Here is a 57,671-nt window from a genome sequence, read left to right on the forward strand (position 1 = left end):
CCAAGCTGCCAGGCCAAGAATAAAGCCAAAACAGATAAGGGTTACGAGCCCTGGGGTGATAAAGAATAGCGCCATTTTTAGGTCGGCAATTTTATGATAATTACTGTTTAGGTAGCTCGGAATGCTCTGACTCGGCATGCCAACAATGATGTATAGCAAAGCCAATAACAGTAGATATTTGATCATACGCAGCGGCCAGTCGATCCACGCTGGTGGGAGTAATTCTTGCTTGATAAAACGTTTTCTGAGTCTATAGAGATATTCACCCGCTAATCCAAGTGGGCAGGCCCAGCCACAAAAGGCGCGCTTACATAATAAGCCTGTCAGTAATACAAGCGTAAGCATTACGGCGGCCGCAGGGTGGTTTTGGTCCCAAATACCTAGGCTTAAAATTGCCTTGATTTCGATACCACCGGCAATCGGCAAGAAAGCATCACCCACATCAGGTCGCATCAGCCACGGCGTGATCCCCGACTTGAGTAGTGCAGCATTAACCGCAAACTGCACGCCAACCAATAGCATTGAAAGTGCTAGCAGATGCTGTACACCATCTCGTAAGTTATTGGCCCTCATGTCGCCGTGGGCAACATGAGGCTGGAATTTTGTAACTAAGCCTGTGATAACAACGGCAATGGCGAGCGCGGCGATTAATGGCCAATACAGGCTAGAAGCAATGGCGCCTGCGACTAGCATGCCCGATGCGAGTGCGCCCCATTTCTTGCCACTCCAATAGATAAGACTAACGCTGTAGGTTAGTGCTAGGGCAAGCGTTAAGGATTCGATAAAGCTCATAAATAGCATCAGTTAAAATAGGATTGATACTATTGTGAAACTTTTTAAAAGCAGAAGTTCTTAATTGGTTTGTAGCTTGTGGGGAAGATCGAAATTTTGGCATTAGAGTGTGGAAAATGTCGTGTTGGCTCACAAGTTCGGCTCCTAAGTGTTCAAGCTTAGGAACCGCACTTTAGTCGCTGCTTATTTGCTTTCTAATGAAGCAATAAACTTATTCGACTCGTCAATAGACGTGTTCATCTCTTTGATTAAGCCTGAAATATCAGTCTGTAGGCTAGCAAACTCACCTTTGATAGCACCAATGGCTTGGGCATTGAGGTTATGTTTTAGATACAGCATGTTATCTTTCATCGCGACCAGCACTGGCTCCATCTTGCTTTCGGCGCGGCGCATGCTTTTAAGCAGCTTGTTGTATGACCGGCGGGTCTCTTTGAGCTTTGACTCGCTGTTACGGCGTAGACTGGCTTTACTGATCTCACCAATCTCGGTTTGCCATTCGTCAAATAGCGCCTCGGCAACATCTTCTACCTTATCGATGCGGTTGGTGACGTCATCTGCGGCATCTTGGGCAGATTCATACTCGTCTTTAGCCTTATTGTAAGCACCCTCTAAGTCGCCACCGTCGTGGTTTAGTAGCGCCTGCATCTCTTCAAGCGCTGAGCTAAACTGTTCTTGAGCCTCTTCTTGAGACTCTTTAGCATCTTCGACGCGATCAACCATGATATCGCGCTTGTGATAACCCACTTTTTCCATTGCACCGTAATAAGCGCTCTGGCAGCCACCAAGTAGCAAACTAGTACCAATAATGGCCGTGGTGATTAGTTTTTTCATCTTGTGCATTTCCAACGTTAGGTAAGTTATTCTGAGCGATACTTTGCTGCGTCGATAATGCTCCATAGGTGAGCTATGCCACCGATAATGGCTGGGAAAATTAGCCACCACATGGCGTAACCGACAACGGCAACAACACAAAAAATCAGTGCGGCCAAAATACGTCCTTGAACTAACTGTCCAAGACCAGGGAAGAAAAAGCTCGCAATTGCGGCAATAACATTGCCAGCAGATCCTTGTTGAGACATCAATTCAATCCTTATGCTTGTAAAGAGAAGGTTATAAGCTTTATTGTACCAAGACAGTGATTAGCAAATCATTTATTGTCTTATAGATTAAGACCAACTTTAACAGAATCAAGAGTCATACGTGAAAAATAAGATTGTTATAAGTCAGATTAGTTCTTTTTTACTGAGTATTTGGGCATTTTTTTTACATTTGCTCATCCGTTTTAAAGAGGACCAAGTCAATATTAAGGCTGGACATTTAGCCTATGTCACCTTGCTGTCATTGGTGCCGATTGTGGCGGTTATGTTTTCAATGCTATCAGCCTTTCCAGTCTTTTCTGGTATTCGCGAAAATCTAGAGGCGTTTGTCTACAATAACTTCTTGCCTGCAGCTGGAGATACAGTACAAATTTATATTAATGAATTTGTTGCTAATGCTTCTAAGGGGACCAGCGTGGGTGTGGCGGCCTTGGTGGTGGTGGCGCTAATGTTGATCTCGGCAATTGATAAGGCGCTCAATAGTATTTGGCGCACCAAAGAAAAGCGCCAAGTTGCAGTGTCATTGTCTATGTATTGGATGGTATTAACGCTCGGCCCAGTACTGGTAGGTGCGAGTCTTGTGGCAACCTCTTATATCATATCGTTTAAAATATTTAATAGCTCAGAATTATCGGGTGTACTGCAATTGCTAATTGAGCGATTGCCGATGCTGTTTTCTGTCGCGGCTTTCTTACTTTTGTACATGGTGGTGCCAAATAAGAAGGTGAAGTTCTTACACGCTTTACTCGGTGCGATAGTGGCAGCCATGTTGTTCGAACTAGGCAAGAAAGGCTTTGCATATTATGTGACTCAATTTCCAAGTTATGAGGCAATTTATGGTGCCTTGGCAACCATCCCAATCCTGTTTGTTTGGGTTTATGTCTCGTGGGTGATAGTGCTTGTAGGAGCCGAAATCACTGCAGGCTTACCTGAGTATCTGCAGGAATGTAAGCTCAGCCGTGAGCAGCTATTGGCAGAAGCAAGTGCCAATACTGATCGCGCCCCAAGTACAGACAAGCCCGCTAGGCATGAAGCCGCAAATAAAGAATCTATTGATAAAGAGGCGACCGATAAGGAAGCAAGGGACTAATGCTCAGTGGGCGACCTAAAGCCCTTAGCCAAGCTTGGCTAGATGTAGGCGATGGGCATCAGCTATATGTGGCACAGTATGGTAATCCCAATGGGCTTCCTGTGCTGTATCTGCATGGTGGCCCTGGAGCTGGGAGTTGTACTGAAGATTTAAGCTTATTTGATTTATCTATCTATCATGTCATTTTGCTCGACCAACGTGGAGCGGGGCGTTCGCGCCCTCGTGGAGAGCTTAAGCATAATAACCTCTCCAATTTACTGGCTGATATTGAGCGGGTACGTTGTTGGCTTGATATTCAGCAATGGAGATTAGCAGGCGGCTCCTTTGGCGCAACCTTGGCCCTACTATATTCAGCCTGCTACCCCAATCGAGTGATCTCACAAGTGCTGTGGGGCTTATTTATTCCCAATCCAACCGGTATTGAGTGGCTTTATGGTGCCACGGGGGCGGCGCGGCGATTTCAAGTTGAATATCGTGCTTTTACTGAAGGCGCAAAAAAAACACAACAGTTAAGCGGGCTATTTACTCACTTTAGGGCAAGGTTAGAGGATGAGTGTTTTGAGATTAGACAAGATTCAGCTCAACGCTGGCTAAGTTGGGAGATAGCTTTAGCTTATCCCTGCAACATGGCCAGCGAGGTAAATGCACCCTTCAGTCAATCTTTAGCAAGGATTGAGCTTCATTATGTAGCTAATGATTACTTTGGCGCATTTGAGAAGCTCATCGCTAAATTACCATTAATTCAGTGCCAAACCTACGTGCTGCAAGGTGAAATGGACTGGGTCTGTCCTTTTAACGTGTTGCAAACATTCTTTAAGGGGCGGGCTAGTCAGTTGATTGAAGTGGCAGAGATTAAAGCTGGGTATCACGCTTTGGCCGATGTTAAGATGGCTAAAGCGGTAATGGATGCTATACGGAAAATGGCCAAACAATAAAAAAGGAAATAATACGCTATGAAAAAACTGATTCTTGCAGGCTTAACTATGAGTTTAACTATGGGGTTAACAGCCTGTGCTTCAACTGAAAAAACTGAAGAAGTTGAGGTTGCGGTTAAGGCTCCAGATAGTGTTGAGCTCGGTGGCTTATCAAATGAAGAAGCCACGACTAAATTGCTTGAAGCACTATTAAATAAAAACTATCTAGCCTCTCGAGCAGGCCCTGTCGGAGTTGCAGTCCAGTTTGATAACAGCCAATTTATTCTACAACCTAGCATTAATCCAGACGGAATCGACCGCATCATGATGAACCGCTTTTATGCGATTCACCCCAAATATGTGGGCAGCAAAGAGATGCTGTTGATGATCGGTACCCTTAACCAAAAGCTGAACTTTGCTAAGTTTGTTATTCGTGACCAAGGTGCGGTGATTCAGGTGCAAGGTGCAGCCACTTTTGTTGATACCATCACTATGGAAGAGTTACGTCGCTTTATCCTTTGGATTGATGAAGGCTTACGTCAGGTCGGCCAATCGTTACCTGAAGGGGCGGAAGATGTGATTAAGCCTATTCCGGTCATGAAGAGTGTTTAAAAAAAGGTCCTAGGACCTAGGAAAAGCAGGGAAAGCTAAGACGATAATAGCCGAACGGCCTGCGGCCTAGGGAACGTGACTACGTCACTTACGGAACGCTACGCTTACGGAAAAGTCGGAAAAGCATGCTCTCTTCTGTAGGTTGGGCTTTAGCCCATCAATTTGGGTTTTAACTAGAATTTGTCGGCATAAATGCCGACCTACACAAAGCGGGGAAGACCAGAAGCTAATAAATGGCACAGGTGATGCTTTTGGCTTTTGCTGTTCCTAGTAGGGCGTAGCCCGTCCTCGAAGCGCAGCGTCCTAGGATCTAGGTCCTTCTTTTAAAGCTAAGACGGAAAAGCATGTCTCTTTTGTAGGTTGGGCTTTAGCCCATCAATTTTGGTTTTTGCTGTTCCTAGCAGGGCGAAGCCCGTCCTCGAAGCGAAGCGCCCTAGAACCTAGGTCCTTCTTTTAATTTTTAATTTTTTATCGGAGAGTGTGTACGTGATTGCCTTAATTCAACGTGTGAGTGAAGCAAAAGTTGTCGTTGATGGCGCAACTATCGGTGAGATAGATAGAGGCCTGTTGGTGTTACTCGGTGTTGAGCGTGAAGATAACATTGAGAAGATGCAAAAGCTGGCTACCAAGGTGATGAGTTACCGTGTGTTTTCCGATGAGAATGGCAAGATGAACCTCAACCTTGAGCAAGCGGGTGGCAGTTTGCTAGTGGTGTCGCAATTCACACTCGCTGCTGATACCGGCCGTGGACTACGTCCAAGTTTTTCAGGTGCAGGCACGCCAGATCAAGCCCGAGAACTCTATGAGGCGTTTGTGGATTTCTGTAAATCAAAGGGCGTGAATACCCAGACCGGTCAGTTTGCCGCAGACATGAAAGTGTCATTAGTCAACGACGGCCCGGTAACCTTTAATTTGCAGGTCTAGCGCTTTGGCTGACAGCAGAGCAGATCTTTTAATGCCCCGCCGTTGATCACGCTCTCTAATCCATTCGCCGTTAATATATCACAGCCTTTTTGGGCGCGAATGCCTGCGCCACAATAAAGCACAAACACTTGCTGGCGGTTTTCAACCTTGTGCAGCCAAGTATCTAAAGTATCAAGTGGCACATTGATCGCCTGTGGCAGGTGCCCGCTTGCAAACTCTTGCGGCGAGCGCACATCAATTACGGTCGCGCCATCTTCTATCAACTGCCAGCATTGGCTGCCTACAGGCTTGGTCGATAACTTTGATATTTGAGTGTTTAACATATCCACCTCTATTTATTATTTTCTTTGATTATGTTTGATGTTAGCTGAACAAAACTTGTGCAGACATTTAAACCTTTAATTAGATTAATTTCAATAAGTTTTTTCTAATGGTCGTTGGCAAGATATGCTGTCTTGTTCAGACCTAGGGGCGGAGTCAATCAGCCTTCATTTGCCGACTCTATAGTGACCTAGGTTTCCTGAAAGTGACTAGTGGTCATGCGTAGTTCTTAAGTGATAATTAGACGGATTAGCAAACATGCTTGTGTCTAGGCAATATTACCTGAGTGTCCGGCGCTGAGTTTGATTTGGTTAACAGTAAACCAGTAGTTAAGTATGTAACGTAGATGGATGGCTTGTTGTTTATTATCTTAAGTGCACAAAGGTTTGGTGGTGATTCAATGGTAGTTCAAACTGAGGATGTTCCGAGAATTGAGTTTCGAACGCCAGCAAATAATAAAGGAGGATTAGAGGTTTTAGATCTAGAGGTTTTTTATGACAAGTTAGCGCGGTGTAGCTTTGATCCTGCTAAACCACATCGTATAAAATACTTTTGCTTTATTTATATCACTAAGGGCGAAGGTAAACATTTCATTGATTTTAAATATCATGATTTCAAACCTGGTAGTTTTATTTTTATCGGTAAAGACCAAGTCCATGCATTTGATCTTGCTAGCAAAGCTCAAGGAAAGATGATCAACGTTACTGAAGAACTTATTAACACTATTTTGACTAATGTGCGTTTGCCATTTTTTGCAGCAGATCATTTTCTAAGCTCGTATGTGCCAGTGTTTGGTTTAACGCCATTATTGGTCGACACTTGTAATTCACTTCTTTCTGAAATAGATAAAGCGCAATTAAATGAGCGTTATGAACCACTATATTCTCAATTAATATTTTCATCTTTATTGGTCGCTCTAGGGGAAGTGCGTAAAAGTAGCATGGAGCATTTGAGTAAAACTCAAGCAACGCGTTTTAATGCATTTCTTATGTTAATTAGCCAAGAACATGCTCAAACACGCCATGCTTCAGAATATGCAAATAAATTAAATGTTAGCTATAAGTCGTTAAATCAGTTGTGCAAATGTGCCAGTGGTAAAACAGCTAAACAGATTATTGATGCTCATATTATACTGGAAATTAAACGGCGATTAGCGATAGATAACTCGCAAATACAAGAGATTGCCTATCAGCTTGGATTTGATGATGTCAGCTATTTCATGAGATTCTTTAAGCGCCACACCAATATGACGCCTTCGAAATTTAAGGTGTGCAGTAATTGTTAATTGTTAATTGTTATAAATCCAGTGCATCTCTCTTTATTCGAGAAAGTATGAACTGGGTCTTTGTTAACCAGTTCACACTTTGATTACTAGGTTCGAAAATCACCACTTTTAAAGCCAATAAATGCATATTCCCCTCCCTATATTTTGATCTATTTTGGTTTTGTTAACTTCTGATTACTCAATTGTTCAACATTAAGCTTATTCATTGTTCGCTTAATGTTTGTTGATTGTAGTTAGGTTAATGATGGCTAGGGTTCAGCAAAGCATTTAGCGCAATTACTCAGTGACATAGGGAAACATGAACTGCGTGATTCTTAAGTGGTGCAGTGAATATCAGTCAAATAAGAGAGTATTTAATTATAAAAAATCCTTAAGGATAAATGATGATGAACTTTTCTGATGTAAACCTTCCATGTAGGAAGTTGTTACTTGCCAGTATGATATCTTTGCTAGTTGCTTGTGGAAGCGACAATGATGACACTGTTCCACCACCTATCGACAATACGCCGCCAGTAGCGAATCCTACAGAGGGTTCGACCACTTTAGGCAGTAGTATATTAATTGATGCCCTTGCAAATGACACTGATGAAGATGGCGATGCTTTGGTCATTACCGATGTGACAGTCAAAGAGGGAGCTGGCCAAGCGACAATTAGTAATAACCAAATTCTATTTGAGCCAGCAGAGATTGGAACAACGCTACTCGAGTACTTTATCGAAGATGGTAATGGTGGGTCAGCTCAATCAATTATTACAATCATAGTGTCTGAAAAAAGCGTGGTGTATGTCGGCTCCAATAAGTGTATTTCTTGCCATCTAGATAAAAAAAGCTTCTTTGAAACAGGGCATAACTTTAAGTTTACTAAGATTGTAAACGGTGAGGAACCCATCTATCCATTTACATCTATCTCCGGAATTGTAGATTTTATAGAGGGGGTAGATAACACCCTTGGTAAGCCAACGGGTTGGGGGGATATCAGTTATGTTATTGGAGGTTATAAAAGTAGTGCCATGTTTGTTGATATGAATGGCTACATCTTCAGTGGCGATAAAGTCGGAGGTGCAGTTGTGCCGAAAGGCCATCAGGTCACTCCAGAAATGATGTACGCCTATGCACCTAATGACGCTCCGGATGCACACCCTTATGATTATTGCGGTCGATGCCATACCACAGGTTGGAAAGATTACACTGAAGCGACAGGTGATTATCGCAACTTGAATAGACAGGATGACATGCCTGGCATGGGGGGCACATTTGCCTTGACCGGCGTTCAATGTGAAAGTTGCCATGGTTCTGGTGGTGATCATATTAAAGAGCCATCTAAACAAAACATTGTTAAGCGAGCGACTGCACGCACAACAGCGGATTTTCTGGGTGAGGATATGGGCTATGGCAAGGCTGTGGCTTGTAGCGAATGTCATACTGTAGATGATTCAATTAAGCGTTACCCTGATTATATTTCGCCACAAAATGCAGAATTTGGTGGAGATACGCAAGGAGGACGTATTGCTAAAAATGGTGGTGGTCTTGATGGTCGAGGCGGCAGACATGCAGCAACAACCATGATAGGTACCGACCCAGATACAGGTGAAGCAATGGGGACTAAAAAGGACTTTACTTGCTCCACTTGCCATAATCCGCATCAGTCTGAGCACTATCAAGATCAGCCTGGTCATGAGCAGGCAATTGTTAGAGAGTGTACAGATTGTCATACCAAGGAGTTTAATCCTGGTAATGGTGGCGGGATAGCGCATGCAACGCTGGCGAAATGTATCGATTGCCATATGCCAAGTGAGTCACATATGTTTAAAGTTGATATTTCACGAGCATCAGACGATCCAAGTAATTTCTCTTTAGACGGGCAATACAGTAAGCCGTGGTTAAGAGCATCTGATAGTTGCCAGACTTGTCATGAGCAAGATTATGATCAAAGGGCTTTAGAGATAGGTAATATTCACTAATAACGAGTATTAATTGAAGTCTTAAATTAACGCCAAGGTCGCAGTGCTTCCTTGGCGTTATTATGTACTCTAACCAGCGTTTAAATAAGTGCTGGTTTTATTTCCATTTTTTAAAGACAAGCGAAGTATTGATACCACCAAAGGCGAAGTTATTACTCATCACGTAATCGGTTTCAAGCAAACGAATGTCATCTTTGATGTAGTCCAGCTCGCCGCAGTCTGGATCAATTTCAGTAAGATTCAGCGTCGGTGCAAACCAGCCCTCATTCATCATCTCAATGCTGATCCAAGCTTCTAACGCGCCGCAGGCACCAAGGGTGTGACCGGTATAACTTTTAAGTGATGAGATAGGTTGCTTAGCACCAAACACGGCATGAGTGGCTTGGGTTTCGGCGATATCACCTCTATCTGTTGCCGTACCGTGAGCATTCACATAACCAATCATATCAGCATCGATAGCGGCATCTTTAAGCGCTAAGCGTATCGCGGTTTCCATGGTGCCCGCATTAGGCTGAGTCACATGTAGGCCATCGGCATTAGTACCAAAACCCACTATTTCTGCATAGATTTTTGCGCCGCGAGCCTTGGCATGTTCAAGCTCTTCAAGCACTAAGGTGCAAGCGCCTTCGCCAATCACTAAGCCATCGCGGTTTTTATCAAATGGGCGTGGAGTCAGTTCTGGGGTGTCATTTTTTGTACTGGTAGCAAAGAGGGTGTCGAAAACGACGGCCTCGGTGGGGCACAGTTCTTCACCGCCGCCTGCTAGCATCAAATCTTGTTGGCCATATTTAATTGCTTCATAGGCATAACCAATACCTTGGCTACCAGAGGTACAAGCGCTGCTGGTGGTATGCACGCGGCCTTTGAGGCCAAAGAATACCCCAACGTTTACCGCTGTTGTGTGCGCCATCATGCGGATATAGCTAGTGGCCGTAACGCCCGACATATCGCCATCTTTTAGCATATCTCCGAACGCGATGATTGGATCTGTGCTACCGGTCGATGAACCATAAGCGATGCCCATAGCGCCAGAGCTAACGACAGGATCATTAAGTAAGTTTGCATCAATCAGTGCAAGTTCACTGGCGCGAGTGGCCATTATCGATACGCGCCCCATAGAGCGGATCATTTTACGCTTGTAGTGGCTTGGCACTTCAAAGTCAGTGATCGGTGCGGCCAAGCGGGTATGCAGATCTTCAAACCTGTCCCATTCGTCCATACGTACCACGCAATTTTTTTGCGCCTTTAGGCTCGCGGCAATTGTTTGCCAGTCATGGCCTAGGGCCGAAATACCGCCAATACCAGTGATGACCACGCGGCGCGGAAAAGCTGGCTGGCTCATATCATGCCTCCGTTGACCGAAATCACTTGGCGAGTGATGTAGGCAGCATCATCAGACATTAAATAGTTTGCTAGCCCTGCAATTTCAGCAGGTTTACCCATGCGGCGCATTGGTACTAGGTTGTTGACCATCTCTTTTGGAATATCACTGACCATGTCGGTCTCGATAAGTCCTGGTGCGATACAGTTGACGGTAATTTTACGCTTAGCAAGCTCGAGAGACAGCGCCTTAGTTGCACCAATAATACCGGCTTTTGAGGCGCTGTAGTTCACTTGGCCGCGGTTACCCGCGATGCCAGATACCGAGGCTAGCGTGATGATACGTCCGCCTTGGCGACTCTGTACCATCGGCATTACGGTTGGGTGAATGACGTTATAGAAACCATCTAGGTTAGTGTGCACTACACTGTCCCACTCTGATTCTGTCATTGCAGGAAAAGCGGTGTCGGCATTAATACCTGCATTAAGCACCACGCCATAATAGGCGCCGTGTTGCTCGATATCTTGTTCGATAGCTTGCTTGACCACGGCTCTGTCGGCGATATCAAACTGCAAGCAAGTGACCTTGCTCCCCAGTTGTTCGAGTTCTGATTTAGTGGCATCGGCTGCTGCTTGGTTGCTATGAAAGTGCATCGCAATATCAAAGCCAGAGGCGGCTAATCTTAGGGCGATAGCTTTGCCTATTCCGCGGCTTGAACCGGTAATTAATACTCGTTTTGTCATCGTGTTACTCCCTGCGCCGTCGCCTTATTTTGTGTCGTATATTTGTGTTGGCAGACCGCGGCTGTGCTTTTATTTGGTGTTGTGTGTTGCTCTATTCGGTGGATTCGGCGATATAAGCCTGAGCATCTTGGGGCTGAAACACGTTTACATTGGCTTCAGCGACAACCGCTTGATTATGTAGAATTTGGCAATCAAATACCGCTAAACCAGATTCTTCTTGATACAAGCGCGTCACCTTAGTTTGGTAACTTTGGCCAAGTTCAAATTGGCTAATGTGCATCTTAAGTTTACGACTACCCAGTAAAAAACCGACGCGAATAATGTCATCTCGTAAGTGGGCTTCAACTCCCGCTAACGCGGCAATACTTTGGGCCATATACTCAATACCAACATAATTGGGTACGCCATTTAAGTTGCTATCGAAATAGGGGCTAGTTGCCGAAATATTCGTTTGGGTTAATAAGCTATCATGGCTGTGGCTGAGTAGCTGGTCGATCAAGATCATCGGCTGGCGATGAGGGATAAAGTCCGCGACATCTTGCTCTGTGAGCGTGTTTGAATCAAACATCTTGGTTTATCCCTATTGAGTCACTGTCTATCAATTTTGGCTCTTTGTTACTTGGGGGCGTGCGGCTCAAAATGACGCTGGCATTACTGCCACCAAAGGCAAATGAATTACTCATCACATGGGTAATGTTGGCCAGCATACCTTGGTTCACTAGCCGCAGTGCCGGATCATTAGGATCTTGTTGCTTATCCCAAACCTGCGGTGGTAAGTATCGCTGCTTATTGTAATCACTGAGCAGCAGATAACAAAATGCTGCTTCTATCGCACCTGCCGCTCCTAAGGTGTGGCCCGTTAATGGTTTTGTCGAGCTGCAAGCTGGCAGTGTTGGCGTAAAGACCTGCTGTACGGCACGGCTTTCCATCGCGTCATTTTTTGGCGTCGCAGTACCATGTAAGTTGAGGTAGTCAATCTGTTCTGGCTTGAGGTTTGCCATAGTGAGTGCCGCTTGCATCGCAGCGACGGCCCCGCGCCCCTCAGGATGCGGCGCCGATATATGATGGGCGTCGCTAGACTCGCCAATACCGCTGAGCACGATAGCTGTAGTTTCTACTGCTTTCTCTAAGTTAACCTTCTCTAGCGTAAAGAGCGCGCCGCCTTCACCAATATTAATACCATCGCGATTGGCGCTAAAAGGTTGGCAGTGGCCGCGAGAAATAGACTCCAGTGAATAAAAGCCATTCAGTGTAAGCTTACACAAGGTGTCGATACCGCCGACAATGACCATGTCGCACACATTGGCGTCGATAAGGCGCTTGGCGCTGGCAAAGACTTTGGCGCTAGAGGAGCAAGCGGTAGAGACGGTAAAGCAGGGGCCGCTCAAATCAAAGTAGGCCTGTAAAAATTGACTGGTATCGCCTAACTCTTGCTTAGCGTAATCATAATCTTGAGGAAACTCACCTTTAGCATCGAGTACTGCTAGCGCAGACTCACCCGTGGCAATCCCTGAGGTGCTGGTACCGATAACCACACCGATCCGTTGGCGACCATATAATGCTGTAGCTTGGCTAACCGCGGGTTCTATCTGCCGCGCAATCAATAGTGTGAGTTGATTATTACGGCTATCAAATCGGCGTAATTCATTAGGGATCTTAGGCAACTCAATAGCGACTTGGCCAACCAGTACTGGTCGTTCAAACAATAGGTCATCTCGCCACTGCATACCGTCGGTATTACCTGCCACTAAATTGTCGAGCACATCTTGCGGCGTTTGGCCTAGAGGGGTGCATAAACCTAAATGGGTTATTGCGATTGGCATTGTTGAATTCACTTAAGTTCCCACTAAATTTGGTTTATATCGGGCTGATAGCGAGTTTGAAGTTAGCAGCTTTAATACTGAGATCAACTTGTGCTTGCCATTTATCCGCGCTGTCGTGACTTAAATCACTATAGCGGATTGCGATTATAGGTGATTCGCCATCAAGCATACTGTTAGCTTCACTTTCAGCCATATTGTTAGCAAAGAATAGCCCGCGACACAAAGCGACATCACAGGCATAAGGGCGAATTATGGCGCCCTGTAAATGACTATTTATGCTGGCATCAGGCCAGTAAATAAGTTGCATGATCGCCAGTAAGTATTCCGCTTTAAATTGATCACCGAGCAACTGACTCTGCTCACTAACGAGAGTGTGGCCATCATAGGTCAGTGTAAAAAGCGCTTGCCCGAGAGGTGCTAGCCCAACCAGAGTGAGTTGTTGCTGTTCGAGTTCTAACTGACTCAGCAACTCATGTTGGCTATCTTGGGTCTGAATACTGACTTTTTGAGTCGCACTTATAGCGTGCTGCTCTCCTAAGACCTGCTGGGAGACAGGCGCTAAACAATAGCTCACATCGGCAGCCAGTTCTACACAGGTTTGCCGCTGCAAAGTTTGACTACAGGCCGTGCTTAACAGGCATAAACCTATCAGGGCTAACCTTCTGCTTAATCGCGACATAGTTCGACAACCATCTTTAAACGACGTTTTGATTCGCTTACGAATGGGTTGTTTTCATCCCAAGCGTAGCCAGCAAGAATAGAGCAGATCATCTGTTTGATTTTATGATCCGGGCTGTCGAAGAAAATCGCTTCTTGGAAACTACAGTCATACCAAGCTTCAACATAGGTTCTAAAGGTATCGACCCCTTTCATAAGAGGTTTAGCGTATTCTTGTTGCCAGTCGACGTGCTCGCCATCGAGTTGTTTGCACAGGGTCGCAGCAGCCATTGAAGCCGATTGCATGGCAATAGTGACCCCAGATGAGAATACCGGGTCGAGAAACTCACCCGCATTACCCAGAAGGGCAAATTTATCACTAGCCAAGGTTTTAACGTTAGCCGAGTAACCCTTAAGTAAGCCCGAGTCATTGATTAGCTCTGCATTTTCTAGCAACTTTTGCAGTGCAGGCTCTTGGCTGATCATGGTCTTGAGAATGGCATCCAAGTTGCCGTCAATACAGTTATCAATGCCGCCATCAGCACTGTTATCAATGTCGCCATCAACACTGTTATCAATGTCGCCATCAACACTGTTATCAATACCGCCATCAGCACTGTTATCAATGTCGCCATCAACACTGTTATCAATGCTGCCATCAACACCGCCATCAACACTGTTATCAATGTCGCCATCAGCACAGTTATCAATGCCGCCATCAGCGAAGCCACTAACAGACGCAAGCAGCTTTGGCTCACCAACGACACCCACGGAGCAGCGGCCATCGCTAAAAGGAATGAGCCAGTACCAGATATCCTGGTTTTCAGGGTGGACGCTAATCAGGATCTTGTTTCGATCAAAATTGGGGTCGGTAATATTGTCTCTGACGTGATTAAACACTGCGCTACGGGTTGGTAAGCTGGACGGTTTTTCTAAATCAAGCAATCTTGGTAGCACTCGGCCAAAGCCGCTGGCATCTAACACAAATTTTGCTTTGATGGTTTGCATTTGGCCTTTGTCGTTGCTCACATCAAGGCTTGGCTCCGCGCTTAAATCTATCGATTCGACCGTGTGACCGTAACGGATCTCTACGCCCTGTTTAACGGCTTCATCAGCGAGTAACTTATCGAATGTGGCACGCTCAACTTGAAACGTGGTACCTGGGCCTGGAGTAAACTTATCGGTAAAGTCAAAAGTAGTGTATCTATGTTGATGTCTAAATGCCGCGCCATTTTTAAATTGAAAGCCTGCCTGATTTACCGCTTCAAGCATATTTGCTTGTTCAATCACCTGCATGCAACAAGGCAGCAAACTCTCCCCGATAGAAAAGCGTGGAAAGTGCTGCTTCTCAAGCACCAGTACTTTCTTCCCCTGAGCATGTAACAGGCTAGCCGCTATGCTACCCGAGGGACCCGCTCCAATAATGGCGACATCAACCGCTTCGGTTGGGTATCGTTCTAATTCATCCTGAACAGCGTTATCAGTCGACATTAAGGGATCTTCCTTGTGAAAATTTGAATAAAAGGCGAAAGCAAAAAGGTAAAACTAATACCCAGTAACAGGGTTAAGCCAAACGCGTTTATCGCAGGCGTTTGACTAAAAGCGAGCAGGCCAAAGGCCAGTAGTGTGGATATTGCCGACATTAATACGGCCATCATCACACCGCGAGTTTGCTGTTTAGACTCGGCAAAAAATAGGCTGTAATCAACACCAATACCAAATACTAAGATCAGGCCCAGAGCATGAAATAGGGTCAGTGGATTATGCAGTATGCCTAAGCAGGCCAAGGTCAATAGTGCAGACAGAGCGGGTACCGCAACAACGACAACGGCGAGCCTTGCGCCAAACCTAAAGGTAAAAATGATCCCTGCGATAAGTAGCGCTAATGCTAACAAGCCTAAGGTGAGCTGACGGTAATGCCCCATAACCGTTGAGATGTCACCGACCTTATCGATGAGCTGAATGTGACTATTACCTGCAAATAGCTGGGCAAGGGCGTCGAGCTGGGTAATGCCGCCAAGTAACACTATCGCGCCATAGCCCGTTTCCCCTTCCGGTGGTGATAACCACAGCGGTTTAAAGCTGTCACCTGCTTGATGGTTCAAGAAGCCATCGGCGCTGATAAAGTCTGTCTTACTCGCCATATAGGCTTCAACTAACGCGGGTTTAATTAGCGGATCTAAGCCTAAACTAGCAATGATCTCATCTAAATGCTCAAGGTAAATTTGCCCTTGCAGAAGGGTATTTTGCTGTTGTTGTGTTTGGCTTGGCAAAAACTTACTAAGGCTTAAATGATTGCCAATTAAGTTATCTTGCTCTGCTTGCTTGAGTATCGGCTCCAGTTGAGCAAGCTCGTGTGTAACTTGCTGCTCAGTATCTGCTGTGACAAGTAAAAACTGATTGTCTGTGCCGCCGCTGAGCATGGTGCGTAGCGTATTCTCTTCAGCTTGAATATCGGCGGGTGTGTGTTGTAGCTGACGAATGTCATCATTAGTGGTTAGCTGGATAAAACCTATGATGATGAACGCAGAGGTCGACATAGCGAGCAGTAAGCGTTTCGCAGGCTTAGCTGGCAGTAGACTAAGCATAAAGTCTTGGTAACGATTGGCGTAATCAAGGGCTCGACGACCATCAGGTAGTGGGCGAGCGGCAATCGTCGGGTAGGCCAATAGCAAAGTTAAGTAAGCGCCGACTAGGCCTGATGCGCAAAATATCGCGACTTGCTGCATCCCAGGGAAAGGTGCGAGACCTATGGCGCTGTAGGCGATCACACTCGTAAGCAGAGCGAGTGTGATTGCGATAAAAATATGTTTAATGATTCGGTCGCTACTATGACTCGGATGATTTAAGCGTTCACAGTAGTAATGGAAACAGTAGTCAATCGAGATCCCGATAAGGCTAGTACCGAATACCAATGTAAGCAGGTGCAGCTCGCCAAAGACTGCTGTTGTGGTGACAATTGCAAATAAAAAACTGCTGCTGACAGTCACCAAGGCGATAGTGAGCGGCATGAAGGACCGAAAGGCAAACCAGACTAAAGCGATAATGCCCAATAGCGAGATAACGCCGATACTCGACACCTCTTTTTTGGCGTTATTGGTTGCCGCCATTGCATGAAATAGCGCGCCAGCCTTGATGATTTCAGTCTGGCTATCTTGCTGCTTTACCGCATCGAATGCTGATGTCAGTGCTATGAGTTGTTGCTGCTGCGCGTTTGGGTTAAAGGCGCTATCACGGCCTTTAGCCATCACTATGGCAGCATATTTAGCGGGCTGATTTTGTTCGTCTGAGACGATGGTCTTGAGTAGTATCCCCTGCTTAACGTTTAGCTGCTGCGATGGAGCTAAAGCGATAAGATTGTCAGGGTAGAGCAGCAGAGGGTCGTGGGTTAGCAGGTCGCTGTTGGCATAACTAAACGCGTTATATAGCTTTTCTAATGCCACTTGCGTCAGTTGCTGCCATTGCCCTTGCTGGAGCAGCAATTGCTGTTTTTCGGTGAGTAACTGAAATCGATGTTTAAAGTAATACCGGTTTAGTGCTTCGGCCTGCGCCATATCTGCACTGCTAATATCGATAAACGGACTTTGCTGATGACTATCGTTTTGTATGGGGAGCTTAAGCTTAGCGATTGCGGTTTTTGCCGCTGCGATTGCCGTTTGCTCGTTGTCACTAATAAAACCTAAGTAGATGCGGTTAGCTAGCTGTTGCTCGACCTGCGCCATAGCGCGTTGGGTCATTGGGCTTTCACTCACCTTAGGTAGCATGGCGAGAATATCACTCTGTACTCGAGCGCCGCCTTGCCACAGCATTAGGCCTGTCGCTATGGTGATAGCGATTAGGGTTAGCCAAAGTAAGAGTCTTAACTTGGCAGTCTTATGGCTTAAAAATTGTGTCAGGCTCAGCTTCATTATGGCTGTTTGCCCTCGGTCTGCAGCGTGCTCTTAATCGTGGCGTCTGATAACTGAGCAGGGCTAAAGCCTTGTTTATCAGCTGCAGTTAATGGTTTGTCATTGATTGCCGAGAATTCGATGCGGCTGCGATCGCCGTTACGGCTAAACAGCACTAGAGTTTGGATCTGCTTATTGCCTGCAAGTACCATCTGCGGCATCGCTTTTTCTAGTAGTGGATCTCTTGGTCTTAGCCCAAGCTGCCATTGTTGAGGCGTGTCTCCTGCCGTTTTTTCCCCTAGCAGCAGGCTGAGGGTAAAGTGCTGCTCTAATTGCTCAATATCACCGCTTAATAGGGCATTTAACAGTTTTGGCATCACATCGCTCAGCGAGTTGCCACTACCAGCTTGGTCTGCGTTATTGATACTGATATTGCCTTGGCTATCTATCTGGATCAGTTGCTTATCTTTTAAGATCAGCGTGCTAGCAAATGGCGTATTTTGCTGCCAAATAACCCCAAGATCTTTAGCAAAAACAAACTCGCCCTGACTCATCAATGGCTTTTTAAGTACCTTGAGATAGCGGTATTGAGTGAACTTCCCTTTAGCTTGCTCGCTAGGAGAAAGCTGGGTGCTTAGTTGTGTAAGTTCAGCACTGCTTGCTTGATGCTGAAACAGCTCTGAATAATCCGTTGTTACATTAGCCTGTGCATAACTGCTACAGCTAATCAAAAGAGTGAGCGCTAGGACAAAGAGGTATTTCATGTGCTTTTCTCGGCAATATTTATTGCTGGAGGCAGCAGATGAGCAATCTTTTGCTGAAAAACTTCAGGCGTGACAAAGCACAGCTCTTGAGTCTGCATGTCGACGGCAGCTTGAATAGTGTGGCCCTTAGTGATGCGCTTACCGGTTAGAGCATCGACAACCTGATAGTTGATCTTAAGGCGGTTCTCCCATTCGACCAGCGCGGCCTTGACGATAACCGTCTGCTCAAAGGTACTCGACTGCACGTATTTTATCTGCACGTCGACAATCGGCCAGCTAAACCCCGAGTCTTGCATGGCGCGGTAACCGTAACCGATTTTATCCAGTAGCTTACAGCGCACCAGTTCAAAATAGCGCAGGTAGTTACCGTGCCAAGTGATCCCCATCGAATCCACATCATGAAACGGAATTTCGACTTCGATCTCAGCGTGCAAAATGCCTTTCATTGGGTAACCTCTAAAACAGGCAAGCCATGCCAACAGTTATTGGCCATCGAATCCACATCGTGAAACGGAATTTCGACTTCTATCTCAGCGAATAGGATACCTTTCATTAGCCGCACACTTCCCAGTAGCCATTTTGGATCTTATCGACAGTAGAGCGTAGGGCCTGCTCTAGTGGTCTATCTTCAGTCAGTAGCTCAAAGTCTTGCTCGACTTGGGCCAAGGTCTTAGCCAGTGATGGGGTAATTGAGCTGGGCACCAATTCTTCCTGCGCTATTCGCAGACGAATGCCCTGAGACATGGCTAATAGCGCAGCAGCAGCTACTTGCTCGGTTAGCTGTAATATGCGCATACAGTCACGGGCTGAGATAGTGCCCATGCTGACCTTGTCTTGGTTATGACACTCGGTGGAGCGAGAGAATACACTGGCTGGCATGGTATTTTTCAATGCTTCTGCTGTCCAAGCCGATACGCCAATCTGTACTGCTTTAAAGCCGTGGTTAATCGCCTTACGCTTGCCTTGAGCACCCGAGAGGTTAGCCGGTAAGCCGTTATTGAACTTCTGGTCCATGACTAGCGCCATCTGGCGATCGATGAGATCGGCAATGTTAGCCACGGCGTTTTTCATCGCATCCATGGCAAAGGCAATATGGCCGCCGTAGAAGTGTCCACCATGAAGAATATGCTCGCCTTCACCGTCAACAATTGGGTTATCATTGGCGCTGTTAAGCTCGGTTTCGATAAACTGGCGCATAAATGGCAGCGCATCTTGCAGTACACCAATCACGTGGGGCGCGCAGCGAATAGAATACCTGTCTTGCAGTCTGTCAGAGTTACGTGGGTGAATGTGATGGTTTAAGTCTTGGCGGATCCAAGCCGCAATCTGGTTTTGCCCCGGATGAGGTTTTGCGGCAAACAGGATATCGTCGAAATGATTCGAGTTACCTTTAAGGGTAAGCGATGCCATCGCGGTAATGCGGCTGGCAAGACGAGCCATATATTGAGCGCGGTCATAGGCAAGGCAAGCTAGCGCCGTCATTACAGCGGTGCCGTTCATCAGTGCTAAGCCCTCTTTCGGGCGTAGCGTAAGCGGCACGATATTAAGCTCTTGGTACACCTCGCTGGTTGGGCGTCGTTCACCTTGATAAATCACATCACGCTCACCAATCAGCACTGCTGCTAAATAAGATAGCGGGGTTAAGTCCCCACTCGCACCCACCGAGCCTTCTTCTGGGATCACTGGGGTAATGTTGAGGTTAAGCAGGGTTTCAATGCGCTGTAGTAGCTCATAGGTCACCCCAGATTTACCTACTGCAAGCGAGCTTAGTCGGCACGCCATCACGGCCCGCGCTTGCATTGGTGATAAAATCTCACCCATGCCACAACCATGAAAGCGTGTTAGATGCAGTGGTAGCTCGTGGACTAAATCTAGGCCCACAGTCACAGTACAAGAATCGCCATAACCTGTGGTCACGCCGTAAACAACGCCTTCTTCTTTCAGAAGCCTATCGATAAATCGAGCGCCTTTTTGAATATAGGTCTGATATTCAGGAGTTTGGTTAAGCTTAGCCTGTGCCCCTTTGGCAATCGCGACAACATCTTCAAGTGCGAGACTGTTGTAGCCAAATTCAACTGTTTGCTTGTTAGGGTTATAAGTCGTTTGTTGGGTCATTTACTTTGCTCGTCCTTTATATTGCAACTGCTCTGTTTGCATTGCGCATTGGCTCGTTGGAACTCTTCGTCCTTGCGCCAAAAATCATAAAAATTAAACCATTGCAGTGGCTCTTTAAGCGCAAAATGTGCTAAGCGACTACTAAATTCGTTAACAGCTTGCTCGATTCGCTCACTTCTCCCGGCTCTCGGGCCTTTTAATGTGTCGGCGAAATGCTCTAAATGCACATGGTAGCGACCATTTTGTCGCAGGCAGAACATGGTATAAACCGGACAATCGAGTAGCCCTGCCAAAATAAACGGTCCCTGCGGGAATGCCGCTTGCTCGCCTAAAAACTCTTGGTAGATCACTCGGCCAGCGGTTTGCGATGAGGTTCTGTCTCCTGCAATCACCACAAGCTCACCCGCCTCAATCTTTTGCTGTAGCAGCATTGAAGTACTCGGGCCAAGTTCAGTGACTTGGATTAGGTTTAGCGAGCTATCAGGGTTGAGCTGCTTGAGCACCTTGTTAAAGTTCTCGGCATTTTGCGTTAGCACCATAACGTTGACTTTGACTTGGCGCTGGTGGATTGATATTGCGCGGCATAGCTCTAAATTACCTAGGTGTGAGACCAACAATACGGCGCCATTACCCGCGAGTAATTGGTTAGCGAGCATCTCACGGTTAGGAAAATCCACCTGCTCGAGCTTGATGCGATCGCACCAGGCATCGATTCGGTCAAGGGCGGCGTTACCAAAGGCGAAAAAGTGCTTCAGGCTGTCGCGCCAGCTTAGTGATTCACCTAGCTGCGGATGATTGGGTTGCTTGGCTTTTACATGAGTTAAAAATTGCTTAGAGGCCGTTCTTGCCGTGGTACCAGTAATGAAGAAGTAGAAAATCACCGGATACATGATGGCGCGGCACAGCCAGTGGCCACCCAAACGGTAGCTTTCAGCTAACAGTTTAATGCCCCAGTAACTGCCACGTTCACTCATGCTCGACCAATGCTTGTTCTGGCTTGAGCTTGTGAGCTTTTGCTGCAGCTTGCGATAAAGCTTTTTAGGCTGGCGCAGTAACATGCCAAAGAAGAGCTTGCTGTGCATCAATGAGATACGCACGTTATCTTTAAGCCCTTGAAAATGACTCACGCCATCTTCCGGGTAGATCACTCGGGTTGGCAAATGAACCACTGGCACGCCTTGCCAGTAAAGCCGCACTAGGACCTCAATATCAAAGTCCATCCGTTCGCCTAAGGCATGGTTTAAAAACAGTTTCTCGGTTGCCTCGAGCGGATAAACTCGAAAGCCGCACATAGAGTCTTGAATATCGAAACTTAAGGTTTCTATCCACACCCAAAAGTGAGTGATATAGCGGCCATACAAGCGGCCTTTGGGCACAGACTCATCATACTGTGGTAAGCCCGATATAACGGCCTCAGGAGCCAACTTCGCTTGAGCTATCATGGCGGGAATATCGTTTAAATCGTGTTGACCATCGGCATCGACCTGCAGGGCGTGGGTGTAACCCTCAGCATATGCGGTTCGTAGTCCGGTCATTACTGCAGCGCCTTTACCCCGGTTATAGGGATGGTGAAGCAGGGTCACCCAGTCATATTTTTCAGCCAGCTCGATCAGCAAGAAGCGCGTTTCATCATCGCTGCCATCGTTAACTAAATAGCAGGGAAGGTTATAGCCTGATAAGCGCTCGAGAGTCTGCTCAATAGCGCCGCGATGATTATAATTGGGGATAACCAGTGCGAGGCGCATTAGTTGTTATCCGAATTGTCGGTTGCATGCGCGGCTTGGCAATTAAGCGCAATACGGCCTGATGCGAAACGTTTATCACCGTCGCTATAAGTAAATACCAGTTTGGCCTTAGCAGGATTATGGCTAATGGTTAGATCAACCTGAGTATTTGGCAGCATCAGTTGCTGAAACTTAAGTACTTCTAGGGTGGCAACATTCAGCGGGTAACCAAAGTGCGCGCAGCCAAGCTTTATCGCCCAATCGAGCTGAGTGACGCCGGGGAGCACTGGCTGCTCAGGAAAGTGACCGTTGAAATACTCTAGGTCGGCCGCAATTTCGAGCCGCCAAGTGGCATCGTCATTATCACTGTTATGGCTGATAATGGTGGGCAATGTAGAGGTAATCATTTGCTTTTAAACTTATCGATATCGAACAGGGCTAACATGTCGATGTGCACCCGCTTACCTTGCTGATTAAGCGGTAAGGCGTCAGGGTAACGCCAACGTCTGGGTAAGGTGACTCGCTCAAATTGGCTGAGCAAGTGATTCTTTAATTGGTTATTTAGCGCGAGTTTGCCATTGGCTTCGAGTTGCTCAATGCCTTGAGGTGAAAGCACTATGGCTGCGCCAAGTTGGACTCTAGGTTGCTCTAGCATCACTAATGCCGCTTTTGCCACATAGGGATGACTTTCGAGTAACGACTCCATCTGCACCAGTGATAGACGTTTCTCTTCAACCTTGATAATTCGGTCTAAGCGGCCCTGCAGGGTAAATGTACCATCGGCTTGCAGATCAATTTTATCATCACACTTTAACCACTCATTATCTGGCAGGTAAGGAGACTTGAGCATAAGCGCGCCATCATTTGGATCTTGCTCGACCTCAATCGAGGCAAATGTCTGCCAGCTAGCATTAAGTGAGTGCTGACGACGATAGGCAATACCACCGGTTTCAGTGCTGCCGAAGACCTCAATCGGGGCTTGGCCATAGCAATTGGCTACCGCTTGCGATGCTTCGAAACTCAATGGTCCGCCTGAGCTAAATACTAGGCTGGGTGAACGCAGTTGACGTTCATTATCGAGCGCATCTGGCAATCTAGAAAGTTGTGCTGGGCTGCTGATCAAGCATAGGTTTGGGAACAAATTTGCGTAATAGCTTAACGTTTCTGGGTATTCAACAAGATCACTCAAAAAGGGACGGCTGGCAGCCAGTGGCCACAGAATTTTAAACAGTAAGCCATAAATATGCTGATGAGAGACGGTCGATATTACGCTGCAATGGGGCAGGTGCTGGGCAAAAGTATGCTCAAGCACGCTAACTTCAACGTCGAGTTGCTCAATGGTTTTAACAACGCGTTTTGGTCTACCGCTGCTGCCAGAGGTAAAGAGTACTAGCTCGCCCCAGTTATCGGTTTGCGGCCAGTCACTGCTGGGAGGATTGAGATCTTTATCTAGGCGTAAAAAGGCTTTTCCTTCACAGATTGGCATGTTGGCAAGTACGCCATCATACTCGTGAGTCAGCTCACTTAAAGTACCAGCTTGAGTATTGGCTGGTAGGATAATCTGTTTACCGGCAAGTAAACCAGCACACAACCCGACGGCAAACTGGTCACTGCTATCGCTGCTAAGTAGCCAGCGCTGTGAGTCTGATTCACTTAACTGCCGATACAGCTGTGCGACCTGAGCGGTAAAGGCGGAGCCCGTTACGATATCGTGATGATTGAAGCTAATTAGCTGTTGACCCGTAGGCCCTTGGCATAGCCAAGATTTAAGTAGATTCGTCATGACTTTTTTAACCAAAATGTTCGATATAACCATTCGCCACCAAGTAGCGACCCGATAAGCAAATAGGCGATTAGCCCGTTATAAAGTGTCCAAATTTCGATACTGGTATAAAGCGCTGTATAGAGTGCCATCGTGCCATTAAAGATAAATAAGCCACACCAGATTAAGGTGACATTATTGAGATAACCGATAGCCTCATCGGGCAGGTCAGGCTCTTTAAGTCTGGCTAGCCGTTCTATCATGCTGGGTCCGTGTTTTAGTGAATAACCAAAAAGTCCTAGCATGGTGAGGTTAATCACCACAGGATAAAACAGTAACCAATCATTCTCTTTAGCAATAAAACTTCCAGCCGTTAAGCCTATGCCAACAAGCAGCGGCAGCATCAATGACTTTACTTTTTGCTGTTGCAATATCAGTCGCAAGACTAATATTGCACATAAGGCGAGCGCAATGGTGCCAGCAGGCAAATAGTGCAAACCGAAATAAACAGCCAGTGGATAAGTTATTACCACTAGGCTTGTCACTATTTGCAAAAAGAGCCGCATTACGCTTGGACTAAGCCTTCGATAGCCGACACGACATCATCTACGGTTCTCACCGCTTTAAACTCTTCAGGCTTGATTTTCTTACCTGTCATTTGCTGCAGTTTGATCACCAAATCTACAGCATCGATGCTGTCTAGATCGAGCTCTTCATACAAGGAGGCTTCTAGGGTGATATCGTCTGCATCTATCTCAAATTCTTCGACTAAGATTTGAGTCAGCATTTTAAGGATCTGTTCACGACTTTGCATAATTCCTCCTACGCTCGCTGTGACTCAATAAAGCTGACTAAGCTAGCAACGCTATAGAAGTGTTGTTTGGTCGCTTCAGAATTCGCTTCAATTTTCACATCAAACTGCTTCTTGATTGCTAAGCCAAGTTCTAATGCGTCGATAGAATCGAGCCCAAGTCCTTCGCCAAATAGTGGCGCGTCAGAGTCGATATCATCAATACTCACGTCTTCTAAATCAAGACAGTCGATGATCAGTTGTTTTACTTCGTTTTCTAGGCTCATAAGTATCTATCTAATTGTTGTTTATAATAGTTTTCTAAGTCACGAGTCAGTTGTCGTGCCATCTTTGCGCCGCCGCCTGCATCGGCATCATAACGTAAATAGGGCTGTGTTTCGCCTATTTCGATATGCATGCCAATTGTCCGTCTAGGCAATTGGTACCACTTTTGCTGCTTGCTAAGGCCCACAGTATTGGTTTTTAAAAATACAGGCAACAGATCGCTATGAGTGCGCAGGGTGATATTGGCTGCCCCACGTGCAAAATCGTTAATTTTTTCACCTATTTTGGTGCGTGTTCCTTCCGGAAAGATGATCAGGTTAGTGCCACGTTCAAGTACTGACTTGCAATCTTGCAGTAGCAACTCTGCACCACGATTAGGAATATAGCCGGCGCAAGAGACAACGCCACGTAAAAAGGGATTGCGCCAAAGGCCTTGTTTAACAATACACCCAGCATTGGGCATTAAGCTGATTAACACGACCACATCGACTAAGGTTGGGTGGTTGGCAGTGACAATCACTCCTTTAGCATGACTGAGGCGGCTTAAATCTCCATGAGAGACCTTGATAACGCCGGCCCAAGTGAGCATTTTGACAAAGCCTTTAAACATGATGTGCACGGCTCGCTGCACTCGCTCAATGCGTTGCTGGTGGCTACCAGGCCAAAATCTAAGTATTGGCAGTATGGTCAGTGAACTCAGCAGGCCACCAAGGCCAAAAGCGATATAGCAAGCGGTGCCGCCCAGCCAACGTGGAACGTAAGCGATACCCATTAACTTGGGAGCGAGTGGTTGTTTATACATGGTGGGCTTATCGGCAGCGGACTTGTCCATAGCGGGCTCAGACACAGCTTAGCTCCCAATGCCAGCCAGAAAAAGATCCACTGACATTCTGTTTCGCTGCCAGACTCGATAGCAGTAGATCAAAACTGAGCGTGTTGTCGATTTCAGTTTGTTGATTTATTGGGGTTAATGTCAGTGTTGCCAGCGCGTTTTGTGAGTCGTCGGCGGGCGCTAGCATAAAAGCAACAGCGATAGGCCATGCTGGCTCAGAGGTAAATTGCTGATAAACCTGAGGCACGGGTTCGTCGGCATAGACTAATAGTAACGGCTCAGGATCTGCGTGTAACTGTCCATAGGATTCGATAAATGCTTGAGAAAACGTGTTGCTTCCCGCTGCAATCGAGGTCGATTGAGCTTGATTAGCCGTTAGAATACTGAAAATACCGCTAGCGGTATTATGTACCGATTGGCTAAAACCCGTGGGTGATAGCGGCGATTCATCCACGATATTCTCGAGTAAACCAATAGTACGATTAATTTCACCATGCTGGGAGGCAAAAACGCTACGACATTGCTCAGCTGGCTGACATTGGTTAACCGCTTCAAGGATAATTTTGGTGAGTTTACTGAGCCGTCTGCGCTGCATTGCTGGAACATGGGAAAGTTTAGGCACAGCGGCGTGCAGCACTGTTGCATCTGAGACTGGCATTGGCCAGTTTAGCCACTCACAGGCTTGTTGGTACTGCGGCGACCATGCGCCCCATGAAAGAATGCTGAACTTCAAATGCATCGCCTCAGATACGAATATCCTTTCGTATTGCCTGACAAATAAAAGATAATTCTGACCAAGAAAGATAGCAAGTGGCCAAAAGTAACGTCATAAACAGCCGTTATTCTACATCATAAATCGTGGGGCAATAAGTCCTTTTGTGATACAGGTGTCGCTTGAAGGTAGCTGCTGAGTGATAAAATGTTGGATTTGAATAAAAGCCCTGTTAATACAGGACTTTTAGATAGGAAACTAGGTGAAAACCTTGCGCTAGTTTAACTGCTTAGTTTAAGTGTTTTTGTAGTCGACGTAGTGCTGACTTCACTTTCTTAGCGTTCTCAGGGCCCATACGGATCATCAACTTTTGCGCATTAGGCAGCGCCTCTAGTTTAGGGTCAACAAACTGATAGTTAACGCTAACGCCGTCTAATTCAATCGGCTGTTCGATGATAGGTGCATCCAACATCACCTCGATAGCTTGCTGCATGCGATCATTAAATGAGGTCTTGCTATAGCCTAGTTCAGTAAATGCTTCACTTAACAGCGGAGTCATCTCTTTGTAGGTTTTTGCTAGCTCTTGATCATTTAAGCTTGAAAGGAAGTCTGCATACAGGTCATATCTATGGTAGCTATCTGGATTGATATAGGTCTTGTTGGCAATTTCCGAGACTGTAAACTGCGTGCTTGGTGCTTGCAGTGGGCTCACTTTGCGCGCGAGTTCGCCTTGGGCTAAGTTATCAACAAAAACCACAAACTGACGCACTACGTTGTCTTCAATCAATAGTGGTTCAATTGCCATACCATCGGCAATCGCGGTCACTTTCTGATGTACATAGGCATCGCTATCAACCAATGCGGGTAAGGGCTCAACTTCTGGCACGGGATCGACTTCAGGTAGTTGTACCGCTTCAACTTCAACGACTTCAGGCTCTGGCAAGGCTTCTGTTTCAAGAGGTCGCTCAGGGATCGGATCGGGGATCACCACTGGGACGATGACCTGCTGCTCTTCGATTTCATCATTATCACTGAGGTAATAGTAGCCGCCAGCGGATAACGCCACTACGGCAACGATAGCTAAAATGGCTAAACCATTGGTGCCAGAACTCTTTTCCTGTGGGGAAATTCTATCTTCTTGACTGAGTTGCATTTTAACTCCTCTGCTAGGGTGCAGTGATACGACTAATTGATAAAAGTATAGCTTCAATCCATTCTGCAAAAATCCGAGCGATTGTCTATAGTTTGAAGCTCTATTAAGGATATTTAATTTTTAAAGCTGACGAATGTAGCAGCTTATGCTTGTACAAACTGCTCGCGGTCGCCTAACCAGCGTTCAATAATAGGGTCAACACTAGCTGGAGCTTGTTGCATAACGTGGGCTGCTAACTTTTGAACATGAGGAATAAGTGCCTGATCTCGCATTAAGTCGGCAATCTTCATGTCGGCAATGCCGGTTTGCTTAGTACCAAGGACTTCACCAGGACCACGGATCTCTAAATCTTGCTGCGCAATAATAAAGCCATCATTGCTCTGCCTTAGCACCCCAATCCTTTTGGTTGCAGTGGCAGAGAGTGGCGCCTTATAGAGCAACACACAGTGACTTGCAATGGCACCGCGCCCAACCCGACCTCTAAGCTGATGTAACTGAGCTAAGCCTAAACGCTCAGGGTTTTCGATGATCATTAAGCTGGCATTAGGCACATCGACACCAACCTCAATCACCGTGGTGGCAACTAATAAGTTTAGCTCACCGGCTTTAAAGTCGGCCATGATCTGTTGCTTTTCAGCGGGCTTCATACGGCCGTGAACTAAGCCTACCTTTAACTCGGGCAGGGCACGCTTAAGTTCTTCTGCCGTGTCTTCTGCAGCTTGGCATTCGAGTACTTCTGATTCTTCGATTAAGGTGCATACCCAGTAGGTTTGACGTTTATCATTGATGTACGCTTGCTTGACGCGGTCGATGACCTCCTCACGACGTTGATCTGAAACCGCGACTGTGGTCACCGGCGTTCTGCCCGGTGGTAGCTCATCAATTATTGAGGTATCGAGATCGGCATAAGCAGTCATCGCCAAGGTACGTGGTATAGGTGTTGCCGTCATAATGAGCTGATGCGGGTGAAAACCCTGGCTAATGCCTTTTTCACGTAGGCCTAGGCGTTGGTGTACGCCAAATCTGTGCTGCTCATCGATAATAATCAGTGCCAGTTTATTAAATACCACTTGTTCTTGGAAAATAGCATGGGTACCAATGACAATATGCGCGTCACCAGATTCAATATCGGCTAACGATTGGGCTCTAGCTTTACCTTTTAATTTACCTGCTAACCAGCCGACTTTAAGGCCTAACGGCTCAAACCAGGCGGCGAAATTAATCACATGTTGTTCGGCTAACAATTCAGTTGGTGCCATCATGGCGACTTGATAACCGCTCTCTATCGCTTGCAAAGCTGCTAAAGCAGCGACTAAGGTTTTACCCGAGCCCACATCGCCTTGTACTAGGCGCATCATAGGTTCATGTTTGGCTAAGTCTTGAGTAATGTCTGCAACGACTCGCTGCTGCGCCCCTGTAGGCTTAAAGGGGAGAGTGGCTAAAAAGGGATTAAGTAACTGCCCCGTGGCATGCATGCTGACCGCTTTGTCGCGATTACTGCGTTGACGTAGGCGTAGCATACTTAAGTTATGTGCCAATAACTCTTCTTGAATGAGGCGTTGCTGCGCTGGATGCGTGCCTTGCTCCAGCTCAAATAGCGACACTTGATTATTAGGCCGATGCAGTATTTGCAGTGCCTGCTTTAAGTCTAAATTATTGGGCTGCAGGTTTGGCGGCAGTAACTCTTGTAATCCACCGCGCTCTAACATCTCTAATGCTTGCTCGGTAAGCTTGATCCAACTCGCTTGCTTTAAGCCTTCAGTGGTCGGGTAAACCGGGGTTAGCGTGTCACTCACTTGTAGATCTTCACCCGGAGTAATCAACTTATATTCAGGATGAATAATCTCGACGCCATGCATACTACGGCGAATTTCACCATAGGCACGAATAGTCATGCCGATCTCTAGGCCGTTACGCTGCGCGACAGAGAAATTAAAAAAGCGCAGGGTTAAGCTAGCTGTATCATCACGCACCGTACAGGTCAGCATGCGCTTACGGCCTTGGATAATTTGGCTTGATTGAATCACAGCTTCGATGGTGCCGTAACTACCTGGGTAAAGTGAGGAAATAGGGTAGACTTGAGTGCGATCTTCATAGCGCAGCGGCAGATGAAACAACAGATCTTGCACTGTTGTTATGCTCAGCTTGGCTAATCTCTCGGCCATCTTCTTAGCGACGCCCTTAAGATCTGTGATAGGAACAAGATCGAGTCTTTGCAAACGGTTAGCACTCAAACACTGTAAATTTATACATATATTATCAGAGATATCGTTTTACGCAAATCTGAGGTTTTAGATTTTATGACAACCTCTTTTCAGCCCTGTGGCGGGGAAGGCTTTAGTGTTGGACATTGTGATTTTAATCGGCAGATACAAACGTCATCAGTTTAGGATGACATCTGTCATTGTGACAAGGTGACTATATTAAGGTCGCAATTAAGAGTCGCTATTGAGTGTAGAAATGAAGGGAGATAAAAAAGGTCTAACGTATCATCTGCACGTTAGGCCTTTTTATTTAAGCTCTTACTGGGGGCGCTAATTAAATCGCTTGAACAACGATATAGCCGATATAGGCCAAGTAGCCAGCAATTAATAACCCACCTTCGCGGCGGCCAATACGCAAACCCGTGTAGGCAAAGGGTAGCAATAACACGGCTAGGGCAATCATAGCAGCCCAATCTAGGTTGCTAATTTCGCTACCAATAATCGGGTGAATAAGTGCTGTAACACCTAAAATACCGAGTACGTTGAAGATGTTTGAACCAACAACGTTACCAATTGCGATATCGCTCTGGCCTTTAAGGGCTGCCACAATTGAGGTCACGAGCTCAGGCATACTGGTGCCAATCGCAACGACAGTTAGGCCGATGATAACCTCGCTAATGCCGAAAGATGTTGCCATAGCGACCGCGCCATCAACGAATAAAATACCGCCGCCAACTAACATGCTAATACCGATAACGATAAACAAAACCGATAGCATTGGATTTTGTTTCACATCTTCAGCATCATCGCCAGTTTGCTTTTCTGCTGTGAAGTAGCTGAAGGCTAAATAAGCAACCAGTAGCGTAAATAAAATGACGCCATCCCAGAAGCTTAGGCCACCATCTAGCAATAGGCTCCAAAACAATAGTGACGCACCAATCATGATTGGAATATCGCGGCGCACCATTTGAGACTCAATCTTAATTGGGCGAATCAGTGCTGTAATACCTAAAATTAGGCCGATGTTAGCGATGTTTGAGCCAATTACGTTACCTAAGGCGATGCCGCTATTACCTGCAATTGCAGATTTAACGCTAACAGCAAGCTCTGGTGCACTGGTACCAAAGGCAACAATAGTCAGGCCAATGATCAGAGGGGTAAGCCCCAATCTAAGTGCGATTTGGCTTGCGCCTCTCACTAAGGCTTCAGCACCTACAGTAAGAATTAAAAAGCCGCCGAGTATCGACAATAAAATAAACATGGTTAACTCTATAATTTGGGTTTATTTGAAAGGATGGCAAGAATAGTTTCTTTCACAAATAGCGCAATCAAAAACTGCTTCTTAGCCATTAAATTTAGTTAATTGGGTTATTTTTGTCACAAAAACAAAAAGGCACACCTTGAAGTGTGCCGTTATTCGTTAATGGGCAAGGCTGAGAAGTTTAGATCTCATCTTCCCAACAGACTTTGCCTCCGCGTATACCGTCCACTTTTTCACTAAACTTTTTCTCTAGTACATGACGCTTAATCTTTAATGTAGGCGTTAGCACGTCATTGTCAACGTCCCAAGGTTCGGTGACGATAACAATTGCGTCAACAGTTTCATGGGATTCAAGGTGAGGGTTAACGGCATCGACTGTCGCCTTTAACGAAGCCCTGACTTCTTCTCTTGCTTGAAGTGCAGCACCTTCTGAAAGTTGAACTAAGGCGATTGGATGAGGTAAGCCTGAACCGATAACACAGATCATCTCTATATGAGGGTCTTGCGCTAGCTTACGCTCGATAGGTACAGGTGCCACATATTTACCTTTCGAGGTTTTAAAGTTGTCTTTAACGCGGCCAGTAATGCTGACATTGCCTTCATCATCGATAGTACATAGGTCACCAGTGTGGAAGAAGCCATCTTCATCGAAGCACTGAGCGCTCTCTTCTTCCTGCTTATAATAACCTTGCATTAGGCCAGGGCTCTTAACGAGCAGTTCGCCAACATCAGAGCACTTGGCCTCACAACCTTCAACAGCGCGGCCGACGGAACCAATTTTACGCGCATCAAACGGATAGTTAATAATGGAGTAAGCGCAGTTTTCAGTCATGCCCCACGCCTCTGAAATATCGAGACCAATCTTGTGGTACCACTCAACCAGTGATGGTGGAATGGGTGCAGAACCGGAGCCGAGTAAATGGCAGTGCTCTAGACCTAGGCCTTGATGAATCTTACGTTTAACTATGCCGCTTACGATAGGGACTTTAAGCAAAAAGTTAAGTTTGCTGTAACCAATTTTGTCGATAATATTTTTTTGAAATAGGCTCCACAGGCGCGGCACCGAGAAAAATACAGTGGGTCTTGCGCGCTGCACATCGGCCACAAAGCTATCTAGGCTATCGACAAAGGCTACGCTGCTGCCAGAGTAAAATGAGGAGCCTTCAATGGCGACACGTTCAGTAATATGCGCTAACGGCAGATAAGACAGCAATCTATCCTCAACATCGGTATTAAGGTCGCGCACAACTGCTGTACAGGTCCAGGTGTAGCTAGCGAAGGTTTGAATCGCGCCTTTAGGCTTGCCTGTTGAACCAGAGGTATAAATGATGGTCATTATTTGCTCTGCAGTAGGCAGAGGAGCATCAATCAAGGGCTGGCCTAAGGTCAGCATTCTGTCCCAGTGATACTGAGACGGCATAGTGTCATAGGGCATAGCAATACGCAGGATCTCACCGCCGACCCCCGCTTCTTGGTCGGCCCAATAATCGAGTTTACCAATAAAAATTGCTTTAGCTTCACTGTGCTCAAGGGTGTAGCGAATGGTGTCGGCGTTGGCGGTCGGGTAAATCGGTACACTAATATAGCCGCCGTGCATCAGAGCAAGATCGGTGATAAACCATTCGGCGCAGTTTTTAGACAGTACCGCAACTTTATCTCCGGGGTTGAGACCTAGATGTCTGAGGGCGCCGGCAATCTGTTGCATCTTGGTTTGCACATCGCGCCAAGTAAAAGTTTTGTATTGACCGTCAATAGGCTGCTTTAGATAAACTTGATCGCCTTGTTTTTCAACCCAATGTTCAAGCATCTCAATCGGGGTTTTCATAGAAGATTCCATCGCATTTCCATATTGATTAGTGTTGATTCCAATTCAACCTGTTACTGTTTTTTTTGTTTTAATCGTTCGTTTAACAGGCTGCTGCAATATTGAGTATGGCGAAAAATGTGATCTAAGACAAACTTTTTCAAACGGGTGTTACAATTTTGTTGTGGTGGGTTGAGAGGGGTATTTGTCGCGGGTGGTTTGAACGTGCTGGTGATAGAGTTGTTAGGGATGCAAAATATCAGCACTTAATATTGATGGTCTAAGTGCTGCTACTTTTGATTGAGGCTGAGCTTTAACTTTAGGTTTAGGCTTAGTGTTAGTTTGAAGGTGCACGCATTTTTTGCCACCAATCGTCATCAGCGATGATTTGCCCAGCGTCATCAATTGCTGGGTAGGGCAGCTTCTTACGGCGGCAGGCTTTAGCGTAAATAGGATGGCCTTCCTCAAACAGTTTTACTTGGCAATAAGCGTCATCAAGTTTGCGCGTACCGTACATGCCTGCTTCGGTGCGTTGTCGCTGAGCCTCATACATAATCAGCGCGGCAGCAACCGAGACATTAAGTGACTGCACCATGCCGATCATCGGGATGATGATGTGCTGATCGGCGCTAGCTATGCCTTCAGGGCTGACACCATCGCGCTCGTTACCCAAAATAATCGCCGTTGGGCGGGTGTAATCAATCTCTCTAAAATCGACCGCAGTATCAGAAAAGGTGGTAGCTAAAATCTGCATGTCTTGGCTACGAAACACATCAACCGCTTGCGCCATACTCTGATGTACGCGCGTCTTTACCCATTGTTGGCTGCCCGATGCGGTATTGCCAGATACGCGCATTTCAAGCTCTGACCATACTGCATGAACTTCATGAATACCGGCGGCATCGGCAGTACGCAGCACTGCGGCAATGTTGTTGCCCTTGTGCACGGTGTCTAAGCATACGGTGAGATCGGGTTGGCGGTTATCGAGCATTTGGTTGATACGGGCGAAACGTTCAGGACTCATGGTTGGCTTCTATTTTGTACTTTGGGTTAAGAGTTGTTGCTCTGGGAGCGTAACGAGGCAAACATTAAATAGCTAACGTTAAACAAAAAAATGGGCGCCGTGGCGCCCATATGGTTGGCTGATGAGGATTAAATCTCCATCACGCCATCCATTTCAACCAGTGAATCTTTTGGCAATTGCTTAACGCCAATTGCAGCACGGGCTGGATAAGGTTGCTCAAAGTAGCGACCCATAATTTCATTGACTGTGGCAAAGTTGCTTAAATCTGTCATAAAGATATTTAGCTTAACGATATCGCTTAGCGAACCGCCTGCTGCTTCACATACTGCGGTTAGGTTATCAAATACTTGCACAACCTGCGCTGCAAAATCATCACTGACAATCTGCATAGTCTCTGGAACAAGTGGGATCTGGCCTGATAAATAAACCGTGCTACCGACCTTTACGGCTTGCGAGTAAGTGCCAATTGCTTGTGGCGCTTTAGCGGTTGCGATGATGATTTTCTCTGCCATGATCTATCCTTGTCTTTGTTGAGTACAGTATTGAGTAAGTTATCGATTCCGAGATGTACGCAAGACTTCAGGTAATACCCTGATCCGGCGCATTACGTTGGCTAAATGAATACGGTCACGCACAGAAATGCGTAGATTAATGAGGAACACTCGTCCATCACGCTCCTCTGTGGTTAAGTTATGAATATTGGAGCCTTCAGCGGCCACAATTGAGGTGATTTTAGCGAGCGCACCTTGATGGTTCACAATCTCAACACGCAAGTTAGCTTGGTATTCAACCCCCTCTGCACTATCCCATTGAACGGGAATGTACTTATCAGGTTCACCTTGGTAGCCACGAATATTAGCGCAGCTTTCCATGTGCACCACTAGGCCTTTACCCGGGCTCACATGAGCAATCACCGCGTCACCCGGAATAGGGCGGCAACAGTTAGCAAAAGTCACTAGCATGCCGTCGGCACCACGAATTGGCATGGTGTAGTCTTCTCTAGGCTCTTCAGAATCAACCTGATCGCCGCGAAGACGCTGGGCAATAACAATGCTCATAGCATTGCCTAAACCGATATCAGCTAGCAGTGCATCAAGCGTGTCGTGCTTAGTATCTTTAACCACTTTTTCAATTTGCTCAGCAGACAAGCTATCAAGCTTAGTCTCACCGAGTGCATGATTGAGTAGACGCTTACCGAGTAAGATAGCGTCGTCTTCTTTTAAGCTCTTTAATAGTTGGCGGATTTTAGCGCGTGCTTTACCGGTTACCACAAAGTTAAGCCATGCTGCATTCGGGCGTGCGCCGTTAGCGATAATAATCTCGACGGTTTGGCCAGAGATTAATGGCTGACTTAATGGGTAGGCTTGACGGTTCACTTTAGCGCCAACACAGGTGTTACCTACGTCGGTGTGAACTTCGTAAGCAAAATCGACCGGTGTCGCGCCCACTGGTAGCTCTAAAATACGGCCTTCAGGGGTAAAGACGTAGATCTCTTCAGGGAAGAGTTCGGTCTTAAAGTTTTCAACAAATTCAAAAGAGGTACTGGCGCTTTGCTGTAATTCCAGCAAGCTTTGCATCCACTTACGGGCACGCACCTGAGTGGTGGTGCCTTGCTCGGCTGAGCTGCCTTTTTTGTACAGCCAGTGAGCCGCGACCCCTTTGTCAGCCATTTGGTCCATATCTTCGGTACGAATTTGGATCTCAACCGGCACGCCGTGAGGGCCAAAAAGCGAAGTATGCAGTGACTGATAGCCGTTAGCTTTAGGGATAGCGATATAATCTTTGAAGCGACCAGGATGCGGCTTATAAAGGCCGTGCATGGCACCCATCACGCGATAACAGGTATCGATAGAGTCAACGATGACTCTAAAGGCATAGATATCCATGACTTCTTGGAATGGCAGTTCTTTATTGCGCATCTTGTTATAGATGGAATAAAGGTTCTTCTCGCGTCCTTTTACCGCGCCTTCAAGGGCGGTATCTTCGAGGCGAGTTTCAATGGCTGCTTCGATACTTAGAATCAGTTCTTTTCGATTACCACGAGCGGCTTTAACCACTTCTTTAAGTACGCGGTATCGCATTGGATAATAGGCTTGGAAGCCTAAATCCTCTAATTCACACTTAATATTATGAATACCAAGACGGTTAGCGATTGGGGCGTAAATCTCGAGAGTTTCTCGGGCAATGCGACGGCGCTTATCGGGTCTTAATGCACCCAAAGTGCGCATATTATGGGTTCTATCAGCAAGCTTAATCAGGATGACGCGAATATCTTGGGTCATCGCCATCATCATTTTGCGGAAGTTTTCGGCTTGGGCTTCTTTCTTATCGCGAAATTTGAGTTTATCGAGCTTGGAGACGCCTTCAACCAATTCGGCGATAGACTCGCTGAATAATTCAGCCAGTTCTTCTTTTGTTACCGGGGTGTCTTCGATAGTGTCATGTAAGAGAGCAGCCATAAGCGTCTCATGATCGAGACGCATATCGGCCAGGATGCGGGCGACCGCAACCGGGTGGGTAATATAAGGTTCGCCACTCGTGCGCATTTGGCCTTCGTGGGCATCACGCGCCACCTGATAGGCCTGCTTGAGTAATTCTACCTGTTCAGGTTCTAAATAACCTGAAGCAGACTCCTTGAGACCTTCAAACAGATACAAGTGACTCTACTCCTTATATGACGTTGTTGCGGCCTTCAGCGATGGCAGCAACAGCAGCGATTTCTGCTGCTTCACGTTCACGAACTGTTTGGCGCTCATCGGCATCCAAAGTCGCAGCTGTGACTAAACCTAGCTCGATTTCGCGCAGGGCGATAACCGTTGGCTTGTCGTTCTCTTCATCAACCATAGGGGTTTTACCCTGAACAGCGATTTGGCGAGCACGACGCGCTGCAACCAGAATCATATCAAAACGGTTGCCGATTTGGTTTACGGCATCTTCTACAGTTACGCGAGCCATGTTTGGAAACTCCAGTGTTTTATCGATTGAAAAAATGACGCAAAATTGTACATGAAGACAGTTAGCCTGCCAACAGATCTTTAATCATACCATTTTGCGTATGAATTTGGCTAGCAGAGGTTAATCTTTGACTGCGAATGATCGCTAAAAGATCGGCCAATGCTTTGTCGAAATCATCGTTCACTAAAACGAAGTCATATTCATTGTAGTGTGACATCTCTGAAACGGCTTGCGCCATGCGGTCGGCAATCACTTCAGCACTATCTTGTCCGCGACCCGTTAGGCGGCGTTCTAGCTCAGTTTTTGACGGTGGCAAGATAAAAATGCCAATAGATTCAGGCATAAGCTGCTTAACTTGCTGGGCGCCTTGCCAATCGATATCGAGAAATACATCAATACCTTGTGCGAGTGTCTGCTCAATCGTGACACGAGACGTGCCGTAATAGTTGCCAAAGACTTCAGCCCACTCAAAAAAAGCACCATCGGTAATTAAACTCTTGAAGTCGTCTTGGTTGACGAAATGATAGTGTTGACCGTTCTCTTCACCGGGACGTGGTTGTCTTGTGGTGTGCGAAACTGAAACTTGCATATCTACAGGTTGGTCCCTTAATAGGGCTGAAATAAGCGATGATTTACCTGCGCCGCTTGGCGCCGAGACGATAAATAGGTTTCCGCGAGCGGTCATGAGCTGCATATCCGATGTTTTGCACCAATTAGAGCTAGCTGCGAGCTCAAAAAATGGCGTGTAAAAGATTAAGCGAGCCATTATACAGCCTAGGGTGATATTTACGCTAGTCACAGATGCGTGAATTACCATTGAAAATGATGTTCTTTAGTCTGTGAAGCACGCAAGTTTAAGCTAGAGTCAGCAGAGATAGTTGCCCGAAAACACTGACATTGAGCGCTAAATTGGGTAGGCTACTTCATTACGTTTTATGCTTTCGCCTGAGCATAGAAATTGGGTGCGCTGTTGCTAATCAATCACGCAGCAGCCGAATTAAAGAATAGGGTTAAGGTCGGTATAAATATGCAGGTAAAGTCGCTTTTTTGTGTCAATGGTTTAGATAATGGTCAGCGTTTTGCGTCAATTAGTGGTTTGATTTATTTCACTTTGTTGCTAGCTGTTGTGATTCTTAGTCCTTCTTTAGCCTTGTACTTTGTAGGGATAATACTCACCCCCGTGCTGGCATTAACTAGTCTGCGCAGATTACGAGATTGCGCTAAGGCACCACAGCTAGTCTTGTTAACCTTAATCCCGTTTTGGCTGGTACTCATCACCTTAATACATATTCACAGCATGATGTTATTGCTGACCTTGTTAGTTACAGCTGGGCTGATTATTGGCTATTTGGCTATTTTAGCAGCCCCTTCTCGAGTCGATTATGTGCAGGGGTATTCGGGGCCTGTCGATATGACGAGCAGTAAAGCCTCTGTGCGAATGACAAGTTCTCGAGTGCGAGTCGAGCCGACTTTAGGGGGCGAGGAGGTCGCTGAGAGTGTAGCGGTTAATCATCATGACGAGTCATATACCTCAGATGAAGTTGGGCAAAGCTCAGAGACTAGGACTCACCACCAAGCTCAGTCTCGCAGAGGTACAAGACAAACTGCATTGAATATGGCGCAGCTATTACAGTTGTTGCAAACCAATAAAAAGCTCGTGCTTATTGGGGGCGGCGCTATCGTTGGTGTGATGTTACTGCTGAGCCTTTTGTCGTTAATTCCTACAGCAGATGCCGACATTGAAACTGTAAGCGGCAGTGGCCAGCAATCGCTAAGCGATGTCGCTGACCGACCTCAAGTCGCACGCGTGTCAACATCTCTGCCCGACGGTTTTAGTTTGGCGCTTGAGGATGATGTATTGATTATGCGCTGGTTAGGTGAAACAGGATCGCCGACTAACTTGTGGTCACTCGCTACAGCTAAAGGTGATAAAACCTGCTCGCGTATACGGTTCAATAATGGCACTGAGTACCGCCCATTAGTCGTTGATTTACTGGCTGATACCGGGACTGAAGCACGATTCTCACCTTTAGATACCGAAGCAATTATTGTCGATATGGCAAGGCGCGGTAACGTCAGCCTTTGTGGCTATAACTTTAGTTTAAAGGGTAGCCAAACGGCACTGGGTAAGATCCCTGAATTTCGCACTTATTTATAAGCTTAGATCTATACTGGGCTCGAGTGGTGATTAGCGCTGGAAATTAGCCTATAGACTCATTAAACTGCTTCGCCTTATTGTGAGGCGAATTCGCAACGGTTTGAGAGATTGAATGTTAATGGGTAACAACACGCAGGATTTAACCTTAGTGATCCTAGCGGCAGGTTTAGGTAGCCGATTTGGTGGCGACAAGCAATTAGCAGAGCTTGGCCCACATGGTGAGACCATGCTGGAACTATCGTTACAGAGCGCTTATAAAGCGGGGTTTACTCGAGCAGTACTGGTTATCCGCCCTGAACTTGCCAGCATGTTAGATGATGCGTTGGCTGGAAAGCTGAGCGATGATTTTAGCTATGAGTATTGCATTCAGGCACTTGATGACCTTCCTGTGCCAGCGCATGCATTTGCCGATGTAGCGCAACGCCAAAAACCTTGGGGTACAGCTCATGCGCTTTGGAGCGCGCGAAATCATGTTGTTGGCCCTATGGCGGTGATCAATGCCGACGATTTCTATGGTGACAGTGCTTTTACTTTACTTGCCGAGGGATTATCGACAGCGAACGACGACTGGATGATGGTCGCCTATCCCATCGGCTTAACCCTGTCTGACAATGGTGGTGTTAATCGAGGTTTATGCCAAGTCGAAGCGGGCAAGCTTATTGATGTGGCCGAGTGGCTCGATATTCGCTGTGAAGCATCAGCTTTAACTGGTACGTTAGGTGAAGAGCGTTTTGCCATTGACAAAGATGCCGTGGTTTCGATGACGTGTTGGGGCTTCAAGCCAGATATCTTTGAGGTGATTGAACAGCAGTTTAGTCACTTCCTTGAGCACAATGGTCAGCATCCGAAAGCCGAGTGTTACTTGCCTACTGTGGTGCAAGCTCGACTCGACGCCCCGTCAGATGCTCAGACTAACAAGGTGGTAAACGTCAGTGTCGCCAAGGAATCTTGGTACGGCGTGACTTACCCTGAAGATGTGCAGTGGGTTAGGCAGAAATTACAGCAGACTCTTTGCACAAATTAGTTAGAAGCTAATTTAAATAGGCAATTTGCATGGAAAGTCTGGAAAAGCCCAGATAGCAAAAAAAGAGATAAAAGAATAACTGGAGACTTGGGTGATCGATTTTATTAGACAAAATATTTTGTCCCATTTTGGTATTGATGCAGCAAGTGCCAAAGTATCTCCATTGGGGAACGGCCATATTAACCATACTTTTTTGGTACGTGGCGATGATAACGAATTTGTACTGCAAAAAATTAATATAGAAGTCTTCAAAACGCCGTCAGCATTGGTTAGCAATGCTGATAAAATTAGCCAACACCTAAAAATAAAGGCGGCTGCGGGTGAGTACCAATTACAAGTGGTGTCACCTGAGCTTACTGCTAGCGATGAGCTATTTGTCGATCTTGGTGAGCAAGGTTTCTGGCGCGCGATTAATTATCTACCCTTTAGTCATAGTATCGACGTAGTAGGCAGTGCAGCGGATGCTGAAATAGCGGCGAAAGCTTTTGGCCATTTCTCTGCTGCGTTAACGGAATTAGATGCAGAGCAGTTAGAAGACGTTATCCCGAATTTTCATCATTTGCCGGGGCGAATTGAGCTGTTAAAGCAAGCGATTGCAAACGACAGCCAAGGCCGAGTGAGTGAGTGCCAAACTTGGATTGACTTTGTGATGTCGCAGCAAGTGCTACTACAAGAGTTGGCACAAGTTGAAGCCACACTCCCACGTAGAATTTGCCACAATGACACCAAAATCAACAATATGCTGTTTGATAAGCGTGACATGACTAGCCTTGCCATTATTGATTTAGATACCTGTATGAAAGGCTATCTGATGTATGACTTTGGTGACATGGTGCGTACTTTCTGCAGCCCTGAAGAGGAAGACTCTACCGCACTAGATAAAGTGCAGGTCAGGGAATCAATTTTTGGTGCTATCTGCAGTGGCTACTTGAGTGAGTTAGGTGATGTGCTGTCAGATGGCGAGCGTAAAAGCCTGTGGTTAGGCGCAAGAGTGATGTGCTTGATGATTGGGGTGAGATTCTTAACCGATCATTTAAATGGTGATGTGTATTTTCAAATTCATCATGCAGGGCATAACCTAGAGCGTGCAGCTAACCAGTTTACCTTGTATCAAAGCTTAGTGAAGCAGAAAGACACGTTAAGCGCTTATCTCAATTAAGTGTTTTAACTAATGATAGCGCGGTTAGCAACACTAGCGGTTAGGCATAATAGTCATTAGGAATGAGCCGAGCAGTTTGACCTATAGGTTGATACTGGCTCGGCTTATTTATTTGCTGTACCGTAAAGTCATGCCTAAGGGCTGGTTTTAGCAAGTCATCAAACATCTCTACCTGCTGGTTGGCCGGGTTTAACCAAGCATCAATAACTTCATCATTTTGCGGCAAAATCATTGGGCTAGCTTTACTGTGATAAGGGAGTAGATCAGGGTGTGGCGGATTGGTGATGATGGAGCATGATGTGGTTACTTCCCCGGTTTTCGGGTGCTGCCATTCACGGCATAACCCACCGAATACCACTGCTGAATCCTCGGCAGTAAAGTCATGATAGTAAGTGTCTTTACCCCTTTTCTCGGTTTCACCAAAGCCACTGGCGATGACCAAGCAACGACTCTCTCTGTAAGCTTCAAAGCCCGCGCTATTAGGTGTGTTTAGTTTGTCGAAGCGGGTGTTAAACGAGGTATAGCGGCTGGGTTTAAAGCCTTCGTAACAAGTTTCAAGCAGTAACCACCAGGTGGCAGTTTGCAGCCTACGTTCACCATCAATCTCACGCACAATACTAATGTCATTAGTGGGCATTTTAAAACGGCCAAACAGCATCTCCTCCGCGTTCTTTACCTGCAAATCTTGCATCAGCGCTTGTACAAACATGTCATCAATAATATTGAGCCGACCACACATCGAGTTATCCCTCGTCACATTTCCTTCAGTATAAAGGTTAGCTGGTGCGGCAGAATAATAATTTTGAACTCAATGGGTGGCTTGTTCATCTTGAATAATCTATCCGTCCGTTGATTATCACTAAGTCTAGTTTCAATAATTATTAGCTATTTAGAGTATTTGTCCAAATATCATAAAAAGTAAGTCGATAGTCGTGTTTTTAATCATGATTCGTATTAAAACACTGCTCTTAAGTGAATGCGCTGCTTAACATTTGTACCGCTAGTTACCTGCTATCTTGTTGTTTGTGTTGTGATACTTTTTGTTTGGTTGTGTTTTTGTTATATTACTGCGGCGATATGTTGGCCGCTAGTAATAAAGTGGTACTTATTATCGGTTAATGCGATCGGCTGAGACCTTACTCCACGCGACTTCGTAAACTAAAACGACACAAAATTCTGAGTATCTATGACAAAAACTACTTTGCTTCTCTCTTTATTGACCGCAGCAATCATCCCTACGTTTTCATTGCAGGCGGCGACCCCCATCGTAGTCAACTCCTTGCCTGCTACTGCAAAAACTGGCGAACAAGTATGTTTTGATATTGGCATTAGTAATGCCAATGGCTCACCTGGCTATGGTCCCTATATTCGGCTTAATTTACCTAGTGATGTGGCGCTTGATTCTGCTGTTTTCTTCGGCAGTGCCATTGATATTACTCGCCTAGGTACTTTTCCAGAATCAGGCATGCTACTGGACCCGATAGTGAATCAAACCGTCACTTCTAGCCAAGGGCGTCACTTGTCTTTGCTCAAGCTGCCACTAGGCTCAGTGGTTGCAAATGGCCCTGAATTGCCTACTCAGGTTTGTGCCACACTTGATACCGCAGTCGCAATCGGCACCAGCTTGACCATCAGTGCGCAAGGTGTGTTTGAGTTTGGTGATACCGCAACAGGCATTAATGGTGCTATTGAAGGAACAATCGCGAGTCAGTCTCTCGTTACCACTGTGGTTGACTTTTCTTCTACCGTTGACACTCGCGAAAGTAAGAATGTTCCAGGCTCTAGTTTTGGCAATCTGTTTGTTGATGAAATCGATGTCGCAAATGGTAAGAATATTTTTGATGTTAATTTGCAGCAGCAGCTTGATTCTAGATTGCAGTATGTCGCATCCAGTCATGTTGGCGGCATTGGCTTTACGCTAACCTCTGAGCCCTCTACCAGTAATCCAGGTGGTAACTTAATCAGTGGTTTTGTCGCTGTCGAGGGGGCAGTAACTGCCAGCGATGCACGAGTGAGTCACACCGCTTATATCGCAGATATTTTGGACGAAACTCAGTGCCAAGCGCTAGTGCTTAATTCCCACTCTAGTTTGGATGTTGAACACCCTGATAATACGCCGTTACCGCAAATTACAGCGAGTGTAGAGCTAGATGCCAAGCACTTGGTTATTTATCAAGCGGCTTCACCAGACACTGCGTCGCCGGGTGATAGTGTTACCTACAGTAATGCAATCTCAGTCACAGAATATGGCACTGCAGATTCGCTGGTCGTCACCAATACCCTGCCTGATGGGGTGAGCTTTGATGCGCACGTCAATATGCAGGTTAACGGTAATACAGTGGCCGTTACGCCGACAGTGACAACCAATAATGGTGTGACAACGGTGAGTTATGATGTCCATGGAGTAACCGGAGATTTAGCGCCTGCGACGCGAATAACGATTGCGTATAAAGCTAAGGTCAATCAGCAGTACCAAAATGGCGAGGCCGTGTTAGCGGCAGACAATTTACAAGCCAGCGCAGATGCCAGCTACAGCCTAACTGCTGGAGCCTCCAACTGTAGTGACACTTCTGCGAGTCACGTATCGATTATCCCGGCATCAAATGACCTAAGTATTCTTTCTCCACAGGTGGAGTACATGCCTACTGAGACGCTGACCTTGCGTCAAGAGTTACAGGTGCCTTCAGGTGATACCAATAACATCGTATTTGAAACTTACCTGCCACTGCCCGTGTTTGATGTCAGCAGCTTAAATACCACTTTTGGTCATGATATTCGTTTAGGGGCAACCGATACATTAGGCTTAACACCGAAAAGTATCACAACAGATGTGGCGACCAATATGCTGCGCATCGAATGGCCAAACTTTTCCTCTACGGAAAGTAGAACTCTTGCAGTGGATATTGATGTCAGTATTACCGATGCTCCCTTCGCCGATAATCTTTTCCTGTCTACAATATTTTTGGCCAGTACCGAAAATAGCCCGAGTATGGTGGCGCGAGGGACTAGCTTAGTAGGGATAAAGGTACGTGCGCCAGAGCTACTGCTAACTTACGGTGTTCAGGAAAGTACTAATTTGGTTGCCGATGAGACTATTATTGATACGACACCGGTCAGTAGTGATATCGAACAGTCTGATGCGGGTGACCAATTAACTCTGGTTATCACCGCTGAAAATATCGGTGGTGCCAATGCTCATGATGTCGTCATTACTGCACCGGCAATAGCGGGGTTGACGGCGGCGAGTCTTGTGTCTGTAACTGACGGCAATGGTGATCCCCTTAATCACGGTGGCGATCTTTTTGATACAGGGCTAACTCTTACAGATCCCTTAGCCAAAAATGATGGCACCGTTGGTGCGCCATTAACAACTGATACCGTCATTATTACCTATACGGCAAAGCTAGATAGCTCGGTGACACCTAACCAAGTATTGATGCCGACCGCAAATGTGACTTGGACGTCGGCCAGTGGCGCAGTGGACTTCCCTGCAGTAACCGACAGCAGCTTTATCACTATGGAATTTCCAGGTGTAGTGACAAAATTAACTGACGTGATACCGGAGGGTAATAGCGGCAAAGTGGTGGTGGGTGATGTGGTGACTTATACCACAACAGTGACGCTTCCAGAGGGGAGAACAGAGGAACTCAATGTGCTTATGGAGCTTCCTAAAGGTTTTGCCTATATTGATAGCTCTCTTGCGGTCGATACAACAGACTTTGACGGCACCATTGATATCAGTCCGACGCTGGCGGTAAGCAAGACTGTCGATAACGGGCAAGATCTTAATGTGCACTTTGATAGCCCATCAAGTACCTTAGTGACTAATGATAATAACGCAAGCAACAACAGTTTTAGCTTTATTATTAAGGCGTTGGTTACCAACAGTAGTGCACTTGTTGCATTGACAAAGGAACAGAATCGTAAATTAAACGTTGGCCTGACCTATCAAGATAAAACAGGCGCAGATATTAAAGATGACGCCAGCACCAAGTTTACCGAGCATAACCTTGTAGTCAATGCGAGCTTTTCACCGGCAAGTGGTTTGGCGTCAGGTGATATAGTTGAAGTCACCATGACCCTTCAGAACACAGGTACTGCTCCCGCTTACGATGTGGTGCTGACCGATGTGTTAAACAGCGACCTGTTTGATGTAAGCAGTGCTGCAGAGAAGACAACGCCCGCTAACTTTAGCTATGGATTTACCAGCCCAACCGTGACCTATACGGCTAGCGCAGCAATTCCTGCAGGGGAAAGCGTAACCTTCGTCTATAGTGCAGTCGTAAAAGAAGGGGTGGTGACCGGCTCTAGTTATGATAATGATGTGGAAGTTATCGGTAGCAGTCTGCCTGGTAGTGATATCAATCACCCCGAGCGTGATAGCTTGGTCAAGGCCAAGCCTACGGCGTCAATCGGCTCATTGGCAATTAGTGACTTTAAGTTGATAGATTCAACAGAGTCTTGGACTAGCGGCGCTGATGGTGCGGTTGAAGCGGCGATTGGTGAAATCCTCACCTATCAATTGACCGTCGATGTTCCGCAGGGTTTGAGTATTGCCGATGTTAATAAGGCGATGATCGATATCCAGCTGCCAGAAGGCGCTCAATACATGAGTGCTAGCTCGACACTAAAGGCACTCAATTCAACCACATTACTAGGCGCTAAGCTAACTGGCGCATTGTCACCTATCCCGACCTCTGCCACAGCCATAGTCCCGACCAACAACAATAGCCTGCTTGGTTTTGAGCTTGGCGATCTCAATAACAGTGATAGTGATAATGCTGACACGGAGCAGCTACAGTTAGTATTTAAGTTACTGGTTGATAACACCTCAGCTAATGAACGTGGTAACGCTAAATCCGTTATTGCCAACGTTAATTTTCAGAACTTTAACGCTAACCCACAAAGTGACTCTCAAACCGCTGTGTACAACATCGTTGAAGCGGACTTAAGTGTAAATAGCCAAGTCTCACCAGCAAGCTCATCGGGTGGTGAGCAAGTGGTGTTTACCTCGGTGATCAGTAACTTAAATAGCAGTGACTCTACACGAGGCTGGGAATGGGCTGTGAGTACTGAGTTACCTGCTCGTTTACAAAACCCCAGCTTAACCAGTGCGACCTTATCTCGTTCAAACCAAGATCTACTTGGGTGTTTCAGCTTTAGCGGTAATAGCTTAAGTTCTAATGGCAGCTGTTTAGCTGCTAGCGAATATTACCTTGCTCCGGGTGAAACCATTACCTTAGTGTATGCGGCCATGCTAGATGCGACCATTGGCTTTGAGGAGCAAGTAACCTCGACATTAGCAGCGACAGTCACCTCACTACCCGGTAGTAATGGTACTGGCGCGGCAGCTCCTGGGCAACCGGATAATGATACCGGCGAGCGAACGGGTAGTGGTGTGGTTAACGGTTCTAATCAATCTGTTAATGACCTTCTGGCCAGTGACTCTGCCAAAATTACAGCAGGCAAGCCGAGTATTAATCTTACAGTAGCGGCCAGCGATCAACCTATTCTTGGCGTTACTAGCGTTACCGCCACGATGGCTATTCCGGTAGGCACCACAGATAACTTTGTGTTTACCTACGATCTACCCGAAGGGCTGACTTATACCGGTACGCCAGTAAACTTAGTGTTGCCGGTTAGCGACTTTACTGCGGGCAAGTCCCCCAATTTGGCGCTTACTCGTGGTGATGACCCATTAACGTTTGATTTTGGCTCTATCAATAACAGTGCCGATACAGCGCAAAACATTACCATTGCGATTGAAGTCGAGGTGGATAATAGCTTAGCTAATCAGGCTGGAGAGGCGTTGAGAGTTGGGGCGTCGGCCAGTTATGACAACGCAACAACGCCGCCGAAAAATCATATTGATATCAATGTGGTTGAGGCGAATTTAACCTTAGATAAGACGATTACTGCTGGTGCAACGGGTAGCGATGCGGGCGATACCGTGTCTTACCGCATCGTGTTAACTAATGAATCGACTAATGCCAATGCGTATCGTGTCGATTTGTCTGATGTCTTGCCTGCGGCCTTGTTAGGTGCGCCTGATGGTAGCGGCAGCGGAGTGAGCTTTGGTAACGTGACACTGCAAAATGCCCAAGGGGCAGTGCTTAGCAGTGATGGGGCAGTCCTCACTCAGAACGATGCTCAAATTAGCGCCACAACGTTAGATGACGATACCTTAGCTTGGCCGCTATTTACCTTGCCAGCCACAGCCGCGATCACCATTGATTATGATGTCGTGATTAGCAATAGCGTGTTGGCAGGGGACCTGCTGACAAACACTGTTAAGGCAAGCTATAACAGCTTGAGTGATGGCCGTGGCCGTGATGCGAGTGATTCTCTGGATGATGATCAGCATTTGAATAATGGCCAGCTGAATAACTACGGTGAGCAGGTGAGCCAATCATTTACCGTCGATTCATCGATTTCGGTGCAACAGTCATTGGCTGCAGGTCAGGTTGATAATCTATTTGCTATAGGTGAAAAGGTTATTTACGACATCCGCATCGATGTGATTGAAGGTAGCAGTGACAGTGTGGTGTTAACTGATGTGCTACCGCAAGGCATGAGCTTTGTTAAAAGCCAAGTGATTGCAGGCTCTCATATCAGCTACAGTGGCCCCGGTACGGCAGTTGAATCGCAAATGGGTACTCTAGTCTTTGATTTTGGCAAGGTGAGCAATACCGCTGATAGTGATCCGGCTAACAACTACTTTATCGTGCGCGTGGAAGCCTTGCTTGAGGATGAGGCTAGTAACAAGGCTGGAGTGAGCTTAGATAACACGGTTTCAGTGGCGACGGCAGCGGGCAACGCAGGCCCTGATGTTGAGACCATTACCGTAGCGGAGCCAAAGCTTAATATCACCATTACGCCAGATCTAACAGAAGTATCCTTAGGCGATAAGGTCAGCTTTACCGTTGAAGTTAAACATCACGGCAGCAGCGCAGATGCATTCGATAATCAGTTTGAACTCACTCTGCCACCAGAGCTGAGTTATATCGCTGACAGCCATACAGGAGATGGGACGCTAGATACTAGCGTCGCCAATGTCTTGGCGATCGATTTTGGCTCAATCACCCAAGCAGAGATCAACAAATCATTTGTTTTTGAAGCTGTGGTCGATAACAGCGCGGCGATTAATAAGCTGCTCACTATCGGTGTGACTAACGGCCGCTATTCATCACGACCGGGTACACCACAGGTTGAACGTCAGTATTCGCTTGAGGGCGCAGCGCAAGTGACGACCAAGAACCTGTCATTTATCGACGTGGCACATAGCGTTGAAATCGCCATTGATAATGGCGATGCCGGTGTGATTGAGCCGGGCGATACCTTGATCTATACCATTACCTTAACCAATTTAGGGCCTTTGGTTAATGAGGTGAAGTACTACGAAGCAGCGCCAAGCAACACGTTATATGATGCAACGCATGCCGCTACTAGCTCACAAGGCACGATTGATTTAGCTCGCTTGCCTGAGCTTGTATTTGATATTGGCGCGATGGAGACCAATGATACTGTCACCCTGACTTATCATGTTCGCGTTAAAGATGGCGTTAGCGCGGGGACTCAAATTCGTGCCCAAGGTCTAGTGGACTCAGAGCTAACGGTGCCAGAACTTTCAGATGCCGATGGTAATGACAGTAACGGCGACCAAGCCACAATTGTCTATGTACAAGATGCCGTTGAACGTCTAGATGCGCTTTATATTCAGCAGACGGCCCAATGGGTTAACGACTTTGCGGCGAACGGTGAGATCTCACCGAAAGACACCATAAAAGTCAGTTATTTCATCCAGAATTTGTCGGCAAATGAGCTGACAAATATCTCGGTCGATGAAGTCCTTCCTGCTGGGGTCACTTATGCCACAACGACCGCCTTAGTAGAGGGCAACAATAGCATCAACGTGATTGGTGATGATGTTGCAGTCACTATTGCTAGCTTAGGTGCCGGGCTGGTGGTTGTGGCTGAATATCAGATCACCATTGACGACCCCTTGTATGATAGTGACGCAACACCGACCATTGAAACCTTTACCCATAGTGCTATCGGTAATAGCGACCAGACCGGGCAAGTTGCCAGTGATAGCAATGGTAATCAGTCAGATGGTTATCAAAATGTGCGATACACGGCAGTAAGTGGTGGCCAAAGTTTGCCAGAGGTTAGAGCCTATCTTGAGTGGACACTGCTCAATGACGTCGATGGCGATGGTCTAGTCGATCCCGGTGATAAGGTGTTGTATCACTTTACTGTGGTAAATAGCGGTGCGACGACTGCGATTAATAGCCGTTTACTTAACCCTATTCCTGCTAACAGCCAAATCGTTGCTAATAGTGGCTTTACCAGTCATGGCATAGTCAGCAACGAAGGGCCGTTCGAGCTAAACCTTGGGGATATTGCGCCGGGTAGTGTTATCAATGCTGGCTATGTCGTCACTATTGATGCGGGTACTGCTGACGGAACTGTGATTGCCAATCAGGGCGAAATAGCGGGTGATAACTTTAATCAGGTGCTGAGCGATGATAACGCTGACGCGGCTGATGGTCTCAACCCGACTCTGCTTACCGTCAGTGTTGCAGATCAAGCTGGCCAGCCACAGTTAACGGTAAATCTTGTCGATACAAGTAAGCCAGAAACATCGGCTGGTAACTTTATCCAAGGAGAAGAGATCACCGCTGAGTTAGTGCTGACCTTGCCCACTGGCCGCACTGATGATCTGATCTTGAACTTAACCTTACCTCAAGGTTTGGCGATAAAGCCAAACAGTGCGCAGCTTAAACGGATTTTTGATACTGCACTTAGTGCCTCACAGGCTCCGCTTAACCTCAACACCACAGCCACTGACACTTTCATTGACGCGAGTAGCGCAATCAAAGTTAACGGACTGGTAAATAGTATTGTGTTTGGCTCTGTGATTAACTCTGATGGCGATAATGACAGTGAGCACTATGTGCTGCGGGTCGTACTGCAAGAAACGGGTCTAGTACCGACCATGGCATCGGAAGACTATCCGCTGCAAGGGACCTTCTCTTATGTCGATAACCTCAATACTAACGTGACCTCTGAAGTGGTGCGCCTACCACTGCAGTTCCTTAACCGCTTACCTATTGCCGTTGCTGATAACATGGGCAGCATTGATGAAGATAGTCCGAATCTAATCTTCGATGTGCTAGCTAATGACACTGATATCGACATGGGGCATAGCATCAGTTTGAGCGGGTTATCGACTCCAGTAAGTGGCTCTAAAGTGAGTGTTGTTGCCGAGAAAATTAGCTATACCCCAGCAGCTAACTTTAATGGTGTTGATCAAGTGACTTACACCATTGTTGATAATGCGGGTGGTTTGAGCTCTGCCTTGTTAACCGTCAATGTGGTTGCGGTGAATGACGTACCGACTGCGGTGGCGGATAGCTATAACCTAGTGGAAGGCGCGAGCTTAACCCTAGGTAAAGCCACTGGCGTGTTACGCAACGATTTCGATGTGGATGGTGATGATCTGAGTGTGAGCTTAGTCAGCGGCGTTACACATGGCTCGTTAACACTCAATAGTGACGGCTCACTGGTTTACCAACACGATGCTGGTGAAGCAACACTCGATAGCTTTACCTACCGAGTTTATGACGGCAGCAGCTACAGTGAAACCGTCACTGTGGTTATCAATATCACTTCAGTTAACGATGCTCCGGTGGCGGCCGATGATAGCTTGATCTTGGAAGAAGACACGACAAGTGTCAGTTATCCACTGATTAACGATGTCGACGCCGATGGCGATAAGCTCACCATCACTTCTGCCAGTGCCAGCCATGGTACGGTCAGTATCGGCAGTGACGGCAGTATTAGTTATACGCCAACTACCGATTTTCATGGTGAAGACCAAATAAATTACTGCATTGAAGACGCTGGTGGCTTAACTGATTGTGCGGTTATTCGCGTCACGGTCACCTCGGTAAACGATAGCCCTATCGCGCAAGATGATAGGGTGACGACTGAGGTTAATCAGCCGGTTGTCATCGCGGTATTGGGTAACGATAGCGATAGTGATGGTGACAGATTAACCGTGACCGATATTGGTCAATCTGCAGCCTCAGTGGTGCTCAATGCCAACAACACCATAACGTTCACGCCGCCTGCTGATTGGTCTGGTGAGCTGAGCTTTAGTTACACCATCAGTGATGGTAATGAAACTGATCCTTTGACAGCTCAAGCTATGGTGACGGTTATCGTTGAAGAGGAGCCTGTCAATCAAGCTCCGGTTACTCAAGATGACAGCATTATGGTTAATGACTGGCTGCAAGTGAATATCTTGCCACTGTTGAACGATAGCGATCCTGATGGTGATGATATCCGTTTATTGTCGGCGAGTGTCGATATCGGTCAGCTTACCATTACAGGCAACGAAATCAGCTATACCCCTGTTGAAGGTTATATGGGAGAGGTGGTGATTGAATACCTGATTGTTGATAGCGAAGGGCTAACGGCGGTTGGCTATATTCGAATAATGGTCAATAGTGCGGATCAGCACCTGTACCCTGAGATTTCATTACCTGCCGATCTTTGTGGTGACTTAACCGTCAATGCTAATGCCTTGTATACCCGTGTTGATATTGGCGCTGCGACCGCAGTCGATAGCTTCGGTAATCCATTGCCAGTATCGATTATCAATGACAACTTACTCTTCCCTCCAGGAAATAATAAAGCTTACTGGCAGGCGACAGATAGCGAAGGACGAGTCAGTATCGCAGCGCAGAATATCTGTGTAAAACCTTTAGTGTCGTTCCAGAAAAATCAAACTGTGCTTGAGGGTGAGGAGGTCACTGTGAGTGTGCACCTTAACGGCAGCTCTGAGGTGTATCCATTATCAATCCCTTACCAGCTTAGTGGTAGCGCCAGCCGCGGTGATTACCATGTGGTGACAGGCGAGGTAGTGATTGAGTCAGGCACTGATACCAACATCGTGATAGATATTTTGCGTGATGAACTGGCTGAAGCCGATGAAACCATAGTGCTGACACTAGACTCTAGCGTAAATCGTGCGGCTCAATATCAGCATCAAATTACCATTACTGAAGGCAATATCGCACCAGAGTTGACCTTAACTGTGACCCAACAGGATGAAGTGCGTCTGACGGTAAGCCGTAGTGGTGGTTTGGTGATGATAGATAGCCATGTTTACGATGCTAACCTTGCAGATACTTGGCAACTAGTCTGGGACTCACAGCTGAGTAATCAAAGCGATACCGAAGAGGCATTTAGCTTTGACCCTGCAGAACTGGCTGTCGGCGTATATCCGGTAACACTGGTGGTAACTGACAGTGGCGAGCCTGCACTGCAGGACAAATCGACTGTCTATATTCAGGTGGTTGAACATTTAGCCGTGCTGACTGATGCTGACTCTGATGGCGACTTAATCCCCGATTATCTCGAAGGTTATGCCGACAGTGACGGCGATGGTACGCCTGATTACTTAGATCGAGTTTCTGAATGCAATGTGCTGTTTGAGAGTCACCATGTTCAGAATCAATACCTAATTGAGGGCGACCCAGGTGTGTGCTTACGTCGTGGTCAGCTAACTTATGCGGGTGATATCAGTGGTGCACTGATCTCTGACTCAGCGAAGGATTATGCTCACTACCTCCCGCTGGATAATCAGGCGATTAACGTGGGTGGCATCATGGACTTTATTGCCTATGGCCTACCAGATAACGAACAGGCATATCGTGTGGTTACACCGCTACGCAAACCGATTCCACAAGCTGCGGTATATCGTAAATACCGCAGTGATAGCGGATGGGGAGACTTCGTTGAAGACGCTAATAACAGCTTGTGGTCCACAAGTGGTGAGCCGGGCTACTGCCCACCAACGGGTTCAACGCTATGGCAGCCAGGCCTGAATGAAGGTGATTGGTGTGTGCAGTTAATGATCCAAGATGGTGGCGCTAACGACGATGACGGAATCGTTAATGGCACCATTATCGACCCAGGCTATGTGGGTACATTACTTGTCGATAATCAGCAGCCAGTGGCACAAGATGATCAACTGACCGTCGGTGTTGCTAGTGTGACTGACATTGAAATCTTAATTAATGACAGTGATGCCGATGGCGACGAACTCACAATCACAAGTGCCAGTGCCCGTTTTGGTACGGTAGAGATTGTCGACGGTCAGCTTCGCTATCATGCATTAAGCAACCTTATTGGTAGTGATGTGATTGATTACGCCATCTCTGATGGCAAAGGCGGCACCGCTCACGCCATCGTGAATATCACTGTCTTGGCAAACCAAGCGCCAATTGCTGTTGATGACTATACCGAAGTTAGGCAGGGCGAGCAGGTCGATATTAATGTGCTGATAAATGACTCAGACCCCGATGGCGGCATTATTAGCTTAGTCAGTGCCGAGGCTCAACATGGCACGCTTGAGTTAGGTCCTAACGGCATGATCACCTATATACCTGATGCGAGCTTTAGCGGTGAAGATATCATTAGCTACGTGATTGAAGATGCTTTTGGTATGAAAGCCGAAGCGGTGGTAAAGGTGAAGGTGATAGAAGTCATAAATGTGCATGACAAGACTGAATCATCTGGCGGCAGCGTGAACCTTTGGAGTCTGTTGGTCCTGTTTGTGTTTGTTTGCATTTATCGCCGTCGCTGCTTGTTAGCAAGTAGAAAGAACCGTTTCACCATAGCATCAGATATTAAGGTTTAAGTTATATATGAAAACGTATCAGTTTTGCTCGCTTTCAAGCATCTTACTGGCAACCCTGCTTTGTCCTCTTGCAGCGCAGGCTTCGGAGCATGAGTCGCAGTTAGAAAATGAGCATATGTGGTCTCAAGGCTTTTACCTTGGTGGGCAGTTTGGTTTAGCTACAACCAATGTATCGAGTAGCGGCTTAGATGAGCTTTATAATCAAGCAGGGATTGACGCAAGCAGCACTAAAGTTGATGACTCTGGAGCCAGCTATAGCTTATTTCTAGGTTATAAGTTCAGTCAGTATTTTAGTGTTGAAGCAGGCTATATCGATCTGGGTGAGCGCAGCGTTGAATTCTCTGGTCAAACAACCGATTTAGACGCCTACTATGATTTAGCCGAGCATGTTTACCCTGAAACCGGCGATGGTTGGTCATTGAGCGTGCTGGGAACTTACCCGCTCAGTGAACGCTTCAGTGTCACAGGTAAGTTAGGTTATTTAGGGTGGGAGTTAGATGCCGTCACCTCTTCAATTTCAGATGAGTCAAAACAGCTGGGCTCTGACTCCCATTCTGGTTCGGGGATCTGGTTAGGCGCTGAGGTTGGCTATCAAATTAACCATGATATGCAGGCCTATGTGAGTTACCAGCATATGCCGCTGGATGCGGATGATGTCGGGGTGATCGCTTTAGGTCTTCGATACTGGTTTGGCTCTGAATCTAAAGCGGAAACGCCAGTTTTACCTCTGGCAGCTGTGCCTGCTGTTGCACAGATAGATAGCGATAATGACGGTGTCTTTAACGACCAAGACCAGTGTATAGATACCCCAAGCACGCACGTGGTTGATAGTCATGGTTGCACGCAGTTTGCTCCAAGAGTGGCAGAGATTAAGCTGACCATTTTATATGAGAATGACAGTGATAAGATTGCATCCAGTTACACTGACAAGCTGCAAAAGTTAGCAGACTTTATCAACGAGTACGGGATAAAAGAGATCACTGTATTTGGCCATACTTCGGCGGCGGGTACTCAAGCGTACAACCAAAAGCTGTCTGAACGCCGCGCAGCATCTGTGGTGAAAACACTTTCGGCAGACTTTAATATCTCTAAAGAGATTATCCGAACGGTAGGTAAGGGGGAGTCTGAGCCTGTCGGTGATATTCCGGGTAAGAATCGACGCATTGAGGTTTATATTAATGAGGAGCTGAATTTACCTGTGCTTAAGAAGTAGTATTTGCCAAGTGGCTAGCTTCTAAGTGGCGACAGTTAAGATCTTGTCAGCTTTCCAATAAAAAATGCCAGTAAGCTTAACTTACTGGCATTGTTGTTTAGCGGATAAAGTTAACGCTATTAGTTAACGCGATACTAATTTACACTGTGCTAATTTACGCGATACTTGGCAATCAACTCTTCATCTAGCTCGATACCTAAACCTGGCTTATCACATACGGCTACATAGCCGTTGTCGAACTGCAGTTGGTTTTTCACTAAGCTAGTGAATAGTGGGCTGCTGCTCTGAGAGAACTCCATTAGCGTGCCTTGTTCACAAGCAGCTAAGAAGTGTACCGAAGCATGCAACAGAATGCCGGTGCTGAAACCATGAGGGATCAGCTGAGTACCGTTCATCTGTGCGATGTCGTAAATCTTCTTCATTTCAGTGATACCACCACAACGGGTGATGTCTGGCTGAACGATGTCGGCGTTAGATTTAGTGATGAATTCTTGGAACTCGTAACGCGTTGTTAGCGATTCACCGCCAGCAATCTTTTGTGATATTTGGCGAGACAGCTTTTCATAGCTGATAAGACTATCTGCCAATACCGGCTCTTCAATCCAGTTAAGGTTAAACTCTTCTAGACGTTTCGCCATCATGGCTGAATGACCACAGGTTTGCCACTTAGAAGCCAAATCGATCTGCACTTCCATCGCTGGACCCGCTGCTTCACGCACTGCTTTAACGATAGCGTAATCTGTGTCTGGGTCGTCGCCCATCACGCCACCACCAAACTTAATGCTGGTAAAGCCTTGGTCTTTCAAACCCTGCACAATCGCCACGTTGTCTTCAGGCTTATCAGCCGGGATGAAGGTACCGTAGCAACGGATTTTCTCGCGGTATTTACCCCCTAGAAGCGTGTGTACTGGTACGCCGTAGAACTGACCAGCGATATCCCATAACGCGATGTCGATAGCACTAATCGCATGGATGCCAGCGCCGCGACGACCCATGTAGTTAGAACCCCAGTACATTTTGTTCCACAGACGCTCAATTTCCAGCGCGTTTTCACCGATCAGCAGACGCTTAAGACCGTTACAGTAGAAGTTAGTTTGTGGCGCTTCAATACAAGCTTGTACCACTAGCGGGCTAGAGTCAGCTTCGCCAATACCCACAATACCTTTGTCGGTATGCACTTTAACGATGACGGCGTCTTCGCCCCACTCACAATCGGCGTCCATTGCTGGTACACGTAAGTGAATCACTTCAATATCGGTAATTTTCAACATGATTTATTTCTCAGAACAATCGTCAAACTTGTGGTTTGACAGGAATTTCTTTAGACCAAACATACATAGCATCAATACAATTACAAATGGTGCTGCTGTCAGAGTTACCGCTGTTTTCAAGGTGTCTAACGACGCATTGATATATAGCATTGCTAGCGGTAGTAGACTTAGCATCACACACCAGAACACACGTAGACCACGAGTTGGATCTTGGCCTTGCTTAAGGTTCTTAGTGCTTACAGCAGCTACGGTGAACGCGGTAGCATCTAGGTGAGACGCTAGGAACAACATCATTAGTACGAAGTAGAATACTGACAAGATGGTACCAAATGGCAGGTTAGCAATTAGCTGAGCCACTGCAATATCACCATTAGCGCTGTTGAGTAGCGCTGGTGCATTAATTACGCCGTCTACCATTGCATCAACTGAGTAACCCGTTAGGGCGCCGAAGAAGAACCAACAACCACCACAGCCACCGGCGATAAGGCCTAAAATAACCTGACGAATAGTACGACCTTTAGAGATACGGGTGACGAAAATCGCTACAGCAGGTGTATAGGTGAACCAGTATAACCAGTAGAACACAGTCCAATCTTTGTTGAAGGTGCCACCATTAGTCGCATCAGTGAACAAGCTCATCTCAACGAAGTTGCTTAGCGTTAAACCTAGAGAGTTAACAAAGAAATCAACGATAAAACCTGTGTCGCCAAGTACCAAAACAACCACTGCAAACACAAAACACATGGCACAAGCAGCATGAGCGATTTTTTGCAGGCCTTCAGCAATACCGATGTAAGAGCTTAGGGTAAAAGTAAGGGTGATCAGTGCCAGTAAAATAGCTTTAACTGCAAAGGTGTTTTCTATACTGAACAGCTCTGCGAAACCGGTTGAAACCGTGTTTACGGTAACGGTAGTCGTTAAGATTAAGCCGCCAAACGTTGCGAATAGGAAGATCAAATCCAGAGTACGGCCCATGATACGGCTAGCCGTGCTGTCTTCTTTCATGCCAAGAATAGACACCATAAGCGACGACAGGTTTAGGCCTTTAGCGCGGTTAACGTGGAAATGGTACGCCATAGTGATAGACGCTAGACCGTAGATAGCCCAAGGGGTAATGCCCCAATGGAACATCACGTAAGACAAGCTAGTACGCAGCGCTTCGTTGCTTTGGCCTTCAATGTTTAGACCAATACCGTTGTAGTAGTAAGCCCACTCCATGAACGCCCAGTACATGGTCGCTGAACCTAAACCGGCACAGATAAACATGAATAACCAACTCATGTTGCTGTATTCAGGTTCACCTTCACCTAGCTTAATGGTGC

Annotated in this window: 45 protein-coding genes (2 of these 45 cut by a window edge); 11 read left to right on the plus strand and 34 right to left on the minus strand. The window is 46.6% G+C overall.

Going from position 1 to position 57,671, the window contains the following annotated elements; genetic code table 11:
- From ACVBIL_RS02035 to ACVBIL_RS02045, 3 genes are all read right to left on the minus strand, one after another.
- Positions 1-792 carry the 5' portion of a 4Fe-4S binding protein gene (locus tag ACVBIL_RS02035; protein ID WP_447165324.1) on the minus strand. The gene continues 423 nt to the left of window position 1, outside the view, so 792 of the gene's 1,215 nt are visible here — the first part of the coding sequence; its start codon is at positions 790-792; the stop codon falls past the left edge of the window.
- 183 nt (positions 793-975) lie between these two features.
- Complete coding sequence (locus ACVBIL_RS02040) at positions 976-1,623, minus strand: DUF2959 domain-containing protein (protein WP_447165325.1); 648 nt, start codon at positions 1,621-1,623, stop codon at positions 976-978.
- Between the two features lie 26 nt (positions 1,624-1,649).
- Complete coding sequence (locus tag ACVBIL_RS02045) at positions 1,650-1,871, minus strand: hypothetical protein (RefSeq protein WP_447165326.1); 222 nt, start codon at positions 1,869-1,871, stop codon at positions 1,650-1,652.
- Between the two features lie 121 nt (positions 1,872-1,992).
- Here ACVBIL_RS02045 and ACVBIL_RS02050 point away from each other — a divergent pair, with 121 nt between their 5' ends.
- The 4 genes from ACVBIL_RS02050 (at position 1,993) to dtd (ending at position 5,429) form a co-directional block, all read left to right on the plus strand.
- A complete protein-coding gene (locus ACVBIL_RS02050) occupies positions 1,993-2,979 on the plus strand; it encodes a virulence factor BrkB family protein (protein ID WP_447165327.1) in 987 nt (328 codons plus the stop codon).
- Positions 2,979-3,914, plus strand: coding sequence for an alpha/beta fold hydrolase (locus tag ACVBIL_RS02055; RefSeq protein ID WP_447165328.1), 936 nt, complete (start codon positions 2,979-2,981; stop codon positions 3,912-3,914). Before ACVBIL_RS02050 ends, ACVBIL_RS02055 begins: the two co-directional genes overlap by 1 nt.
- 18 nt (positions 3,915-3,932) lie before the next feature.
- On the plus strand, positions 3,933-4,505 hold the full coding sequence (locus ACVBIL_RS02060; RefSeq protein ID WP_447165329.1) for a hypothetical protein: 573 nt from the start codon (positions 3,933-3,935) through the stop codon (positions 4,503-4,505).
- A 486-nt stretch (positions 4,506-4,991) separates the two neighbouring features.
- Positions 4,992-5,429, plus strand: coding sequence for a D-aminoacyl-tRNA deacylase (dtd, locus tag ACVBIL_RS02065; protein ID WP_447165330.1), 438 nt, complete (start codon positions 4,992-4,994; stop codon positions 5,427-5,429).
- Here the strand turns inward: dtd and ACVBIL_RS02070 are convergent.
- Positions 5,426-5,752 (minus strand): rhodanese-like domain-containing protein, encoded by a 327-nt coding sequence (locus ACVBIL_RS02070; RefSeq protein WP_447165331.1) that lies wholly within the window; start codon positions 5,750-5,752, stop codon positions 5,426-5,428. The genes dtd and ACVBIL_RS02070 overlap by 4 nt on opposite strands.
- Before the next feature lie 356 nt (positions 5,753-6,108).
- On the opposite strand from ACVBIL_RS02070, the gene ACVBIL_RS02075 reads away from it, so the two are divergent.
- Positions 6,109-7,035, plus strand: coding sequence for a helix-turn-helix domain-containing protein (locus ACVBIL_RS02075; RefSeq protein ID WP_447165332.1), 927 nt, complete (start codon positions 6,109-6,111; stop codon positions 7,033-7,035).
- 383 nt (positions 7,036-7,418) lie between these two features.
- Positions 7,419-8,996, plus strand: a complete 1,578-nt coding sequence (locus ACVBIL_RS02080; RefSeq protein WP_447165333.1) for an Ig-like domain-containing protein — start codon at positions 7,419-7,421, stop codon at positions 8,994-8,996.
- A gap of 97 nt (positions 8,997-9,093) precedes the next feature.
- Here ACVBIL_RS02080 and ACVBIL_RS02085 read toward each other — a convergent pair whose 3' ends face one another.
- From ACVBIL_RS02085 to gmk, 27 genes are all read right to left on the minus strand, one after another.
- A complete protein-coding gene (locus ACVBIL_RS02085; protein ID WP_447165334.1) occupies positions 9,094-10,338 on the minus strand; it encodes a beta-ketoacyl-ACP synthase in 1,245 nt (414 codons plus the stop codon).
- Positions 10,335-11,060 (minus strand): 3-ketoacyl-ACP reductase FabG2, encoded by a 726-nt coding sequence (locus ACVBIL_RS02090; protein ID WP_447165335.1) that lies wholly within the window; start codon positions 11,058-11,060, stop codon positions 10,335-10,337. The genes ACVBIL_RS02085 and ACVBIL_RS02090 overlap by 4 nt, the downstream gene beginning before the upstream one ends.
- Before the next feature lie 91 nt (positions 11,061-11,151).
- Complete coding sequence (locus ACVBIL_RS02095) at positions 11,152-11,628, minus strand: ApeP family dehydratase (RefSeq protein WP_447165336.1); 477 nt, start codon at positions 11,626-11,628, stop codon at positions 11,152-11,154.
- Positions 11,621-12,883, minus strand: coding sequence for a beta-ketoacyl-[acyl-carrier-protein] synthase family protein (locus tag ACVBIL_RS02100; protein ID WP_447165435.1), 1,263 nt, complete (start codon positions 12,881-12,883; stop codon positions 11,621-11,623). Before ACVBIL_RS02100 ends, ACVBIL_RS02095 begins: the two co-directional genes overlap by 8 nt.
- 34 nt (positions 12,884-12,917) lie before the next feature.
- Complete coding sequence (locus ACVBIL_RS02105) at positions 12,918-13,562, minus strand: DUF3261 domain-containing protein (protein ID WP_447165337.1); 645 nt, start codon at positions 13,560-13,562, stop codon at positions 12,918-12,920.
- Positions 13,550-15,031 carry a tryptophan 7-halogenase gene (locus tag ACVBIL_RS02110; protein WP_447165338.1) on the minus strand — a complete coding sequence of 494 codons (1,482 nt, stop codon included), beginning with the start codon at positions 15,029-15,031 and terminating at the stop codon, positions 13,550-13,552. Before ACVBIL_RS02110 ends, ACVBIL_RS02105 begins: the two co-directional genes overlap by 13 nt.
- Positions 15,031-17,448 carry an MMPL family transporter gene (locus ACVBIL_RS02115; RefSeq protein WP_447165339.1) on the minus strand — a complete coding sequence of 806 codons (2,418 nt, stop codon included), beginning with the start codon at positions 17,446-17,448 and terminating at the stop codon, positions 15,031-15,033. The genes ACVBIL_RS02110 and ACVBIL_RS02115 overlap by 1 nt, the downstream gene beginning before the upstream one ends.
- On the minus strand, positions 17,448-18,191 hold the full coding sequence (locus ACVBIL_RS02120; protein ID WP_447165340.1) for an outer membrane lipoprotein carrier protein LolA: 744 nt from the start codon (positions 18,189-18,191) through the stop codon (positions 17,448-17,450). Before ACVBIL_RS02120 ends, ACVBIL_RS02115 begins: the two co-directional genes overlap by 1 nt.
- A complete protein-coding gene (locus ACVBIL_RS02125) occupies positions 18,188-18,637 on the minus strand; it encodes an acyl-CoA thioesterase (protein ID WP_447165341.1) in 450 nt (149 codons plus the stop codon). Before ACVBIL_RS02125 ends, ACVBIL_RS02120 begins: the two co-directional genes overlap by 4 nt.
- A 106-nt stretch (positions 18,638-18,743) precedes the next feature.
- Positions 18,744-20,306 (minus strand): HAL/PAL/TAL family ammonia-lyase, encoded by a 1,563-nt coding sequence (locus ACVBIL_RS02130; protein WP_447165342.1) that lies wholly within the window; start codon positions 20,304-20,306, stop codon positions 18,744-18,746.
- Positions 20,303-22,051, minus strand: a complete 1,749-nt coding sequence (locus ACVBIL_RS02135) for a glycosyltransferase family 2 protein (protein WP_447165343.1) — start codon at positions 22,049-22,051, stop codon at positions 20,303-20,305. The genes ACVBIL_RS02130 and ACVBIL_RS02135 overlap by 4 nt, the downstream gene beginning before the upstream one ends.
- Complete coding sequence (locus ACVBIL_RS02140) at positions 22,051-22,437, minus strand: ApeI family dehydratase (protein ID WP_447165344.1); 387 nt, start codon at positions 22,435-22,437, stop codon at positions 22,051-22,053. Before ACVBIL_RS02140 ends, ACVBIL_RS02135 begins: the two co-directional genes overlap by 1 nt.
- Positions 22,434-23,813: an AMP-binding protein gene (locus tag ACVBIL_RS02145; protein WP_447165436.1), complete on the minus strand. Its 1,380-nt coding sequence runs from the start codon at positions 23,811-23,813 to the stop codon at positions 22,434-22,436. Before ACVBIL_RS02145 ends, ACVBIL_RS02140 begins: the two co-directional genes overlap by 4 nt.
- A complete protein-coding gene (locus ACVBIL_RS02150; protein WP_447165345.1) occupies positions 23,810-24,358 on the minus strand; it encodes a hypothetical protein in 549 nt (182 codons plus the stop codon). The genes ACVBIL_RS02145 and ACVBIL_RS02150 overlap by 4 nt, the downstream gene beginning before the upstream one ends.
- On the minus strand, positions 24,358-24,606 hold the full coding sequence (locus tag ACVBIL_RS02155) for an acyl carrier protein (protein WP_447165346.1): 249 nt from the start codon (positions 24,604-24,606) through the stop codon (positions 24,358-24,360). Before ACVBIL_RS02155 ends, ACVBIL_RS02150 begins: the two co-directional genes overlap by 1 nt.
- An 8-nt stretch (positions 24,607-24,614) precedes the next feature.
- Entirely contained in the window at positions 24,615-24,869 is a 255-nt protein-coding gene (locus ACVBIL_RS02160; RefSeq protein ID WP_447165347.1) for a phosphopantetheine-binding protein, read from the minus strand.
- Entirely contained in the window at positions 24,866-25,669 is an 804-nt protein-coding gene (locus tag ACVBIL_RS02165; protein ID WP_447165437.1) for a lysophospholipid acyltransferase family protein, read from the minus strand. Before ACVBIL_RS02165 ends, ACVBIL_RS02160 begins: the two co-directional genes overlap by 4 nt.
- A 37-nt stretch (positions 25,670-25,706) precedes the next feature.
- Positions 25,707-26,438, minus strand: coding sequence for a beta-ketoacyl synthase chain length factor (locus ACVBIL_RS02170; protein ID WP_447165348.1), 732 nt, complete (start codon positions 26,436-26,438; stop codon positions 25,707-25,709).
- A gap of 262 nt (positions 26,439-26,700) precedes the next feature.
- Positions 26,701-27,564 carry a DUF3014 domain-containing protein gene (locus tag ACVBIL_RS02175; protein ID WP_447165349.1) on the minus strand — a complete coding sequence of 288 codons (864 nt, stop codon included), beginning with the start codon at positions 27,562-27,564 and terminating at the stop codon, positions 26,701-26,703.
- A 143-nt stretch (positions 27,565-27,707) separates the two neighbouring features.
- Positions 27,708-29,783: an ATP-dependent DNA helicase RecG gene (recG, locus tag ACVBIL_RS02180; RefSeq protein WP_447165350.1), complete on the minus strand. Its 2,076-nt coding sequence runs from the start codon at positions 29,781-29,783 to the stop codon at positions 27,708-27,710.
- 319 nt (positions 29,784-30,102) lie between these two features.
- Positions 30,103-31,029, minus strand: coding sequence for a calcium/sodium antiporter (locus tag ACVBIL_RS02185; RefSeq protein WP_447165351.1), 927 nt, complete (start codon positions 31,027-31,029; stop codon positions 30,103-30,105).
- A gap of 181 nt (positions 31,030-31,210) precedes the next feature.
- The gene (locus ACVBIL_RS02190) at positions 31,211-32,866 is read right to left on the minus strand and encodes an AMP-binding protein (protein WP_447165352.1); all 1,656 of its coding nucleotides are present in this window, start codon (positions 32,864-32,866) and stop codon (positions 31,211-31,213) included.
- Between the two features lie 304 nt (positions 32,867-33,170).
- On the minus strand, positions 33,171-33,857 hold the full coding sequence (gene trmH / locus ACVBIL_RS02195) for a tRNA (guanosine(18)-2'-O)-methyltransferase TrmH (RefSeq protein ID WP_447165353.1): 687 nt from the start codon (positions 33,855-33,857) through the stop codon (positions 33,171-33,173).
- Between the two features lie 128 nt (positions 33,858-33,985).
- Complete coding sequence (locus tag ACVBIL_RS02200; RefSeq protein ID WP_447165354.1) at positions 33,986-34,369, minus strand: RidA family protein; 384 nt, start codon at positions 34,367-34,369, stop codon at positions 33,986-33,988.
- Positions 34,370-34,408: 39 nt separating this feature from the next.
- Entirely contained in the window at positions 34,409-36,514 is a 2,106-nt protein-coding gene (gene spoT, locus ACVBIL_RS02205) for a bifunctional GTP diphosphokinase/guanosine-3',5'-bis pyrophosphate 3'-pyrophosphohydrolase (RefSeq protein ID WP_447165355.1), read from the minus strand.
- 13 nt (positions 36,515-36,527) lie between these two features.
- Positions 36,528-36,812, minus strand: coding sequence for a DNA-directed RNA polymerase subunit omega (gene rpoZ, locus ACVBIL_RS02210; RefSeq protein ID WP_447165356.1), 285 nt, complete (start codon positions 36,810-36,812; stop codon positions 36,528-36,530).
- 61 nt (positions 36,813-36,873) lie between these two features.
- Positions 36,874-37,497 (minus strand): guanylate kinase, encoded by a 624-nt coding sequence (gene gmk, locus ACVBIL_RS02215; RefSeq protein ID WP_447165438.1) that lies wholly within the window; start codon positions 37,495-37,497, stop codon positions 36,874-36,876.
- A 342-nt stretch (positions 37,498-37,839) separates the two neighbouring features.
- Here gmk and ACVBIL_RS02220 point away from each other — a divergent pair, with 342 nt between their 5' ends.
- The 3 genes from ACVBIL_RS02220 (at position 37,840) to ACVBIL_RS02230 (ending at position 41,153) form a co-directional block, all read left to right on the plus strand.
- Positions 37,840-38,970, plus strand: a complete 1,131-nt coding sequence (locus tag ACVBIL_RS02220) for a DUF805 domain-containing protein (RefSeq protein ID WP_447165357.1) — start codon at positions 37,840-37,842, stop codon at positions 38,968-38,970.
- Between the two features lie 118 nt (positions 38,971-39,088).
- Positions 39,089-39,994 (plus strand): nucleotidyltransferase family protein, encoded by a 906-nt coding sequence (locus ACVBIL_RS02225; protein ID WP_447165439.1) that lies wholly within the window; start codon positions 39,089-39,091, stop codon positions 39,992-39,994.
- A gap of 91 nt (positions 39,995-40,085) precedes the next feature.
- A complete protein-coding gene (locus ACVBIL_RS02230) occupies positions 40,086-41,153 on the plus strand; it encodes a phosphotransferase enzyme family protein (RefSeq protein ID WP_447165358.1) in 1,068 nt (355 codons plus the stop codon).
- 40 nt (positions 41,154-41,193) lie between these two features.
- On the opposite strand, the gene ACVBIL_RS02235 is transcribed toward ACVBIL_RS02230, so the two are convergent.
- Entirely contained in the window at positions 41,194-41,892 is a 699-nt protein-coding gene (locus ACVBIL_RS02235; RefSeq protein WP_447165359.1) for an SOS response-associated peptidase family protein, read from the minus strand.
- A 447-nt stretch (positions 41,893-42,339) separates the two neighbouring features.
- On the opposite strand from ACVBIL_RS02235, the gene ACVBIL_RS02240 reads away from it, so the two are divergent.
- Complete coding sequence (locus ACVBIL_RS02240) at positions 42,340-53,865, plus strand: Ig-like domain-containing protein (protein WP_447165360.1); 11,526 nt, start codon at positions 42,340-42,342, stop codon at positions 53,863-53,865.
- A gap of 7 nt (positions 53,866-53,872) precedes the next feature.
- Entirely contained in the window at positions 53,873-55,078 is a 1,206-nt protein-coding gene (locus ACVBIL_RS02245) for an OmpA family protein (protein ID WP_447165361.1), read from the plus strand.
- Between the two features lie 149 nt (positions 55,079-55,227).
- Here the strand turns inward: ACVBIL_RS02245 and ACVBIL_RS02250 are convergent, their stop codons facing one another.
- Both ACVBIL_RS02250 and ACVBIL_RS02255 read right to left on the minus strand, forming a co-directional pair.
- Positions 55,228-56,349, minus strand: coding sequence for a mandelate racemase/muconate lactonizing enzyme family protein (locus ACVBIL_RS02250; RefSeq protein ID WP_447165362.1), 1,122 nt, complete (start codon positions 56,347-56,349; stop codon positions 55,228-55,230).
- Positions 56,350-56,352: 3 nt separating this feature from the next.
- Positions 56,353-57,671: the 3' portion of a BCCT family transporter gene (locus ACVBIL_RS02255; protein ID WP_447165363.1), read on the minus strand. 274 nt of this gene lie beyond the right edge of the window; only the last 1,319 of its 1,593 coding nucleotides appear in the window; its start codon lies beyond the right edge, outside the window; the stop codon is at positions 56,353-56,355.

It is taken from the genome of Shewanella sp. 125m-7 (genome assembly GCF_052977045.1).

Coding starts and splice junctions, on each gene's coding strand:
- ACVBIL_RS02145 (WP_447165436.1), bottom strand. CDS start 23,813: ATGACGAATCTACTTAAATCTTGGCTATGCCAAGGGCCTACGGGTCAA.
- ACVBIL_RS02190 (WP_447165352.1), bottom strand. CDS start 32,866: ATGGAATCTTCTATGAAAACCCCGATTGAGATGCTTGAACATTGGGTT.
- ACVBIL_RS02110 (WP_447165338.1), bottom strand. CDS start 15,031: ATGTCGACTGATAACGCTGTTCAGGATGAATTAGAACGATACCCAACC.
- ACVBIL_RS02135 (WP_447165343.1), bottom strand. CDS start 22,051: ATGCGCCTCGCACTGGTTATCCCCAATTATAATCATCGCGGCGCTATT.
- ACVBIL_RS02070 (WP_447165331.1), bottom strand. CDS start 5,752: ATGTTAAACACTCAAATATCAAAGTTATCGACCAAGCCTGTAGGCAGC.
- ACVBIL_RS02235 (WP_447165359.1), bottom strand. CDS start 41,892: ATGTGTGGTCGGCTCAATATTATTGATGACATGTTTGTACAAGCGCTG.
- ACVBIL_RS02160 (WP_447165347.1), bottom strand. CDS start 24,869: ATGAGCCTAGAAAACGAAGTAAAACAACTGATCATCGACTGTCTTGAT.
- ACVBIL_RS02100 (WP_447165435.1), bottom strand. CDS start 12,883: ATGCCAATCGCAATAACCCATTTAGGTTTATGCACCCCTCTAGGCCAA.
- ACVBIL_RS02240 (WP_447165360.1), top strand. CDS start 42,340: ATGACAAAAACTACTTTGCTTCTCTCTTTATTGACCGCAGCAATCATC.
- ACVBIL_RS02060 (WP_447165329.1), top strand. CDS start 3,933: ATGAAAAAACTGATTCTTGCAGGCTTAACTATGAGTTTAACTATGGGG.
- trmH (WP_447165353.1), bottom strand. CDS start 33,857: ATGAGTCCTGAACGTTTCGCCCGTATCAACCAAATGCTCGATAACCGC.
- ACVBIL_RS02245 (WP_447165361.1), top strand. CDS start 53,873: ATGAAAACGTATCAGTTTTGCTCGCTTTCAAGCATCTTACTGGCAACC.
- ACVBIL_RS02185 (WP_447165351.1), bottom strand. CDS start 31,029: ATGTTTATTTTATTGTCGATACTCGGCGGCTTTTTAATTCTTACTGTA.
- ACVBIL_RS02080 (WP_447165333.1), top strand. CDS start 7,419: ATGATGAACTTTTCTGATGTAAACCTTCCATGTAGGAAGTTGTTACTT.
- ACVBIL_RS02150 (WP_447165345.1), bottom strand. CDS start 24,358: ATGCGGCTCTTTTTGCAAATAGTGACAAGCCTAGTGGTAATAACTTAT.
- ACVBIL_RS02090 (WP_447165335.1), bottom strand. CDS start 11,060: ATGACAAAACGAGTATTAATTACCGGTTCAAGCCGCGGAATAGGCAAA.
- ACVBIL_RS02095 (WP_447165336.1), bottom strand. CDS start 11,628: ATGTTTGATTCAAACACGCTCACAGAGCAAGATGTCGCGGACTTTATC.
- ACVBIL_RS02140 (WP_447165344.1), bottom strand. CDS start 22,437: ATGATTACCTCTACATTGCCCACCATTATCAGCCATAACAGTGATAAT.
- ACVBIL_RS02055 (WP_447165328.1), top strand. CDS start 2,979: ATGCTCAGTGGGCGACCTAAAGCCCTTAGCCAAGCTTGGCTAGATGTA.
- ACVBIL_RS02115 (WP_447165339.1), bottom strand. CDS start 17,448: ATGAAGCTGAGCCTGACACAATTTTTAAGCCATAAGACTGCCAAGTTA.
- ACVBIL_RS02155 (WP_447165346.1), bottom strand. CDS start 24,606: ATGCAAAGTCGTGAACAGATCCTTAAAATGCTGACTCAAATCTTAGTC.
- ACVBIL_RS02175 (WP_447165349.1), bottom strand. CDS start 27,564: ATGCAACTCAGTCAAGAAGATAGAATTTCCCCACAGGAAAAGAGTTCT.
- ACVBIL_RS02250 (WP_447165362.1), bottom strand. CDS start 56,349: ATGTTGAAAATTACCGATATTGAAGTGATTCACTTACGTGTACCAGCA.
- ACVBIL_RS02130 (WP_447165342.1), bottom strand. CDS start 20,306: ATGACCCAACAAACGACTTATAACCCTAACAAGCAAACAGTTGAATTT.
- ACVBIL_RS02085 (WP_447165334.1), bottom strand. CDS start 10,338: ATGAGCCAGCCAGCTTTTCCGCGCCGCGTGGTCATCACTGGTATTGGC.
- ACVBIL_RS02045 (WP_447165326.1), bottom strand. CDS start 1,871: ATGTCTCAACAAGGATCTGCTGGCAATGTTATTGCCGCAATTGCGAGC.
- gmk (WP_447165438.1), bottom strand. CDS start 37,497: ATGACCGCTCGCGGAAACCTATTTATCGTCTCGGCGCCAAGCGGCGCA.
- ACVBIL_RS02170 (WP_447165348.1), bottom strand. CDS start 26,438: ATGCATTTGAAGTTCAGCATTCTTTCATGGGGCGCATGGTCGCCGCAG.
- ACVBIL_RS02105 (WP_447165337.1), bottom strand. CDS start 13,562: ATGTCGCGATTAAGCAGAAGGTTAGCCCTGATAGGTTTATGCCTGTTA.
- ACVBIL_RS02200 (WP_447165354.1), bottom strand. CDS start 34,369: ATGGCAGAGAAAATCATCATCGCAACCGCTAAAGCGCCACAAGCAATT.
- ACVBIL_RS02165 (WP_447165437.1), bottom strand. CDS start 25,669: ATGTATAAACAACCACTCGCTCCCAAGTTAATGGGTATCGCTTACGTT.
- ACVBIL_RS02220 (WP_447165357.1), top strand. CDS start 37,840: ATGCAGGTAAAGTCGCTTTTTTGTGTCAATGGTTTAGATAATGGTCAG.
- rpoZ (WP_447165356.1), bottom strand. CDS start 36,812: ATGGCTCGCGTAACTGTAGAAGATGCCGTAAACCAAATCGGCAACCGT.
- ACVBIL_RS02040 (WP_447165325.1), bottom strand. CDS start 1,623: ATGAAAAAACTAATCACCACGGCCATTATTGGTACTAGTTTGCTACTT.
- ACVBIL_RS02125 (WP_447165341.1), bottom strand. CDS start 18,637: ATGAAAGGCATTTTGCACGCTGAGATCGAAGTCGAAATTCCGTTTCAT.
- ACVBIL_RS02225 (WP_447165439.1), top strand. CDS start 39,089: ATGGGTAACAACACGCAGGATTTAACCTTAGTGATCCTAGCGGCAGGT.
- ACVBIL_RS02120 (WP_447165340.1), bottom strand. CDS start 18,191: ATGAAATACCTCTTTGTCCTAGCGCTCACTCTTTTGATTAGCTGTAGC.